The organism is Clostridium sp. AF22-10 (genome assembly GCF_003478725.1).
GTDB lineage: Bacteria > Bacillota > Clostridia > Lachnospirales > Lachnospiraceae > Otoolea > Otoolea fessa.
In genome coordinates this window covers 1-57,671 of the sequence record NZ_QUFZ01000004.1, presented here as the reverse complement: position 1 = coordinate 57,671, position 57,671 = coordinate 1, and the positions used below count along the sequence as shown (strand labels likewise).

49 protein-coding genes and 3 pseudogenes (1 of these 52 running past the window's edge) are annotated in these 57,671 nt (G+C 40.4%); 50 read left to right on the top strand and 2 right to left on the bottom strand.

The annotated features are described in order from the left end of the window. From DWX91_RS04010 to DWX91_RS03980, 8 genes and pseudogenes are all read left to right on the top strand, one after another. On the top strand, positions 1-627 hold the 3' portion of the coding sequence (locus tag DWX91_RS04010) for a ParA family protein (RefSeq protein ID WP_118538345.1). The gene continues 198 nt to the left of window position 1, outside the view; 627 of the gene's 825 nt are visible here — the last part of the coding sequence; the start codon falls outside the window, past its left edge; its stop codon occupies positions 625-627. Further along, positions 584-1,528, top strand: a complete 945-nt coding sequence (locus tag DWX91_RS04005) for a ParB/RepB/Spo0J family partition protein (RefSeq protein WP_118538343.1) — start codon at positions 584-586, stop codon at positions 1,526-1,528. The genes DWX91_RS04010 and DWX91_RS04005 overlap by 44 nt, the downstream gene beginning before the upstream one ends. 285 nt (positions 1,529-1,813) lie before the next feature. After that, positions 1,814-6,063: pseudogene (locus DWX91_RS04000) on the top strand (SpaA isopeptide-forming pilin-related protein). Positions 6,064-6,224: 161 nt separating this feature from the next. Beyond that, positions 6,225-6,521, top strand: a complete 297-nt coding sequence (locus DWX91_RS03995) for a hypothetical protein (protein WP_118538341.1) — start codon at positions 6,225-6,227, stop codon at positions 6,519-6,521. Between the two features lie 12 nt (positions 6,522-6,533). Beyond that, complete coding sequence (locus DWX91_RS03990; protein WP_023920501.1) at positions 6,534-6,794, top strand: hypothetical protein; 261 nt, start codon at positions 6,534-6,536, stop codon at positions 6,792-6,794. After that, the gene (locus tag DWX91_RS03985) at positions 6,775-7,074 is read left to right on the top strand and encodes a hypothetical protein (RefSeq protein ID WP_023920502.1); all 300 of its coding nucleotides are present in this window, start codon (positions 6,775-6,777) and stop codon (positions 7,072-7,074) included. Before DWX91_RS03990 ends, DWX91_RS03985 begins: the two co-directional genes overlap by 20 nt. 15 nt (positions 7,075-7,089) lie before the next feature. Next, on the top strand, positions 7,090-8,271 hold the full coding sequence (locus tag DWX91_RS17100) for a TnpV protein (RefSeq protein ID WP_243098961.1): 1,182 nt from the start codon (positions 7,090-7,092) through the stop codon (positions 8,269-8,271). After that, complete coding sequence (locus tag DWX91_RS03980; protein WP_243098960.1) at positions 8,199-14,411, top strand: N-6 DNA methylase; 6,213 nt, start codon at positions 8,199-8,201, stop codon at positions 14,409-14,411. The genes DWX91_RS17100 and DWX91_RS03980 overlap by 73 nt, the downstream gene beginning before the upstream one ends. 107 nt (positions 14,412-14,518) lie before the next feature. On the opposite strand, the gene DWX91_RS03975 is transcribed toward DWX91_RS03980, so the two are convergent. Further along, positions 14,519-14,857, bottom strand: coding sequence for a winged helix-turn-helix transcriptional regulator (locus DWX91_RS03975; RefSeq protein ID WP_054754266.1), 339 nt, complete (start codon positions 14,855-14,857; stop codon positions 14,519-14,521). Positions 14,858-14,977: 120 nt separating this feature from the next. Here DWX91_RS03975 and DWX91_RS03970 point away from each other — a divergent pair, with 120 nt between their 5' ends. From DWX91_RS03970 to DWX91_RS03890, 17 genes and pseudogenes are all read left to right on the top strand, one after another. Continuing rightward, positions 14,978-15,529 (top strand): flavin reductase family protein, encoded by a 552-nt coding sequence (locus tag DWX91_RS03970; RefSeq protein WP_118538339.1) that lies wholly within the window; start codon positions 14,978-14,980, stop codon positions 15,527-15,529. A 143-nt stretch (positions 15,530-15,672) separates the two neighbouring features. Further along, positions 15,673-16,635, top strand: coding sequence for a DUF3991 and toprim domain-containing protein (locus DWX91_RS03965; RefSeq protein ID WP_118538337.1), 963 nt, complete (start codon positions 15,673-15,675; stop codon positions 16,633-16,635). Then, a complete protein-coding gene (locus tag DWX91_RS03960; protein ID WP_002594669.1) occupies positions 16,632-17,051 on the top strand; it encodes a DUF3846 domain-containing protein in 420 nt (139 codons plus the stop codon). The genes DWX91_RS03965 and DWX91_RS03960 overlap by 4 nt, the downstream gene beginning before the upstream one ends. Before the next feature lie 134 nt (positions 17,052-17,185). Beyond that, on the top strand, positions 17,186-17,344 hold the full coding sequence (locus tag DWX91_RS03955) for a DUF3789 domain-containing protein (protein WP_087203228.1): 159 nt from the start codon (positions 17,186-17,188) through the stop codon (positions 17,342-17,344). Then, positions 17,307-17,648 (top strand): plasmid mobilization protein, encoded by a 342-nt coding sequence (gene mobC / locus DWX91_RS03950; RefSeq protein WP_002594670.1) that lies wholly within the window; start codon positions 17,307-17,309, stop codon positions 17,646-17,648. The genes DWX91_RS03955 and mobC overlap by 38 nt, the downstream gene beginning before the upstream one ends. Then, positions 17,639-19,024 (top strand): relaxase/mobilization nuclease domain-containing protein, encoded by a 1,386-nt coding sequence (locus tag DWX91_RS03945; protein WP_118538335.1) that lies wholly within the window; start codon positions 17,639-17,641, stop codon positions 19,022-19,024. The genes mobC and DWX91_RS03945 overlap by 10 nt, the downstream gene beginning before the upstream one ends. Then, a complete protein-coding gene (locus DWX91_RS03940) occupies positions 19,008-19,802 on the top strand; it encodes a PcfB family protein (protein ID WP_118356701.1) in 795 nt (264 codons plus the stop codon). The genes DWX91_RS03945 and DWX91_RS03940 overlap by 17 nt, the downstream gene beginning before the upstream one ends. Before the next feature lie 6 nt (positions 19,803-19,808). Continuing rightward, on the top strand, positions 19,809-20,693 hold the full coding sequence (locus DWX91_RS03935) for an LtrC-like protein (protein ID WP_118538333.1): 885 nt from the start codon (positions 19,809-19,811) through the stop codon (positions 20,691-20,693). A gap of 12 nt (positions 20,694-20,705) precedes the next feature. After that, positions 20,706-20,909: a hypothetical protein gene (locus tag DWX91_RS03930; RefSeq protein WP_008789327.1), complete on the top strand. Its 204-nt coding sequence runs from the start codon at positions 20,706-20,708 to the stop codon at positions 20,907-20,909. Beyond that, positions 20,896-22,704 (top strand): VirD4-like conjugal transfer protein, CD1115 family, encoded by a 1,809-nt coding sequence (locus tag DWX91_RS03925; RefSeq protein WP_008789328.1) that lies wholly within the window; start codon positions 20,896-20,898, stop codon positions 22,702-22,704. The genes DWX91_RS03930 and DWX91_RS03925 overlap by 14 nt, the downstream gene beginning before the upstream one ends. A 19-nt stretch (positions 22,705-22,723) precedes the next feature. Further along, a complete protein-coding gene (locus DWX91_RS03920) occupies positions 22,724-23,086 on the top strand; it encodes a glutamyl-tRNA amidotransferase (protein WP_118175073.1) in 363 nt (120 codons plus the stop codon). Positions 23,087-23,159: 73 nt separating this feature from the next. Next, positions 23,160-23,996, top strand: coding sequence for a hypothetical protein (locus DWX91_RS03915; RefSeq protein WP_118538331.1), 837 nt, complete (start codon positions 23,160-23,162; stop codon positions 23,994-23,996). A 135-nt stretch (positions 23,997-24,131) separates the two neighbouring features. Then, on the top strand, positions 24,132-24,497 hold the full coding sequence (locus tag DWX91_RS03910) for a PrgI family protein (RefSeq protein ID WP_023920514.1): 366 nt from the start codon (positions 24,132-24,134) through the stop codon (positions 24,495-24,497). Then, positions 24,490-26,819: pseudogene (locus DWX91_RS03905) on the top strand (DUF87 domain-containing protein). The gene DWX91_RS03910 and the pseudogene DWX91_RS03905 overlap by 8 nt, the downstream one beginning before the upstream one ends. 13 nt (positions 26,820-26,832) lie before the next feature. Beyond that, complete coding sequence (locus DWX91_RS03900; protein WP_002594682.1) at positions 26,833-27,234, top strand: DUF6075 family protein; 402 nt, start codon at positions 26,833-26,835, stop codon at positions 27,232-27,234. A 6-nt stretch (positions 27,235-27,240) separates the two neighbouring features. Next, positions 27,241-28,008 (top strand): class B sortase, encoded by a 768-nt coding sequence (gene srtB / locus DWX91_RS03895; protein WP_118538329.1) that lies wholly within the window; start codon positions 27,241-27,243, stop codon positions 28,006-28,008. A gap of 37 nt (positions 28,009-28,045) precedes the next feature. Continuing rightward, complete coding sequence (locus DWX91_RS03890; RefSeq protein WP_118538327.1) at positions 28,046-29,749, top strand: lysozyme family protein; 1,704 nt, start codon at positions 28,046-28,048, stop codon at positions 29,747-29,749. A 64-nt stretch (positions 29,750-29,813) separates the two neighbouring features. Here DWX91_RS03890 and DWX91_RS03885 read toward each other — a convergent pair whose 3' ends face one another. Beyond that, positions 29,814-30,266 carry a hypothetical protein gene (locus DWX91_RS03885; protein ID WP_015512786.1) on the bottom strand — a complete coding sequence of 151 codons (453 nt, stop codon included), beginning with the start codon at positions 30,264-30,266 and terminating at the stop codon, positions 29,814-29,816. Between the two features lie 225 nt (positions 30,267-30,491). On the opposite strand from DWX91_RS03885, the gene DWX91_RS03880 reads away from it, so the two are divergent. The 25 genes and pseudogenes from DWX91_RS03880 to DWX91_RS03755 all read left to right on the top strand — a co-directional run. Then, the gene (locus tag DWX91_RS03880) at positions 30,492-30,827 is read left to right on the top strand and encodes a helix-turn-helix domain-containing protein (RefSeq protein ID WP_002594686.1); all 336 of its coding nucleotides are present in this window, start codon (positions 30,492-30,494) and stop codon (positions 30,825-30,827) included. 202 nt (positions 30,828-31,029) lie between these two features. Further along, entirely contained in the window at positions 31,030-31,236 is a 207-nt protein-coding gene (locus DWX91_RS03875; RefSeq protein WP_101069754.1) for a helix-turn-helix domain-containing protein, read from the top strand. A 73-nt stretch (positions 31,237-31,309) separates the two neighbouring features. Further along, positions 31,310-31,912, top strand: a complete 603-nt coding sequence (locus DWX91_RS03870; RefSeq protein WP_118278844.1) for a DUF1819 family protein — start codon at positions 31,310-31,312, stop codon at positions 31,910-31,912. Positions 31,913-31,915: 3 nt separating this feature from the next. Then, the gene (locus DWX91_RS03865) at positions 31,916-32,491 is read left to right on the top strand and encodes a DUF1788 domain-containing protein (protein WP_118538423.1); all 576 of its coding nucleotides are present in this window, start codon (positions 31,916-31,918) and stop codon (positions 32,489-32,491) included. A 13-nt stretch (positions 32,492-32,504) separates the two neighbouring features. Beyond that, positions 32,505-36,122 carry a BREX system P-loop protein BrxC gene (gene brxC, locus DWX91_RS03860; RefSeq protein ID WP_118538325.1) on the top strand — a complete coding sequence of 1,206 codons (3,618 nt, stop codon included), beginning with the start codon at positions 32,505-32,507 and terminating at the stop codon, positions 36,120-36,122. 20 nt (positions 36,123-36,142) lie between these two features. Further along, positions 36,143-36,610: a hypothetical protein gene (locus DWX91_RS03855; RefSeq protein WP_118538323.1), complete on the top strand. Its 468-nt coding sequence runs from the start codon at positions 36,143-36,145 to the stop codon at positions 36,608-36,610. After that, positions 36,607-37,446, top strand: coding sequence for a hypothetical protein (locus DWX91_RS03850; RefSeq protein ID WP_118538321.1), 840 nt, complete (start codon positions 36,607-36,609; stop codon positions 37,444-37,446). Before DWX91_RS03855 ends, DWX91_RS03850 begins: the two co-directional genes overlap by 4 nt. Positions 37,447-37,463: 17 nt before the next feature. Continuing rightward, entirely contained in the window at positions 37,464-39,542 is a 2,079-nt protein-coding gene (pglX, locus tag DWX91_RS03845; RefSeq protein ID WP_118538319.1) for a BREX-1 system adenine-specific DNA-methyltransferase PglX, read from the top strand. Beyond that, positions 39,533-41,197 (top strand): BREX-1 system adenine-specific DNA-methyltransferase PglX, encoded by a 1,665-nt coding sequence (gene pglX / locus DWX91_RS03840; RefSeq protein WP_118538317.1) that lies wholly within the window; start codon positions 39,533-39,535, stop codon positions 41,195-41,197. The genes pglX (DWX91_RS03845) and pglX (DWX91_RS03840) overlap by 10 nt, the downstream gene beginning before the upstream one ends. Positions 41,198-41,208: 11 nt before the next feature. Beyond that, positions 41,209-42,084 (top strand): hypothetical protein, encoded by an 876-nt coding sequence (locus DWX91_RS03835; protein WP_147354383.1) that lies wholly within the window; start codon positions 41,209-41,211, stop codon positions 42,082-42,084. Between the two features lie 19 nt (positions 42,085-42,103). Beyond that, positions 42,104-44,626 (top strand): BREX-1 system phosphatase PglZ type A, encoded by a 2,523-nt coding sequence (gene pglZ / locus DWX91_RS03830; RefSeq protein WP_118538313.1) that lies wholly within the window; start codon positions 42,104-42,106, stop codon positions 44,624-44,626. 24 nt (positions 44,627-44,650) lie between these two features. Further along, positions 44,651-45,832, top strand: coding sequence for a hypothetical protein (locus tag DWX91_RS03825; RefSeq protein ID WP_118538311.1), 1,182 nt, complete (start codon positions 44,651-44,653; stop codon positions 45,830-45,832). A 153-nt stretch (positions 45,833-45,985) separates the two neighbouring features. Further along, a pseudogene (brxL, locus tag DWX91_RS03820) lies at positions 45,986-48,015 on the top strand (protease Lon-related BREX system protein BrxL). A 234-nt stretch (positions 48,016-48,249) separates the two neighbouring features. Next, positions 48,250-49,062: a WYL domain-containing protein gene (locus DWX91_RS03815; protein WP_412693824.1), complete on the top strand. Its 813-nt coding sequence runs from the start codon at positions 48,250-48,252 to the stop codon at positions 49,060-49,062. Positions 49,063-49,141: 79 nt separating this feature from the next. Further along, a complete protein-coding gene (locus DWX91_RS03810) occupies positions 49,142-50,257 on the top strand; it encodes a Fic family protein (protein WP_118538307.1) in 1,116 nt (371 codons plus the stop codon). A 25-nt stretch (positions 50,258-50,282) separates the two neighbouring features. Then, complete coding sequence (locus DWX91_RS03805) at positions 50,283-51,383, top strand: PDDEXK nuclease domain-containing protein (RefSeq protein ID WP_412693823.1); 1,101 nt, start codon at positions 50,283-50,285, stop codon at positions 51,381-51,383. A 284-nt stretch (positions 51,384-51,667) separates the two neighbouring features. Next, entirely contained in the window at positions 51,668-52,267 is a 600-nt protein-coding gene (gene lexA, locus DWX91_RS03800; RefSeq protein WP_118538305.1) for a transcriptional repressor LexA, read from the top strand. Between the two features lie 130 nt (positions 52,268-52,397). Then, the gene (locus tag DWX91_RS03795) at positions 52,398-53,123 is read left to right on the top strand and encodes an ImmA/IrrE family metallo-endopeptidase (protein WP_118538303.1); all 726 of its coding nucleotides are present in this window, start codon (positions 52,398-52,400) and stop codon (positions 53,121-53,123) included. Between the two features lie 560 nt (positions 53,124-53,683). Then, the gene (locus DWX91_RS03785) at positions 53,684-54,271 is read left to right on the top strand and encodes a hypothetical protein (RefSeq protein ID WP_024853351.1); all 588 of its coding nucleotides are present in this window, start codon (positions 53,684-53,686) and stop codon (positions 54,269-54,271) included. A gap of 105 nt (positions 54,272-54,376) precedes the next feature. Further along, positions 54,377-54,943 (top strand): type II toxin-antitoxin system PemK/MazF family toxin, encoded by a 567-nt coding sequence (locus DWX91_RS03780; protein ID WP_118049518.1) that lies wholly within the window; start codon positions 54,377-54,379, stop codon positions 54,941-54,943. Beyond that, positions 54,930-55,136, top strand: coding sequence for an excisionase (locus DWX91_RS03775; RefSeq protein ID WP_002594704.1), 207 nt, complete (start codon positions 54,930-54,932; stop codon positions 55,134-55,136). Before DWX91_RS03780 ends, DWX91_RS03775 begins: the two co-directional genes overlap by 14 nt. Before the next feature lie 99 nt (positions 55,137-55,235). Then, the gene (locus tag DWX91_RS03770; RefSeq protein ID WP_002594705.1) at positions 55,236-55,463 is read left to right on the top strand and encodes an excisionase; all 228 of its coding nucleotides are present in this window, start codon (positions 55,236-55,238) and stop codon (positions 55,461-55,463) included. Then, on the top strand, positions 55,429-55,710 hold the full coding sequence (locus tag DWX91_RS03765) for an excisionase (protein ID WP_118538301.1): 282 nt from the start codon (positions 55,429-55,431) through the stop codon (positions 55,708-55,710). The genes DWX91_RS03770 and DWX91_RS03765 overlap by 35 nt, the downstream gene beginning before the upstream one ends. A 9-nt stretch (positions 55,711-55,719) precedes the next feature. Beyond that, complete coding sequence (locus DWX91_RS03760) at positions 55,720-56,946, top strand: tyrosine-type recombinase/integrase (RefSeq protein ID WP_118538299.1); 1,227 nt, start codon at positions 55,720-55,722, stop codon at positions 56,944-56,946. 331 nt (positions 56,947-57,277) lie between these two features. Then, positions 57,278-57,671, top strand: a 394-nt coding sequence (locus tag DWX91_RS03755) for a methionine--tRNA ligase subunit beta (RefSeq protein WP_412693822.1), incomplete at its 3' end; no start/stop codon positions are given.

The window sequence follows — 57,671 nt, the reverse complement described above, 5'->3', positions numbered from 1 at the left end:
CTCACAGATGTAATCAATGAAACGATGACAGACCCTATGGTTGGTATCCTGCACCACGAAGAAGGTGTTGACCTTGTTCCGGCAAACCTTGAGCTTTCAGCAATGGAATTTAACCTTATGAACGCAATGAGCAGAGAAACTACACTCAAGAACTATCTGAGTCAAGTGAAGAACAGATATGATTATGTAATTATAGACTGTATGCCTTCACTTGGTATGGTTACTCTCAATGCTTTATCGGCGGCAGACAGTGTTATTATTCCGGTTCAGGCTCAGTATTTGCCTGCAAAGGGTATGACACAGCTTGTGCAGACCATTTCAAAAGTAAAGAAGTATATCAATCCGGATATTAAGATAGACGGTATGCTGCTTACTTTGGTGGATAGCCGAACAAACCTTGCAAAGAGTACGGTGGAAGCACTCAGGACGAATTTCGGTAATCAGATAAGAATGTATCGAACACAAATCCCGATTGCCGTAAAAGCCGCTGAAACTTCTTCCAAAGGCAAGAGCATTTATGCTTATGAGCCAAACAGCACAGTGTCTAAGGCATACGCTGAATTTACAAAGGAGGTGTTAGCCGATGGCAGGAAGAAAGAGCGACTTCACTCTCACGAAGCTCGATGATTTATTTACCACGCAGGCACAGAGAGATGAAGAACAGCTTTCAAAAATCCGAGACATTCCGTTGGAGCTGATTGATGATTTTCCCGACCACCCGTTTAAGGTCAGGGACGATGAAGATATGATGCAGCTTGTGGAGAGTGTCAAGGAAAGAGGAGTGATTACTCCGGCAACGGTAAGGCAGAAAGAGGACGGCAGATATGAACTTGTTTCAGGACACAGACGAAAGCGAGCTTGTGAACTGGCAGGATTTGAAACACTGAGAAGTGAGATTATAGACCTAAGCAGAGATGAAGCGACCATTTTAATGGTTGAGAGTAATTTCCAGAGGTCAGAGATATTGCCAAGTGAAAAAGCCTTTGCATATAAAATGCGTTTGGAAGCATTAAGCAGACAAGGGAAAAGAACAGATTTAACTTCCAACCCACTGGGTCGGAAGTCGGATGGCAAAGAAACTGCTCAAATAATCGGAGAACAATCGGGCGACAGTCAAACGCAAGTTCGTCGTTATATTCGTCTGACAAACCTTGTTCCTGAACTGCTTGAATTTGTTGACGAGGGGCGTATTAAAATGCGTCCTGCCGTAGAACTTTCTTATCTCGATGAAGATTGCCAGCGTGATGTGGTTGACGAAATCGACCTGAATGACGCAACCCCGTCACACGACCAGACAATCCGTATGCGAAAGTTATTCAACGAGGGCAACCTTACAACCGAAGCAATCCACGCTGTTATGTCTGAGGAAAAGCCGAACCAAAAGGAAAAAATCGTGTTGAGGGGCGACAGAGTAAGACAGCTTATCCCGAAAAACATTCCCGTCAGTCAGACGGAGGATTTTGTTTGTAAAGCATTGGAGCATTACAACAAGTTTTTGCGTAATCGTGCAGAACGTGACAGCAGATAGCCTGAGTTACAGTTCCCCTTTCTCACACTCTAACCCCTTAGTTATATTTCTACCTACCGAAAATGATATATATTATCTCACTTGAATATAAGTATCTCAAAGTATATGTCTATCTCTAAGGGGCAATCGCACAGTATGAACGGACTGGAGGTGTATGGTAAAATGAAAAATTAACGAAAAATCCGCATTTGTTTTTCGGCAGGTAAATCTTGTCGTAAGAGAAAATCCACAAAGGCACATCGTAGAGATACGGTGTGTTTTTCAATTTTTACAGGAGGAAACGCAATGATAAAGTCAAAATTCAAAAGAGTCACGTCGCTTTTCTTGGCGACCCTTATGTGTGTGACCACTTTTGCAGGCATTGGCTCGACAACAGCATATGCTGCTTCGGGAGAAAAAGCCGATGTTTATATGGTCGATTTCCCTCGTGATGGCGATGCTAATTACGATGGGGTATGGGGACACAGTAATTTGACCTTGAAAAATGGTTGGCATACCGGACGTTCCAATTTTACCAATCTTAAGGCTATTGGCTCATACTCAGGCAATGTTGCTTATTGTATTGAGCCGGGAATTTCGCTCAAGGTCGGTCAGACAATGAATAAGTATGACGAAAATTATTTTAATAACCTTGCAGCCAACGGGGTTATTTCAGGAGATGAAATCCGTCTTTTCGTTGGTCGTATTTTACAGTATGGCTATCGTGGAACAATCTCGACTTCTTGGAGGTCACAGAATGAAGCGGCAGCAAACAGTATTGCACAGGCTTATGCCACACAGCTTCTTATCTGGGAAACTGTTATCGGAGAGCGTGATACGAATTTCAATCATGTAGCAGCCAGTGGTTGCAGCAATGTGAAAGATGTCATCAATGCAAAGCATCCGCTCCGCAATAAGATTTTCAGTTATTACAACAGTATGGTGCAGAGTGTACAGAACCATGCGACCATACCGAGCTTTTGTAATAAATCATCCGGTTCAGCAAAGACAATAGAACTTGAGTGGAACGGGAGTAAGTACACAACTACTCTGACAGACTCCAATAATGTGCTGTCCAAATATAATTTCAAGGCAAGTATCAGTGGAGTAAGTTTTTCAGTGAATGGTAACAAACTTACTGTTTCTATGGATACTGCACCGAGTAAGGAATTTACCATTACCGCAACGAAGAAAAATGCAGTCCGCAGAGGTGTGGTTGTATGGTCAGAGGGTAAACACGGTCAGAACTCCAGTGTGCAAGATGTTGTCAGCTATGCTCAGGAAGTAAGCGACAGTATCAACGGTTATGTGAAGATGAAAGTCAGCTATGGTTCTTGTCAGATTGTAAAGACCAGTGAGGACGGAAAAGTTGACGGTGTTAACTTCACGATTACCGGAAACGGTATCAATCAGACAGTTACAACAGCCAATGGCGGTAAGTTCCAGATTGATAACCTTATGCCGGGTATCTATACCGTAACCGAGCAGGCATACGATAAGTATGAGCCGCAGGAAACACATAGAGTTACTGTTGTAGCAGGGCAGGTTGCAAAGGTCAATTTCAATAACAAATTGAAGCGTGGCGACCTTCAGGTAGTGAAGTCCTCGGAAGATAACCTTGTTGAAGGTGTGAAGTTCCATCTTTTCGGTACTTCTCTTTCTGGTGATGCTGTTGACCAGTATGCAGTTACGGACAAAGACGGTGTGGCAACTTTCAAAGATGTGCTTATCAGTGGTTCTGAACCATATACTCTTGAGGAAGTGGACACAGCTATCCGTTATGTTGTGCCAAAAAATCAGACTGCACCAGTGAAGTGGAAAGAAGTAACCACAAGAAACTTCAATAACATTTTGAAGAAATTTACTGTAACAGTAACAAAGAGCGACGCTGAGAAAGGCGAAGCACAGGCAATGCCAAACTTTCAGGAGCAGTTTATGGTATCTATAAGGGCGAAACGCTTGTAGATAAGTATGTTACTGATGAAAACGGTCAGTTCACTACTAAAGAATATGTTTGTGATACCGACTGGACAATCCGAGAAATTACACCGTCAGAGGGATATTTGCTTGATAAGACTATCCATGAAGTAGGTGCAGACCCGAAACTTTATGAGGTGGAACACAACCTTACTTCCAATGATGTAACTGAGCAGGTAATTAAAGGTAACGTGGCTATCATTAAACACACTGATGATGGAGAAACAAAGATTGAAACTCCTGAAAAGGGTGCTTCCTTTGAGATTTATTTGAAATCTGCCGGAAGCTATGACGCAGCAAATAAAGACGAGAGAGATACTATCGTTTGCGATGAAAATGGATTCGGTCAGACAAAAGATATGCCGTATGGTATTTATACCGTACACCAGACTTCCGGTTGGGAAGGCAGAGAGATGATGGACGATTTTGATGTGTTCATTTCACAGAACGCACAGACCTACCGTTATCTTATCAATAACCGTAATTTTGAGAGCTTTGTCAATGTAGTCAAGGTGGACGCAGAAAGTGGAAAGAGTATTCCGTATGCAGGAGCAGGATTTAAGATTTACGACCCGCAGGGCAATCAGGTCAAAATGACCTTTACTTATCCGACACCGACCACGATTGATGTGTTCTATACCGACGCAAATGGTTCTCTTGTTACACCTGAGAAACTGGATTACGGCAAGGGATATTCTATCGTAGAGGTACAAGCTCCATACGGATATGTACTTGATGATACTCCAGTATATTTTGATATTACCGAAGAAAATTCCACAGAGGAAGGCGGCGTAACTGTTGTGAAAGTCAATAAACCGAATATGGCACAGAAAGGTACTATCACGGTTGAAAAGACCGGAGAAGTATTTAGTGGTGTCAATGTAAGTGGTTCTGAGGACAGTGATGTTATTTATCAGCCTGTTTATGAAGTGGCAGGACTTGAGGGTGCAGTTTATGAAGTCCGTGCTGCGGAAGATATTAGTACACCGGACGGTACACTCCGCTATTCAAAGGGCGAAGTGGTAGATACTATCACAACAAGCTCCGATGGATTTGTTAAGAGCAAAGAACTTTATCTCGGAAAATACGAGGTCAAGGAAATTACCGCACCTTATGGAATGGTAATCAGTGGCGAAACACATACGATAGAGCTTACTTATGCAGGTCAGAATATCTCTGTTACCGAAACTTCCACATCGTTCTATAACGAAAGACAGAAAGTGCAGGTAAGCCTTGCAAAAGCCATTGAAAAGGATAAGACATTTGGTATTGGCGACAACGGAGAAATCAAAAACATCAGCTTTGGTCTTTATGCCGCAGAAGATATTGTATCTGCAAGCGGTACAGTTATTCCGGCTGATGGACTGATTGAGATTGTCAGCGTAAATGAAAATGGAACTGCTGTTATGAAGTCAGACCTTCCGTTTGGCAAATACTATGTCAAGGAGATTGCAACCGATGAGCATTATGTTCTCTCTGATACGAAATCTCCGGTTGTGTTTGAATATGCAGGTCAGGATACCGCAATAGTTGAAATCAAAGTGAATGATGGAAAAGAAATCAAGAATGAACTTATCTATGGTTCTGTATCAGGTAAGAAGATTGACGAGAACGGAGAAGCACTTGAGGGTGCTGTTATCGGTATCTTCAAAGCCGAAGAAACAGAATTTACAAAGGATACTGCACTTATGACGACTACCTCTGCAAAAGACGGTAGTTTTTCTTTTGCAAAAGTTCCTTATGGCAAATGGATTGTAAGAGAAATCGAGCAGCCAAAGGGATTTGTTCTTGATGAAAAAGCGTATGAGGTCAATATCAGCAAAGCCGAGCAGGTAGTTGAAATTGAGATTGTCAATGAGTATGTTCACGGCAATATCAGACTCACGAAGATGGACGCTGAATATCCAGATAACAAACTTACGGGTGCAACCTTTGAGGTATATAAGGACACCAATGAGAACGGAAAGATTGATGATGGCGATGAACTTATCGGAAATCTTGAAGAAACCGAAACCGGAATTTATGAGATGAAAGAGCTGCTTTACGGAAAATATATTGTCCGTGAAACAAAAGCACCAGAGGGCTTCCTGCTTGATAAGGGAGAATACTCTGTTTTCATTGAGAAAGACGAAACAACTTATTCCGTTGAGAATAAGGCTGGTGTTGGATTTATCAATGAAGCTATGCGTGGAACACTGAAAATCGTCAAGACATCTTCAGATGGTAAGGTTAAAGGTTTTGCGTTCAGAGTAACCGGAGCAAACGGTTATGATATGACATTTGAAACAGATAAGAACGGCGAAATCGTGATTGAGGGACTTCGTATTGGCGAATATACCGTATCCGAAGTGGCAAACAATGCCTCTGCCGCATATATCACACCTGCCGACCAGAATGTTACTATCAAACTTGATGAAACAGCCGTTGTAAAAATGCACAATGAGTTGAGGGATACTCCGAAAACAGGAGATGATACCAATATGAAACTTTGGTATGTCCTTGCCGGACTTTCTGCTGTCGGTATCGCCGTAACTTCTGTTGTTGCACACAAAAAGAAGAAAAAGGAGGGTAACGAGTAATGGAAGCAAAGACAATTATCGCTATCGCATTAGTCGCCGTTATTGTCGGCGGCTTTATCTTTCTTCAGGTTAAAAACCGTAAGAAGTAAGTAACAAGCGAACATTAACCAGTCGGGGCAGAGCGTAAAAAACTCTGTCCCTTTAATTTTTGGAGGAACATTATGAAACAACAGAAAACGGTGGAGAGCCGAGTGCTTGAAATCTTAAAGGAATGCCCGATGTCGAGGTATGATGATATGCTTCTCATTCTGCATTATTACAATCAGTACGGATATATACCAGCCGGAAATCTTCCGCTTGAGGATATTGTATTTAATTACCGAGCATACGGACTTCCTTGTTTTGAAACCATACGCAGGGCAAGGCAGAGAGTACAGTCCCTTTTTCCTGAGTATTCACGTACTCCGCAGAAAGAAGAACAGAGCGGCAGTATTTCTATTGTAATCAACATTAGCTAAGGGGGTATTTTCGTGAAAGACAAAGCAACTTTTCAGAATAAGGTCAAGGTGCTGAATAAACTCTTTGACTCCGGTTGTGATACGGAGAAAAAGTTGCAGCAGCTTGATATGGAAGCAATCCTGAAAATCCCGAATATCACGATTCCTGATATGGGTGTGATTATGGAGCTTCAGAAGAATACAAAGTCCGGTAAACTCTTTTCGTATTTGGGCGGCGGTTCTGATGAAGCAACAAAAATGAGAGGTAAGGAAAATGAAGCAACAGGAGAATAGAGCAGAGCCGCAGGAAAAGCAAATTCGATTTATAGACAGTCATTACAATTTGAAATTCTATATTCCCGATGGTGGAAAAATCAGAATTACTTTTCGTGATGGACACACAGCAGACAAAGTATGCAAGTATATTGATGACTACCATTTGTATGTCGGAAATTGCTGCTATCATATATGCGAGTTTGCTGAAAAAATGGAGCTTAGTGGAAGTAAAGTTGAACCTGTCAATCAATCCGAACCGTCAAAAAACAAGACCAGAAACAGAGAAAAACAGCGATAAGGAGGTGCAAGAGTAATGGCACGAAAATATGACCTTATTTCTGAGCTTTACAACCGCACCTGCAAAACGGTTGTGTCAAATCCTCAGAACTGGCAGGCATTCTTAGCTTCAGCTTGCCGAAATTATAAGTTACGCTATGACGAACAGCTTCTTGTATATGCACAGCGACCCGATGCAACAGCGGTTCTTGAGATAGAGCAGTGGAACAAAATTTTTGGCAGATGGGTCAACCGAGGTGCAAGAGGTATTGCTGTTTTTGCTGATGAAAACCGTTCACGGCAAAGACTGACACATTACTTTGACATTTCAGATACTCACGAAAGCAGATATTCAAGAACAGTCCCGATTTGGGATATGCGTCAGGAATACGAAGCTGATGTGATTGAGACATTGGAAAGCACTTTCGGAGAGATTGAGAATAAGAGCAGTCTTGCCGAAGCAATTATGGGAGCAGCAAGAAATGCGGCAGAGGATAATATCCCTGATTATCTGCAAGACCTTTACTATGCAACCGAGGGCAGTTCCTTTGAGGAAGTGGAAGAGGATATTGTGGCTTTCATTTATAAAAATGTCGTGACAAATAGTGTGGCATATATGATGATGTCAAGGCTTGGCGTTGATACGGACGGTTATTTTGAACTTGATGATTTCAGAGATGTTACCAATTTCAATACGCAGGAAACACTCAATGCACTTGGATTTGCTACCAGTGATATTGCAGAAATGGGATTGACGGAAATATCTAAAACAATTACTGCACTCAACCGTCAAAATCGCATAATTGTCGGTCAGGACAGAAATGAATACAATAAGGTTGAAAATAACGACGAAAGGAGTTGGACAATGAACGAACTGACCTACACGATGGTGGGCGATTACAGCCTTCCGAACCTGAAACTTCCACAGCAGCCGGAAGTGACTTTGGGCAGATACGCTCAGATGAGGAGAGATTTTCTGAAGGAACATCACAGAGTCCTTTACTACAATCTCCTGACGAGGGGCGAACTGACACAGCACTTGGCGGAAGTGGAACAGAGAGCCAGCAAGATGGAGGAAACAATCCTGAGCCAGATGGCACAGAAAGAGGGAGTGAGCGAACAGATGAAAGCGGAGGATATGATGAAATGGGTTCGTCTGATGAACTCCCTTCGCAGCTCGGCACAGGAAATCGTGAAAGCGGAAGTGATATTCGCTTAGAGTATTACGACAGAACACACGAGGATAAAAGCCTTCCGTTCTTTGGGCGTGATGAAGTAATCAATGAAATTCTCAGAACGACACCACATTTATCAGCAAGTCTGGAAGAAATCAAAGATTATTATGAACGTAATCCTGATAACAAAGACCGCACAGAGTATATAAAGAGTATTTTCAATAATGATTATACCGAGCTTACTTTAGAGGATGGCAGGACAGTAGGGTACAAGACCTTTGAAAACGTTCTGCATTTGTGGGAGGGCAAATACGACAGCAGAACCGCACAGAGTTTTTATGATTGGGCTGTTATTGCTCGACATTTTGAAGCTATGCGATTACTGGGAGAATTAAGTGACAGCATAAAACCATTACCGTCAATGGACGGTCAGATGACATTCATATTAGACGGTCGGGCAGAGGAAAAGAAAACCTCTGCCTTTACTTTTTCTCAGGAGATTATCGACGCTGTTCTTGCGAATGGAAGCGGATTTTCTGAGGGTAAAATGCGTATCTATGAGCAGTTTGAAAAAAGCCTTTCAGCAAAAGAAAACGCAGACTTCTTAAAAAATGAGTACGGTTGGGGCGGCTCTTATCCAGTAATAATCGGAGCAGGAATTGATGAGAGTCACGATGGAAAAGGTATTACGATTACGAAAGGTATCGGTAAAGAAAATCCACATATCACGCTTTCGTGGTCGCAGGTGGAGAAGCGTATCGGGGAACTTATCCGAATGGACAGATACTTAAATCCAAAGGAAAAAGAACGCTATCCTCAGTGGCTTGAAAGTCAAGAGGAACACAGAGCCAAAATCGAGGAAACGAAAAGAAACCGAGAGATACTCTCTAATGCACCGCCGGAGCAGGAGGTCGAACCAGCCGAAAAAAAACCTGAAGAAGCAGAACAGCTGCAAGATGAAGATGTGCAGTATGAATATCATCTTGGCGCTAAGGTGTATATCGGTGCTTCTGAGTACGAAATCTTATCTGTTGATGATGAGAGAGTAATGCTCTATGACTATGATATGCCACTGTTCAATAAGGAATTTTCACGCACAGAGTTTGACAGAAAAGTGCGAGAGAATCCGATGAATGAGCATTTGATTGTAAAGGAAGAACCTGCCGAAGAAAGAAATGAAACGGAAGAAGTTCAGACCAATATGGGCAGTATGCCGATTGAAGATTATCGAGAGATAGTAGCTTCGCAGTCAGGTTTTGACAGCTATGATGAGATGTATCATCAGGGGTATCGCATAGGAAACGGTTATGATAAAGAGCCTGAGCCGGTAGTTCCCGCTTGGGAGCAGAAGAAAAAAGTCAAAGGCTTTGACTTGCACCCTGATGTGCCTATGGCAGACCGTCACACCTTTAATCTTAGAGAAAATGAGGTTGAAACGGTTGGTAAAAAGGAACGCTTCCGCAGAAATATTATGGCAATACAGCTTCTCAAAAAATGTCAGGAAGAAAACAGATTTGCCACGCCTGAAGAACAGATTGTTTTATCAAAGTATGTCGGTTGGGGTGGGCTTTCAGAAGCCTTTGATGAAAATAATTCAGCGTGGGCAACGGAATATCTGGAACTTTCTTCGGTATTAACACCGGAGGAATATGCTTCGGCAAGAGAAAGCACATTGACTGCGTTCTACACGCCGCCTGAAGTTATCACAGCCATTTATAAGGCAATGGAGCAGATGGGCTTTCAGGAGGGCAACTTGTTAGAACCGTCCTGCGGTATCGGCAATTTTATCGGTATGCTACCGGACGCAATGCAGGACAGTAAGGTTTACGGTGTGGAACTTGATAGAATTTCCGCAGGGATTGCACAGCAGCTTTACCAGAAATCAACCGTTGCGGCACAGGGATTTGAAGAAACCAATCTGCCGGACAGCTTCTTTGATGGAGTGGTTGGAAATGTACCTTTTGGAGATTTTAAGGTATCGGATAAAAGGTATGACAAGCATAAGTTCCTGATACACGATTACTTTTTTGCCAAGTCCCTTGATAAGTTAAGACCCGGCGGTGTAATGGCTCTTGTAACGAGCAAAGGCACAATGGATAAGGAAAACTCGGCGGTACGAAAATATATTGCACAGAGGGCAGAGCTTCTTGGAGCAATCCGATTGCCGAATAATACCTTTAAGGGTAATGCAGGAACGGAAGTCATTTCGGATATTCTTATCCTGCAAAAGCGTGACAGACTGATAGATATTGAGCCGGATTGGGTTCATCTTGATACCGATGAGAACGGAATTAAGATGAACTCTTATTTTGTGCAGCACCCCGAAATGATACTCGGAGAAATGAAAATGGTATCGGGGCGTTTCGGTATGGAAGCAACTTGTGTGCCGTATGAAAATGCAGACCTTGCAGCACAGCTTGATGAAGCAGTAGCAAACATTCACGGAGAAATCACGGAATATGAAGCCGAGGAAGAACTGGAGGAGGAAGATAATTCTATTCCGGCAGACCCGGCAGTGAGAAACTTTTCATATACGGTGGTAGACGATAAAATCTATTATCGTGAAAATTCCCGTATGACTCCGGTGGAAGTGTCGGCAACCGCAGAGAACCGAATTAAGGGTATGATTGCTATTAGAAATTCCGTCAGAACGCTGATTGAATTGCAGACAGAAGATTACCCTGACAGCGAAATCAAAGCGGAGCAGGAGCGATTAAACAGACTTTATGATACCTTTTCAGGTAAGTACGGACTCATTAACAGCCGTGCAAATACCTCTGCTTTTTCGCAGGACAGTTCATTCTCTTTGCTTTCCGCATTGGAGATAATCGGAGAGGACGGAGAACTGGAACGTAAGGCTGATATGTTTTCTAAGAGGACAATTAAGCCGCATACTCCGGTTACTTCTGTTGATACGGCAAGCGAAGCGTTGGCGGTATCTCTTGGAGAAAAAGCCACGATTGATATGGACTATATGATGGAGCTTTCCGGTAAATCGGAGAATGAAATCTTTGAGGACTTAAAGGGTGTTATCTTCCTAAACCCGCTTTATGAGTATGGAAATTCTTACGAACCGAAGTATCTGATGGCTGATGAATACCTTTCGGGTAATGTCAGGGAAAAGCTGAAGATTGCAAAGAACTCGGCAGAACTCTATCCGGAAGATTATAAGGTCAATGTGGAAGCACTTCAAAAGGTGCAGCCGAAAGACCTGACTGCAAGTGAAATTTCCGTGCGACTTGGTGCAACTTGGCTGCCACCGGACGATGTGCAGGAGTTTATCTTTCATTTGCTTGAAACACCACGCTATGCACAGTGGAATATCAAAGTTCACTTCTCTCCATTTACGAGTGAGTGGAATATTGAGGGCAAATCTTACGACAAAGGAAATGTAAGGGCATATAACACTTACGGAACTTCCCGCATCAATGCCTATAAGATTATTGAGGAAACGCTGAATTTAAAAGATGTGCGTATCTTTGATTATATCGAAGATGATGAGGGCAGGAAAAAGGCTGTCCTGAATAAAAAGGAAACAGCGATTGCTCAGTCGAAGCAGGAAATGATTAAGCAGGAATTTCAGGACTGGATATGGTCTGACCCTGAACGCAGGGAAAGACTTTGCAAATCCTACAATGAGAAATTCAATAGCGTCAGACCTCGTGAGTATGATGGAAGTCATATCATCTTCAATGGTATGAACCCTGAAATTGAACTCAGGGAACATCAGAAAAATGCGGTTGCCCATATCCTTTACGGAGGAAATACGCTTCTTGCACACGCAGTCGGAGCAGGAAAAACTTTTGAAATGGTAGCGGCAGCACAGGAGTCAAAAAGGCTTGGACTTTGTAATAAGTCACTGTTTGTTGTACCAAATCACTTGACCGAACAATGGGCGGCTGAGTATTTGCAGCTCTATCCGGCGGCGAATATCCTTGTCGCAACAAAGAAAGATTTTGAAACCAAGAATCGTAAAAAGTTCTGCGGCAGGATTGCAACCGGAGATTATGACGCCGTTATTATCGGACATTCACAGTTTGAGAAAATCCCGATGTCCATTGAAAGACAGAGGGCAATCTTAGAACAGCAGCTTGAGGAGATAACTGGAGGAATTGCAGAACTCAAGCGAAACCGAGGGGAAAACTTCTCCATAAAGCAGCTTGAAAAGTCAAAGAAATCTATCAAGCAGAAACTTGATAAACTCAATGACCAGACGAAAAAAGATGATGTTGTAACCTTTGAGGAACTTGGTGTAGACAGGCTTTTTGTTGATGAAAGCCATTATTACAAGAACCTTTATCTTTATACAAAAATGCGTAATGTGGGCGGTATCGCACAGACGGAAGCACAGAAATCTTCCGACCTCTTTATGAAGTGTCGTTACCTTGACGAGATTACCGGAGGTCGAGGAACCGTATTTGCAACGGGTACACCTATCTCAAACAGCATGGTGGAACTCTATACGATACAGCGATATTTGCAGTATAACACGCTTGTGAAAAATGGGTTGCAGCACTTTGACGCCTGGGCATCCACTTTCGGAGAAACCATTACGGCAGTGGAACTTACACCGGAAGGAACAGGATACAGAGCAAAGACAAGGTTCGCAAAATTCTATAACCTGCCTGAACTAATGGCGATGTTCAAGGAGATAGCGGACATTAAGACAGCGGATATGTTGAACCTGCCAGTACCGGAAGCAAAGTACCATAACATTGCAGTAAAGCCGTCAGAAATGCAGAAAGAAATGGTTGCTTCCCTTGCAGAGAGAGCCGAGCAGGTGCGTGGCGGCGGTGTGGATTCAAGCGTAGATAATATGCTGAAAATCACGAATGACGGAAGAAAACTGGCTCTTGACCAGCGTATGCTAAACGATATGCTGCCTGATTTTGAGGGCAGTAAAATCAATGCCTGCGTCGATAACATCTATCGGATATGGAAAGAAAATGCCGACAAGAAATCGGCACAGCTTGTGTTTTGTGACCTTTCCACGCCGAAGAATGACGGCACATTTTCCGTCTATAACGACATCAGAAAGAAGCTGATTGAGAGAGGTATTCCTGAAAGTGAAGTGAAGTTCATACACGAAGCCGACACGGATATGAAGAAAAAAGAACTGTTCCAAAAGACCCGCAAGGGAGAAGTCAGGGTGCTTCTTGGCTCTACTCAGAAGATGGGAGCAGGAACGAATGTGCAAGACAAACTTATTGCACTTCACGATGTGGATTGTCCGTGGCGACCTTCAGATTTGGAGCAGCGTTCCGGCAGAATTGTCCGTCAGGGCAATGAAAATCCGCAGGTAGAGATTTATCGCTATGTAACAGAGCAGACCTTTGATGCATACCTCTATCAGCTTGTGGAAGGTAAGCAGAAGTTCGCAAGTCAGATTATGACGAGCAAATCTCCGGTCAGGTCGGCAGAGGACATTGATGAAACCGCACTGTCCTATGCAGAGATAAAAATGCTTGCAACAGGCAATCCGTATATCAAAGAAAAGATGGACTTAGACATTCAGGTGCAGAAGCTGAAGATGTTAAAATCCAATTTCTTATCGGAGAAATACGGACTGGAGGATAAGGTCATCAAGTTCTATCCACAACAGATTGCTTACTTAAAATCCCGTGTAGAGGGACTTACAAAAGATGTTGAAACAGCAAAATCACACCCGAAACCGATAGACGAGCAGCCGCTTGGAATGATGGTATCGGGTGTTTCTTATTCCGAAAAAGCCGAAGCAGGTCAGGCAATCATCAATGCCTGCAAGTCAATGAACAGTCCTGATGCGATACCACTTGGTGAGTACCGTGGCTTTCAAATGGAACTGTATTTTGATACGGTGCAGCGTAATTATGTTGTGAAATTAAAAGGCGAAACGAGCAGAGATGTACCGCTTGGCGATGATTCTCACGGTAATATCGTGAGAATAGATAACGGCATAGAACGCTTTGAGGAAGCACTTGCTGATACGGAAAACAGCCTTGAAAATACGGAGAAGCAGTTTGAAACAGCGAAGCAGGAAATCGAAAAGCCGTTTACAAAGGAGGAAGAATTGAGGGCAAAAACTGCCCGACTTGATGAGCTGAATATCCTGCTCAATATGGATAAAAAGGAAAATGAGATTGTCGGCGGAGAACCTGATGAGGGCGAAATGATTGAAAAGAAGTCAAGAAATTTTGAAAGATGAGTTTAGAATTGCGGTATGGAAAAATCCCATACCGCAGATAGTATGTTAGGTAAGATGGTACAAAGTTATACTGTCAGAAATAATATTTTCAAAAAAATTAGAAGATGTTAATCTGTCAGTTTGTTTTCTTCACCCCAAACACAAAGCTGATCTAACACTACCATTAGTGACTTGCCACGTTCCGAAAGACAGTATTCCACCTTGGGTGGAATTTGAGGATATTCAGTACGGATAATCAGTTTGTCAGATTCTAGTTCCTTGAGATTGCTACTTAATGTTTTATCGGAAATTGTTTTCAGATAACGCTTCAGCTCATTGAATCTTACAGTTTTAAATTCCATTAAACAATAAAGAATGACCATTTTATGTTTGCCGGAAATCAGGGACAAGGTGTAAGCAAAGCCTGTATCTTCAAAATTGGCATTTTCAATGTAGTTTTGAATCATTATACTTTCTCCTTGGATAGTACCTATCATTTTTACCAGTACTTGAAATTCTGAATTGATTGGATATAATTATAAGCAGGATAAATAATTCTGTCAATCTAATTTTAAGGAGAGATTATTATGAGAACAAAGTTGAAAATTACGGAAGGAATTTTTCCTATGCCAGTGTTGATGGTGGCAACTTATAATGAGGACAACAGTGTGAATGTAATGAATGCTGCTTGGGGGACAATGCAAGCAAGGGACATAGTTGCATTGAATCTTACCGAAACACATAAAACCGTGCAAAATATTAAGGCACGAGGTGCATTTACTGTTAGTATCGCAGATGTAGAACACTTGGTAGAAGCAGATTATTTTGGCGTAGAGTCTGGTAATCGTGTAACAGATAAATTTACACGTAGCGGATTGACTGCAAGTAAGGCTGAAGTCGTAGATGCTCCTATTATCAATGAGTTTCCAATTTGTTTAGAATGTAAATTTATTGAGTATCAAGATAATGAATACGGTTGTGGCGTTATTGGAAAGGTAGTGAATGTAACTGCCGATGAGAGCGTTATGGTAGACGGTAAAATTGATATTTCCAAGGTAAATGCCATTGCATTTGACCCTTATACTCATGGTTACTACAAGGTTACAGAGCGTGTGGGTGAAGCTTCAAAGATGGGTTAAAACTGAAAAAGTAAAGCTACAGGAAAGAAAAATTGATTAAGAGAAGATTCTTTCATAAAACATAGACACAAAATTTAATATTATATAGCCACTTGGTTTTCAAAAAATCAGGTGGCTATTTTTATTTTAAGGAGGTGGTCGATATGCCTTTTATCGCACCTGAGTTAATCATTCAGGCGAAGCAGATGGACTTATTAACCTACCTGAAAAATTATGAACCGTATGAACTGGTTAAGTTTTCAGGTAACACCTATTGCACCAGAACCCACGACAGCTTGAAGATTTCAAACGGGAAATGGATATGGTGGTCGAGAGGTATCGGCGGCAGGAGTGCTTTGGATTATCTGATTAAGGTCAAAGGTTACAGCTTCCTTGAAGCGGTGGAAACCATTATCGGACACACAGCGATTCAGGCTCCGGTCTATGAAAAGCCACAGCCAAAAGAGGAAAATAAACCGCTTCTTCTCCCTGAAAAATGTGCTTCCAACAGAGTGATTACAGAGTATCTTTTCGGGAGAGGAATAGATTTTGAAATCATCAATTACTGTATCTCTAATGACCTTATCTTTGAGAGCCTGCCGTATCACAATGTTGTGTTTGTAGGCTATGACGAGAAGAAAGAGCCGAAATATGCAGCCTACCGTTCCACGAATAAGCGTAGGATTATGGGCGATTGCAGTGGCAGTAAAAAAGATTATTCTTTTCGGCTTGGTAAGGAAAACTTGGAGGAAGTACACCTCTTTGAGTGTGCCATAGACCTGTTATCCTATGCCACGCTTGCGAAGCTGAACGGGCAGAACTGGAAAGAAATGAGCTTTGTTTCGCTGTCCGGGGTGTATTCTCCGGCAAAGAAAATTGAGGACAGTAAAGTGCCGATTGCACTGGAAAAGTATCTTGGCAGTAACCCATCTGTCAGGAAAATCCGTATCCATTTTGACAATGATATAGCGGGCAGAAAGGCAGCACAGACCTTAAAAACCATTCTGCCGGATAAGTATGAAATCGTTGATGAGCCACCAAAAGCAGGTAAGGACTTCAACGATTTTCTTTGTATGCGGATGGGCATTTACAATAAAAAAACACACGAAAGGAATGAAGAACGATGAATGATTCTAAGATTAAAGTTCTCTTGGTAGAACCGGAAAAGTACCCGAAGGAAATTGTAATCGACGACAGTCTGGAAGCAATGCAGGAGGTTGTCGGCGGGGACATTGAGGAATATATGCCCTATGACGATGATGTTGCAATCATCTGTAATGAGGAAGGAAAGATGAGAGGACTTCCGCTTAACCGTGCAGTTTATGTGCAGGACAATGATAAGAAAGAGATGGTAGATATTATCTGCGGCAAATTCTTTATCTGTTATGCACCGCCTGAGAGTGAGAGTTTTCAGAGCTTGCCGGACGATATGATGAAGAAATACAAGGAACAGTTCAAGTATCCCGAACGCTTTTCTAAGGAAGTGGGCGGCAATATCGTGGCTGAACCTTTTAAGCCGAAATCAAAGGATTATGAGAGATAGTAGACTGAGAACGGGGCAACCCGGAGGAGATGTTTATTCTTAGCGAGCAGACCATTTGGATAAACACAGTTTCCCAAACGGTAAAAGGCTCGTTAGGGGTTGCCCTAATACCCCGTGAGAAAGGAGAACTTGATTTGAGAGAGTTATTACTTATCGCCGCCGGAACACTGCTCGGCAGTTGTCTTGGCGTTACGATGATGTGCTTATTCCAGATTAACAAAGATTGCAGAGTAAAGAGAAAGGAAGATACCGATTATGAGAAAGAGAAACATTCAGAAGATTGTACGCTTTAACCGCAAGGAAGCACAGGACTTGGCAGCAAAGGCAAAGAAGGCTTGTCTTTCCGAAGCCGGACTTATCCGTTTGCTTATCAGAGGTTACGAACCGAAAGAGAAACCAGATGACCGTTTCTATGATGTGATGAGGGAACTTTCCTCTATCGGTAATAACATCAATCAGCTTGCTGCCAAAGCAAATACACTTGGTTTCATTGACGCACCTATGCTGAAGAATGAAGCTGCAAAGTGGAATAAGTTCCAGTCAGAGATTGAGAGGACATATCTTCGTCCAAATCAGAGCGAAATGAAATGGCAGTAACAAAGTTGTGGTCGGTAACAGAAAGGCTTGGTCAGGTCATTGACTATGCGACTAATCCCGAAAAGACTTCTGCAAATATCAAAAGGGAGTTTTCACCGGAACAGTATCAGGCTCTTGCTGATGTTATTGCTTATGCAAAGGACGAAGAAAAAACAGAGCGAGAATTTTATGTTGAGGGTATCAACTGTAATGTGGCGATTGCCCGTGACCAATTCATAACGGTTAAGGAGCAGTACCAAAAGACAGACGGTATCCAAGCCTATCACGGATATTTGAGTTTCAAGGAAACAGATATATCTCCTGAGATGGCACAGAAAATCGGAATGGAATTTGCAAATGAAGTGTGGGGTAAAAGATTTCAGGTCGTTGTGACAACCCACCTGAACACAAAGCACCTGCATTGCCATTTTGTCATCAACTCTATTTCTTTCGTCGATGGCAAACATTTGTGGGGCGAGGAAAAAGCGTGGTTCAAATTCCGAAAAGTTGCAGACAGGATTTGTGAGAAGTACGGACTTTACTATGACCCGAATCCGAACCGCAGTAAGCAGTCGGAGTATCTGACGATGAAAGAAAAGGCAGGTATGCCGACACGCTATTCGGTTGCAAAAGAAGCTATTGATTATGCTATCGACCACAGCAAGACCCTGAAAGAATTTCAGTTTGCTCTCAAGGAAATGGGATATGCCTATAACCTAAGTCCAAGCCGAAAATACTGGACAGTCATTCCAAAGGGATACGATAAGCCGATACGACTGAAAAATCTCGGAGCAGATTATACCAATGACCGGATTGTAGAGCGTATCAAAGAAAATCGTGACAGATGGGCAGAGATTGAGCCGTTCCAGAGGGCGACTTATAAACCAAGACAGTACCGTATGCAGACCAGAGGACAGAAGCTGAAAAAGAAAGGCGGACTTTATGGGCTGTATCTGTATTACTGTTACAGACTCGGTTATCTGCCCAAGTATAAGAAACAGAATAACGCAAGGCTTCATTATTTTTTGAAAGATGATTTGATGAAGCTCGATAAGATTACTGATGAAGTAAGGCTGCTCGGACGAGAAAATATTTCCACGGACGAACAGCTTTTTTCATATAAGACTTCCTTAGAGGAGCAGATGAAAAATCTGATTGTCGGAAGAACACATCTCCGAAAAAAGATAAGAACAAATATTGATGATGGTCAGCTTCAGGCGGCAAAAGATGAAATCGCTTCTATCAACGGAGAATTAAAAAAACTCCGACGGGAAGTAAAACTCTGCGAGGATATTGCGGAGAGGTCAAAGGTTATGGAAGAAAACCTTGAGCATATCGAAACAGAGGAACAAAAACAGCAGAGAAAGGAGAAATCACGTTATGAACAACGGTGGTGACGCAGCAGAGCAGGTCGTTAGGCTTTCGCTTGAAGGATTTGAAGTTGCTGCAAGATTAAGCGGTTCGGCGGCGAAGAATATCGCATTGCTTTTGGTATCGGTTCTGAAGCAGGAACAAAAGACGAAGGGCAAAGCAAGGCTTACCAATATGATTAAGTCAGGCAAGGAGCTGAAAGTCTTTTCCATTCCGCAAAAGGATTTGAAGAAGTTTACCGAACAGGCAAAACGCTATGGCGTTCTTTATTGTGTCCTCAGAGATAAGAACACAAAGGGAGAGAACGCTCCGGTAGATATTATTGCAAGAGCAGAGGACGCTTCTAAAATTCAGCGTATCGTTGAAAGATTTGAACTTGGCAAGGTGGATAAGGCTTCGATTGTCAGTGAAGCAGAGAAGGCTATCGCAGACCGTGAAGCGGTTGAGAAAGAAAAGCCGACCAAATCCAAGAGTGAAATCATTATGGAAGAAGCAGTCAGAAATCCAATGCAGAAAGAGGAGCGAGCAAACGCAAACCCCTCAGTCGCCAAAACAGACAAAAGCCCTCTGTCAAGGCAAAACTCAGAGCCGGTAGAAACGCAATCTGATAAGGGTGTTGCAAAGCCAGTGGAAAAGCCATCGGTCAAAGAGAAACTTGACCGTTACAAGGCACAGGCAAAACAGCAAAAAGAAGCAGAGCGTAAAGAGCCGGAGGTTAAGAAAGACGGCAAGAATCCGCAGCAGAAAAACGGTCAGACGGTACACCGTCAGCCGAAGAAGAAACCCAAAACAAAAGAGAGGTAATTCACTATGACAAATGATTTCAAACCCGCAAAGGCTGGCGGTAATCAGCCAAGATTATCCAAAGAGGAGTATGCGGAAAAGAAGCGAGCAGAAAAAGAAAAGGTCTATCAGATGATTGATGACGCTGCCCGTGAGATTGTGAGTGACCCTGATAAGTTCAAGAACTTTCTTGATACGCAGAGTCGAATGGACAGATATTCCGCAGCAAATGCTCTCCTTATTTACAGTCAGTATCCGCAGGCGACACAGCTTAAAGATTTTGATGATTGGGGTAAGGACAATGTGAAGATTACCAAAGGGGCAAAGAGTATTTCTATTCTTGAACCAGTGGAATACACAAGAGCAGATGGTTCTCCGGGTATTTCCTACAATGTAAAAAAGGTATTTGATGTTACGCAGACAAATGGAAGAAAAGCTCCGGCAGTGTCAGCAAACCGTGACCCGAAAGCACTTATCACGACAATGCTTGATGTATCTCCGGTGGAGGTTGCGGCAACCGATGAACTTCCGTATCCGAATATGGCAGCTTTCTATAATAATGAAAAGCAGACCTTGTATGTGAAGCGTAATGTGGGCGACAGCGTAGCAGTTGCTCAGTGTGTCGCTCAGGAACTTGGACACGCACAGCTTTCTATCAACAGCGAAAGTTACAGCCGCAGGGATATGGGCTTTCAGGCAGTGTGTATCGGATATATGATTTGCAAGAAGTATGGCGTAGATACACAGAATTTTGCAATTAACCGTATTCCGGAGGGACTGGCTTCCAAAGAGCCGAAAGAAATCCGTGCGGAGCTTTCCAAGACACGAAATGCAATGGCAGAAATTCACAGTCATATCTCTGATGAAATGTTCCGCAAGAAGCAGGAGCGTTCAAAGGACTATGAGAGATAACGGAGGGCAGATATGGAAAAAGAAAAACTCTACCACATTGCTTTGGACGATTATGAACACGGTGTTGTCATTCGCTCCTTAAACGATGAGAAAACAAAGTTGATGGAGGAAGGCAAGTCCGCAGACGCAGTAGACGACCTGCTTGTAAAAGTCGGAAATGCCCCATTGAAAAAGTTCAAAGTGATTGAAAGGAAACGCTCAGATGAAGCGAGATAATGACAGGCAGACTGCCATTATTTTATCCATTGTCGGTATCGTTCCGGTCATATGGCTGGCACTTCTGATTGCACCTTCCATAAGCGGAGGATTGCCGGAGATAGCAGCCAATCTTGCGACACTCTTTGATAATCCATTTTCCATAAAATTATGTGGGGACAGCCTGAAAACTGTCCTCATTTTACTTTTATGCTATGGAATGGGTATCGGGATTTATTTCTCAACAAGAAAGAATTACCGCAGACGAGAGGAACACGGTTCTGCCAAATGGGGCAATGTCAGAGCCATTGATAAAAAGTACCGACAAAAGCCGCTGTCAGAAAATAAGCTGATGACTCAGAATGTGTGCATTGGACTTAATGCCAAGAAGCACAGACGAAATCTGAATACGCTTGTGTGCGGTGGCTCCGGTGCAGGTAAGACAAGATTTTATGCAAAGCCTAATATTATGAACGCTGCAAGAAACAGCTATGTGATATTAGACCCGAAAGGGGAAATCCTGCGAGATACGGGACATCTTCTTGAGAAGAAAGGTTACGAAGTGCGTGTGCTTGATTTGATTTCAATGGAGAAAAGCCATTGTTACAATCCTTTTGTTTATTTGCAGAATGACAATGATGTGCAGAAGCTCGTAACCAATCTTTTTAAGAGTACCACTCCGAAAGGTTCACAGAGCAATGACCCATTTTGGGATACGGCAGCGTCAATGCTTCTGCTTGCACTTGTATTTTATCTGCATTATGAAGCACCGCCGGAAGAACAGAATTTTGCGATGGTAATGGAAATGCTCAGAGCCGGGGCGATTGAGGACGAGGACGACCCAAGTCCTTCTCCGCTTGATAATCTGTTTTCGGATTTGATGATAGATAATCCTGACCACATTGCTTTGAAGTATTACCACTCTTATCATTCCGGTTCTTCCAAAACATTAAAATCCATACAGATAACCCTTGCAGCAAGGCTTGAAAAGTTCAACTTGGAGAGTCTTGCTGCTCTTACCTCTGCCGATGAACTGGATTTACAGTCACTTGGAGAGAAAAAGGTGGCTCTGTTTGCACTGATACCGGATAACGACTCCAGTTTCAACTTCTTGGTATCCATTCTTTACACACAGCTCTTTCAGCAGTTGTTTTATGCAGCCGACCATATCCACGGCGGCTGTCTGCCGATGCCTGTTCATTTTATGATGGACGAATTTGCCAATGTTTCACTGCCGGACGACTTCGACAAGATACTGTCGGTTATGCGTTCCCGTGGGGTATCGGTAAGCATCATCTTACAGAACTTGGCACAGCTTAAAGCCTTGTTTGAAAAACAGTGGGAGAGCATTGTGGGTAACTGCGATGAATTTCTTTACCTTGGTGGAAATGAGCAGTCAACCCATAAATATGTGTCGGAGCTGTTGGGCAAGGAAACCATTGATACCAACACGTTCGGAAAGAGTACCGGAAGAAGCGGTAATTATTCCACCAACTATCAGATTAGCGGCAGAGAGTTACTTACCCCTGATGAGGTGCGTATGCTCGATAATCAGTACGCTATTTTATTTATCCGTGGGGAAAGACCCATTATGGATTTCAAATATGACATTATGAAACACCCGAATGTGGCACTTACCACAGACGGAAAGGCAAGTCCTTATAAGCACGGAGAAGTCACAAAAGATATTGCTTCGATTGCCATTTGGGACATTGACCCTGCAACACTTCCTGAAAAGGAAATGGAAGAAACGAACTGGGAACTTCTTTCCGATGAGGAGATGGAAGCTCTGTTCATAAACAATCAAACAAATTAAATTTTGGAGGTATTCAACTATGACTATTTTTAAGAAAAAAGCAACTGACGCTCAGGAAACAAAGAAACTGCCTATGACCGGAAAGGTTAAGAAAGGCTTCCGTGCTTATTGCACAATGGTCATTGTCGGTGCGTTGGCACTTGGAATGACAACGACTGCATTTGCAGCGAATGACCCGCTTACCGTAGTTAATAATCTGTCTGACTTTATCTTCGGACTTATCCGTGCCATCGGTATGATTTTGCTTGGCTTTGGTATCGTGCAGGTCGGTCTTTCACTCAAATCTCACGACCCTTCTCAGAGAGCCAATGGCTTCCTGACTCTTGCGGGCGGTGTCATTATCACTTTTGCGAAAGAAATCCTTACTCTTATCACAGGCTAAGATAAGAGTTACACAGTTATCGAGGGGTGTGCCAAGTTAAGGTACACCCCTTAATTGTAAGGAGGTGCTTTGAATGAGTGATAACTGGGTAGTTCAAAATCTTGAAAATGCCCTTGAAACTTGGAATGAAAAACTGTCGGAAATATGGGCACTCATCACAACTACACCGCAGAACTTTAAGGGCGGGAATATCTGGAAGGTTATTGTTGACATCAACGGTGCAGTTCAGGCTATCGGGCTTGCTTTACTTGTATTGTTTTTTGTGATAGGTATGGTAAAGACCTGCGGAAGTTTTACAGATGTGAAGAAACCGGAACACGCACTGAAACTCTTTGTTCGTTTTGCACTGGCGAAAGGTGTTATCACATATGGAATGGAGCTTATGCTTGCTTTATTTAATATCGTGCAAGGGACAATTTCAACCATTATGAATGCTGCCGGATTTGGAACTCCGGAACAGACGACCTTGCCCGCAGAGATGGTAACGACCATAGAGGACTGCGGATTTTTCGAGAGTATTCCCTTGTGGGCGGTAACGCTTATCGGAGGATTATTTATCACGGTGCTGTCGTTCATTCTGATAATGACGGTGTACGGAAGATTTTTCAAGTTGTATATGTACACAGCACTTGCACCGATACCGCTTTCCACATTTGCAGGAGAACCTACACAGAATGTCGGCAAGAGTTTTATCAAGAGCTATTGTGCCGTTCTGCTTGAGGGAGCAGTTATTGTACTTGCTTGTATTATTTTCTCCGTATTTGCATCATCGCCGCCAGTAGTGAATCCTGACGCAGCAGCAGTTACGCAAGTGTGGGCATATATCGGGGAACTGGTATTTAATATGCTTGTTCTTGTCGGTGCAGTGAAAATGTCTGACCGTATTATCCGAGAGATGATGGGACTTTAAGGAGAGATTTTGAGATGAACCAAAGAGATTGTAAGAAATGTGTTTACTATGGTGGTAAACGGAAAGGCAAAGTCTTTTGCCTGAATGATAAATGCGTGAGGGAGAAAGACCGAAACCGCAGGAAAGGAAACAGATATGGAAGTAAAAATTAACCGAGAAATCAGAAATTATACAGAGTCAATGTTTTTTGGACTGTCGCTCAGACAGTTCATTTTTTCTGTTCTCGCTTGTGGCGTTGCGGTAGGGCTGTATTTCTTGCTCAGACCGTATGTTGGCACGGAAACCGTATCGTGGGTGTGCATTTTGGGTGCTGCCCCGTTTGCGGCACTTGGCTTTGTGAAGTACAACGGTATGACCGCAGAAAAAGCAATCTATGCGTGGATAAAATCGGAGTTTTTGATGCCGAAGAAGCTGGTGTTTCACTCCACCAATGTGTATTACGAACTGATGAAGCCAAGCATTGAACAGAAACAGAAGGAGGTATTGAAGTCAAATGATTAAGACTCTTACGAACCTGTTTAAGCAGGATAAAGAAAAATTTGTTGTACCGAAAGGGGTGCAGGACGTGATTCCCGTAGCAGCTATCTTTGATGATGGCATTTTCAAAGTGGGAAAGGATAAATATTCAAAGACCTACCGCTTTACGGATATTAACTATGCAGTGGCAAGCCGTGAAGATAAGGAAGCGATGTTTCTTGAATATTCCGAACTTCTGAACTCTCTTGACAGTGGTGCAACGACAAAAATCACAATCAATAATCGTCGGCTCAACAGACTGGATTTTGAGCAGACAATCCTTATTCCGACAACCGGAGATAATCTGGACGAGTATCGAGAGGAATACAACAAAATGCTTCTTGATAAGGCAACGGGTGCAAACTCCATTGTTCAGGATAAGTATATTACCATTTCCATCAACAAAAAGAGTGTGGAGGATGCAAGAACTTATTTTGCCCGTGTCGGTGCAGATTTGATTGCTCACTTCGGCAGGCTTGGAAGTAAGTGCGTGGAACTGGAAACAGACGAAAGACTTCGTATTTTCCACGACTTCTATCGTGTGGGAGAAGAAAGTTCTTTTCACTTTGATATTAAGGAAACAAGAAAAAAGGGACACGATTTTAAGGACTATATCTGCCCTGACACAATGGAATTTGAAAAGGACTATTTCAAGATGGGAAACCGTTATGGAAGAGTCCTTTTTCTTCGTGAATATGCGTCCTATATCAAGGACAGTATGGTAGCGGAACTTACGGATATGAACAGAAATCTGATGATGTCCATTGATATTGTTCCCGTTCCGACTGATGAAGCAGTAAAGGAAGCAGAGAACCGTCTGCTTGGTGTGGAAACCAATATCACAAACTGGCAGCGTAGGCAGAATGCCAATAACAACTTCTCTGCAACTGTTCCGTATGATATGGAGCAGCAGAAGAAAGAAATGAAAGAGTTCCTCGATGACCTTACGACCCGTGACCAGAGAATGATGTTCGCTGTTATCACAATGGTTATTATGGCAGACAGTAAGGAACAGCTTGAGAATGATACGGAAGCGTTACTTACCACAGCAAGAAAACATCTTTGCCAGTTTGCAACACTGAGATTTCAGCAGGTAGATGGACTCAACACGGTAATGCCGTTTGGAACAAGAAAGATTGATGCGTTCAGAACACTTACCACAGAGAGCCTTTCGGTATTTATTCCATTCAGGGTGCAGGATATTTTCCACGAGAACGGTATCTATTACGGTCAGAATGTTATCAGCAAAAATATGATTATCGCAGACCGTAAGCAGCTTTTGAATGGTAACTCCTTTATTCTCGGTGTATCTGGTGGCGGTAAGTCATTTGCGGCAAAGGGAGAAATCATCAATCAGGTGCTTTCTTCAGATGCGGATATTATCATCATCGACCTGAACGAGAGTATTCACAGCTTGTCAATGCGATGGGCGGAGAAGTAATCAATATTTCTGCTACTTCCGACAATCACATCAATGCAATGGATATGAATAAGGATTACGGCGACGGTGCAAACCCTGTCATTTTGAAATCTGAGTTCATTATGTCCCTTTGTGAACAGCTCATCGGCGGAACAAATCTCGGAGCAAAGCAGAAGTCTATCATTGACCGTTGCACGGCAAGCGTGTATCGCAGTTATCAGCAGAATGACTATCAGGGACATATACCGACCTTGCAGGATTTCAGGGCAGAACTTTTGCAGCAGGACGAACCGGAAGCAAAGGAACTGGCACTTGCCATTGAACTTTTCACACACGGTTCTCTGAATACCTTTGCAAAGCAGACGAATGTGGATACTAATAATCGCCTTATCTGCTATGACATTCTTGACTTGGGTAAACAGCTTATGCCGATTGGTATGCTTGTTGTCCTTGACTCTATCCTGAACCGTATCACACAGAACCGTGCAAAGGGTAAGAATACCTTTATCTTCATTGATGAGATTTATCTTCTGTTCCAGCACGAATACTCTGCAAACTTCCTCTTTACCTTGTGGAAGCGTGTGAGAAAATACGGTGCATACGCAAGTGGAATTACCCAGAACGTCGATGACCTTTTGCAGAGCCACACAGCGAGAACAATGCTTGCAAACTCAGAGTTCATCATTATGCTGAATCAGGCTTCCACAGACAGGCTTGAGCTTGCAAAACTTCTGAATATTTCTGACCTCCAGATGTCCTATATCACGAATGTGGAAGCAGGACACGGACTTATCAAGGTGGGAAGTTCGCTTGTACCGTTTGCAAACAAATTCCCTAAGAACACGAAACTTTATAAACTGATGACAACCAAACCAGGCGAAGCATAAGGAGGGATTTACAATGTCTAAGATTCAATTTCGCAATGCTGCACACAGAGATTTTGTATTGGAAAATCTGGATAAGTGCAAAGTCAACGACTGCTATCACAGAGCATTTTTCTATGTGATGGGTATTTCAGAAGAAACGAGAATGAACATCGGAAAGATGTTTGATTTTAAGAGGGACTGCATCATACCGGAAGGTATGCACGGCGGTTGGCAGACAAGTGGCACAGTTAAGGTCTGCCACCTTGCCTTTAATCTCTGGAATGGATTTACGGAAGAAGGCAGGGAAAATCTCTATACACCGGAGGAACTGTTCTGTTGTGGATATGCTCCGTATTTCATGGAGGGTATCAAGTTGAGGTATCCGGAGTATTGCAGAGATTTGACTCCACCTAAGAGAAACGATATGGAAAGGTAAGAGAAAATGAGCAGAAAAATCTATATTATTATTGCGATGGTGTTTACGGTAGTGTTGTCTGTAAGCACCTTCTTTATTATCCGTAATCACATTGACTCTGCCAAGCAGAATGAAGTCTATGATAACCTTGCGGAGATTGTGGAGGACGAGCCGCCAAAGGAAAATGAGGGCGTGACGTTTTTGGAAGATAAGGACTATCTTGCGGAATATTTTGAACTTTATCGGCAGAATGAGGATATGGTGGGTTGGGTAAAGGTTGAGGATACCAATATCAACTATCCGGTCGTGCAGTCTGTAAATGAACCGAACTTCTACCTGAAGCATAAGTTTGATAAGACCTATTCCGCTTATGGCTGTCCATATGTGCAGGAAAATTGTGATGTGCAGAAACCTTCAGATAACATCATTATTTACGGACACCACATGAATGACGGTTCTATGTTTACGGGACTGATGAAGTACAGAAACAAGAGCTTTTGGGAAGGTCATAAGACGATTACCTTTGATACACTGACGGACAGACACCAGTATGAAGTGATTGCAGTCTTTAAGGTGGTTGTTTATACAAACAGCTCTGACAGCTTTAAGTATTATGAGTTTACGGACGCAGAAAATGCGGCAGAGTTTGATGCGTATGTTGCCAAGTGCAAGGAACTTTCTCTGTATGATACCGGAGTATCGGCAGAGTATGGCGACAAGCTGATTTCTCTTTCTACTTGTGAATATTCAAGAAACAATGGCAGGCTTGTTGTTGTAGCTAAGAGAGTGGATTAAACCCCACTCTCTATTATTTTCGAGAAGGAGGAAACCGATGGCTGATATAAAAACAAGAGATACAAGCAAAGGTACAATCAAGACCATAAATAAGGCAGCAGTTGCCACGGAGCGAATGAAGAAAGCTTATGTGATGACGAAAGATAAGGCAGAACATTCTACCAATGCTTCGGAAAATTCCGCAGAGGAATATGCTTCTGATAAAATCGAAGTGGCAACGGATAGGACTGTTCATGAAACAGCATACCGTGCAGATAAAGTCGGCAGATGGGGTGTGCGTGAAACAAGACAGAATTATCAGAAAGCCAAAACGGGAATTGAGAATTTCAAGACCAAGCGTGCAGAGAAACAGCTTCAGAAACAATCGGTCAATCCTGTCGGAAAACAGAGCATCCGAACTCTGGAGCGTACGGAGAAAACAATTAAACAGTCTGCAAGGTCGGTAGGAAATACGACAGTCAAGACCGTATCGAAAGGTGCAACCAATACTGTTCAGAGGTCGGTCAAGACCGCAGAACAAACGGCAAAGACTTCTATTAAGACCACAAAAGAAGCTGCCATTATAGCACAGAAAACAGCAAAAACAACAGCCAAAGCAACACAGAAAGCGGCTCGGACGGCAAAGAAAGCGGCGAAAGCCACAGCAGATACCGTCAAAGCCACAGCGAAAGCTACTGTTGCGACAGTCAAAGCGATTATTGCAGGGACAAAAGCACTTGTAGCAGCAATCGCCGCAGGCGGTTGGATAGCGGTGCTGATTATTATGATTGTCGTGTTGTTTGGTGCTGCCGTAGCAATGTTCGGAGGAGGGAGTGACAGTAATTCCTATACTCCGGTAAGTGCAGAGGTAGAAGCCTATGAACCCATCATACAGAAGTATGCCAAAGAGTACGGCATTCCTGAGTATGTAGAACTTATCAAGGCGGTTATGATGCAGGAAAGCGGCGGCAGAGGACTTGACCCTATGCAGGCAGCAGAGGGAAGTTTCAATACAAGGTATCCGCACGAACCTAATGGAATTAAAGACCCTGAATATTCTATCCAGTGTGGAGTTCAGGAATTGAAAGCGGCTCTTACTTCGGCAGAAGTGGAAAGTCCGATAGATATGGAGCATATCAAACTTGCCTTGCAAGGCTACAACTTCGGTAATGGGTATATTTCTTGGGCAAAAACAAAGTATGGCGGTTATTCTTATGCCAATGCAGTGGAGTTTTCCACTCAGCAGGCACAAAGGCTTGGTTGGGACAGTTATGGAGATACCCAATATCCGGCTCACGTTCTGAGATACTATCCGTATGGGCGAGCCTTTACTGCCGGAGGTAATCAGGCGATTGTTGAGGTTGCCTTGACACAGCTAGGCAATCAGGGCGGACAACCTTACTGGAGCTGGTACGGCTTTAATAGTCGAGTGGAATGGTGTGCCTGCTTCGTATCTTGGTGTGCTGACCAATGCGGGTATATTGAAAGCGGACTTGTTCCGAAATTTGCAGGTTGCGTGGATGGTGCAAACTGGTTTAAGTCAAATGGAAAATGGCAAGACCGCACTTATGAACCAAAGGTAGGAGATATTATCTTCTTTGATTGGGAAGGCGACGGTACAACAGACCACGTTGGTATCGTAGAGAAGTGTGAGAATGGCACAGTTTATACCGTAGAGGGCAACTCAGGCGACGCCTGCAAGCAAAGACAGTACGCAGTCGGAAGCAGCAATATCTATGGATACGGTATTCCGGCATATTAAAAATTCCAGACGGTGTCTGGAAAATTGAAAAGATGGCTGCTCAGTTGAGTAGCCATCGGGTACATTATGAGAAATCAGTTGTTTCTCTGTTATTCAGGAAAATATGGTGTGTGTGATAAGTGAAGCTGAAAAGCATATCGGCATTTTCTTTACTGCCGTCTAAAAAGGAAATATCATCGGCAAGGATAAAAAGAATTGCTAACAGCTTCTTGATATATCCAGTGTAGCAGGCATAATCTACATAGATGTTGGCGATATATCCCTCGGCAAATTCTATCAGGTCAGCGTCAATTTCAAAGCTATTGGATAGTTCGTAAACGGTTTTGATAAATTTATCCTTGTCAGCAATTCGCTCTTTACTTGGAACACTTCTGCGGTTCTTCTGTATAAATTTTAAAAAATCATCAGCTTCCGTAAAGTCGGGAGTGACTGAGCTGTCAGTTCCCAAATCTGTTTTGTAATCCTCAAATTTCTCTTTTTCAAACCGATTACTGAATATTATCTTTTGTTCGTCCATTCCTTTTACCCCTAAGTTTATTCTATGGAGATTGTTTAACTTGGCTCTTGGGTTGTGATTTGTCTTTCGCCATTAACAATCGTGAATTACTACTTTTATAGTATAACATAAAAATAGTTGGGAATCATCACTAATAGTTGGTTTGACTTCCTTTGGGTGCGTGTGATTTGAAATCGACTTAACCTATACTATTAGTTATGGAAACACACTAAGGGAGGTGATGTGATGAAGCTCGATACAATCGGCAAGAATATAAGAAAGTTCCGACTTGCGAGGAAATTACGCCAAGAAGATTTGGCTGAGAAAACAGATTTGACAACAAATTATATTGGTATGGTTGAGCGTGGAGAGAAAATTCCGTCACTCGAAACTTTCATAAAGATAGTAAATGCTTTAGGTGTATCATCGGATATGGTTCTTACAGATGTTCTGGAAACGGGATATACAGTCAAGAACTCAATGCTGAATGAGAAGCTTGAGAAACTTGCTCCTGAAGATAGAAACAGAATTTATGAAGTCATAGATACACTTGTGAAGCAGTCAAAGCAAATACTTCCATAAAACACAGAAGTTCGTCCTAATCGACGAGCTTTCTTTTTTTGCTTTGAATTACTTTACTGTTAGGTGTTAGCAAAAAATGACACCTAATCAATGACGGGTTGCGAATAAATGTCCGTATCTTGAAAAAATAGATTATTTATGGTATGATGTTAATCGAGTAACTGTAACCAGAAGAAGCGGAGAATACAAAGGAGAGTTACAGATGAGAATAAGCTATAATAAACTTCAAAAACTTATGATTGATAATCAGATGAAAAGACAGGATTTAATGCGTGCAGCAGAAATTTCATCATCTGTTGCGACGAAGTTGAATAAGAACGAAACAGTATCTCTTGATGTCCTGATGAGAATTTGTAAAGTGTTCCATTGTGATATTGGGGATATATGTGAAGTTATATTGGACGAATAGAAGGAACATAGCTTCCGGTAAAAAAATAAAATTGGATATTAAAAGGCTTAATGTCCACCAAAGGGTGAATTAGATGGTAGAAGAAACATATAGTGCAGGATTGATTTCCCAATCATTCTGGTTTGTTGAAATGAAGAAGGTCATCAAGCTGATTGACGATGGAAAGTCCGAAGAAGAAATTAAAAAAATGTGTATAGACGAAAATCTTTTTGGTGCGGCAAAAGAGTATCGAGCCAAAAGGATATATGGATACATTTGGAATAGAGCCAAAAGATTGGATAAGACACTGATTGACTTGTTTTGTACTTCTGACTTGGCAACCCAAAAGGTAATCAATTTGATTGCCATTCTCAGGTCAGACCGATTGTTCTTTGAATTTATGTTTGAAGTGTACCGTGAAAAAAATATACTTGGTATTCCAGTAATCGAAGACGCAGATGTAAATATTTTTTTCAAGAATAAAGAAATTCAAAGTGAAGATATTGCAGCTTGGACAGATGGTACAAAACGCAGGCTTCGCTCAATATATTTTAACTATTTGACTGATGCAAACCTTTTAACGGCTGTTGAGAAGAAGAAAACCATAACGCCACCAATTCTTGATATTGCTTTAGAGCGTTATCTTGAAGCGTGTGGAGAGAGTGCAATGATTAAAGCAATTACGGGGGTGGACTAAATGATGTCGCTTGATGAACGATTAGATAAAGCAGAAGAAATGATACAAAAACCCTCGTTTAGAGAGAACAAAGGGTTAGGTAATGAAGTCGGATACTATATCTTTGATTATCCGGCTGAAAAAGAATTGTATATCCGTGAGAGGATAGAATACATCAAGAAAAAAAGTGAAAACTCAGATGATGATTTCAAAGTTGTAGTGTTTGACCTTTACGACATTATGATTGATATTCTTATCAGAAAAGGATATTTAGAAAAGTGTTATCAGTTTGAAAAGACAAAAGGCTTTGAGAGAGTATCAAAATCCATCAGCAATATGCTGAGGATAACATCATCAGACAGTCTGATAGTGAATCATATCAGGGATAATACGCCGGAGAAAGCGGTTGTGTTTATTACTGGTATTGGAAAGTGCTATCCGATATTGCGTTCACATACGGTACTGAATAATTTACATCAGGTCATAGATAATGTTCCGGTAGTGCTGTTTTATCCGGGCAATTATGACGGTCAGGAACTGGTACTGTTTGGAGAGATAAAGGACGATAACTATTACAGAGCATTTAAGCTCGTGGATTAAGAGGAGAGGGAATATGATTATCAAGAATATGTTTTCAAAGCCTATTGACAGAGATATTAAAGGCGTAATCAAAGTTGGACAAGATGACGATGCAAATATTAAGCAAGAGCTTGAAGAATATGTTGTGACAAGAGAACTTCAGAAGCATTTTTCTGATTTCTTTGCGAGCTATAAGAGGGGAATTACCGGAAATACAGACAAGATGGGCGTGTGGATTTCCGGCTTCTTTGGAAGTGGTAAATCTCACTTCCTGAAGATTTTATCCTATCTCCTTGAAAATAAAGAAGTTGGCGGTAAGAAAGCGATTGATTACTTCGTAGATGATAATAAAATTTCTGACCAGATGGTACTTGCAGATATGAAACTGGCAGGTACGATCCCGACGAATGTTGTCCTTTTCAATATTGACTCTAAAAGCGAAGTGAATGGCAAACAGTCTAAGGTTGCCATTGTTTCCGTATTGCAGAATGTGTTCAATGAAATGCAGGGATTTAGTGGTTCTAATCCGTTCCTTGCAGATTTGGAACGCAAATTGACCGAAGAAGGAAAGTACGATTTATTCAAGGAAAAATTTGAAGATAGCTTTGGTTCTACTTGGGAGGAATCACGCAGCGACTTTGATTTCATTCAGGACGATGTGGTAGAAGTCCTTGATGAGATTGAATTTATGAGCATAGAAGCTGGTAGAAATTGGTGTGAGAAAGCTACCGGAGAATATACATATAAGGTTGAGGATTTCGCCAGACTTGTTAAGAAATATCTTGATAAAAAAGAGAGTAATCATCATATCGTATTCCTGATTGATGAGATTGGACAGTATATAGGCGATGATTCTAAACTTATGCTGAATCTTCAGACTGTAACAGAAGATTTGGGTACTGCCTGCGGCGGTAAAGCTTGGATTATCGTAACAAGTCAGCAGGATATTGATTCGATTACAAAAACAAAAGGAAATGACTTCTCGAAAATTCAGGGACGTTTTGATACCAGACTTTCTCTTTCATCTGCCAATGTTGATGAAGTAATCAAAAAGAGAATCCTTGAAAAGAACGAAGCAGGAAAACAGACACTTACACTGCTTTATGATGATAAGGCGACAGTCATTAAGAACCTGATTTTGTTTAATGATGGTGTTGAGAAAAAATTATATTCCGACAGAGAAAATTTTGCGGACATCTATCCGTTTATTCCATATCAGTTTAATTTACTTGGAAGTGTGCTGACTTCCATTCGTACTCACGGTGCATCCGGTAAGCATCTGGCAGAAGGCGAGCGTTCTATGCTTGCATTGTTTAAAGAATCTGCCGTAAAAGTTATGAACGATGAGCCAGGAACAATTGTGCCATTTAATATGTTCTATGACGCCCTTGAGCAATTCCTTGACCATTCTCACAAGGGTGTTATTTCCCGTGCCTTAGATAATGAGTATCTGAATCCGAATCACGAAAAGGAATGTTTTGATGTTAATGTACTGAAAACACTCTTTATGATTAAGTACGTTAAGGAAATCAAAGCAAATATTGAGAATATCACAAGTCTTATGGTATCGAATGTAAATGATGACCGTATGGCTCTTGCACAGCAGGTAGAGGACGCATTGAAACGTCTTGTTCGTCAGACGTTGGTTCAGAAGAACGGGGATATTTATGTATTCCTGACAGATGAGGAGCAGGAAATTAACAGGGCGATTGAATCACAGAATGTAGATTCCGGAGAAGTTATTGCAAAGGTATCCGAGATGATTTTTGATGGTCTTTACGATGAAAAGAAATATCGCTATCCGGCATTCAACGGAAGATATGCGTTTGCTTTTAATCAGGTTGTTGATGATAAGCCGTATAAGGCAAATCAGAATAATGATATAACATTGAAAATCCTTACTCCGAACAGCGATGAGCGAGCAGATGAAACGACAATGAGAATTCTGTCCGGTCAGTCAAGCTGTGTGCTTGTAGTATTGCCTGATGACAGAACGTTTCTTGATGAAATCCGTTCTGCTTTGCAGATAGAAAAATTTATCCGCTTTGATGCTACAAATACAGTTACACAGTTTGAAAGCATTAAGGAAGCCAAGAAAGTGGAAATGCGTGAGAGAAACGATGCTGCAAAGTTGTTCCTTTCAGAAAGTTTAAAGAATGCAGAAATCTATGTGAATGGCGATAAAATTCAGAGCGGAGCAAAGGAAATTGCATCCAAGATAAATGAAGCACTCGGCAAGTTGGTTTCAACTGTTTATCATAAGTTGTCTTATATTGATACGGCAATGAGCGAGTCGGATATACGCACACTGTTTAAGAATAATGGACAGCAGCTTACTCTTGCTGGTACAAATACCGCTAAGAATGAATTAGCTCTTCACGATGTTAATGACTATATTGCTTTGAACACACAGCGCCACATGAAAACCTCTATGAAGTCCATTCTGGAACGCTTCTTGAAAGCTCCGTATGGATTTGTAGAAGCCGATGTGCAGTGGCTTGTCGCTAAGTTGTTCAAAGATGGCGAAATTGCAATGTTCGTTAATAACGATGCAGTTACATTGCTTTCAAAGACTCCGGAAGAAATTATCCGTTATCTGACACGCAAAGAGTTTAATGAAAAGCTGATGACAGAGAAGCGTGTAAAAGCGAATGAAAAGCAGAAGAAATCTGTCCGTACAGTAATGAAAGAACTCTTTAATGTTACTTCGGCAAGTGATGATGACGATGCGATTATGAGAAGTTTTCTTGGTTATGCATCAAATCTGAAGAATGACCTTGAAAAATTGGATATTCACTATGCGACACAGCCTGCATATCCGGGCAAACAGCTTATTGCTTCTGGAAAAAAGCTGATGGCTGATGTTCTGCAAATGAAATATTCCAATGAGTTCTTTGCAGGTATTGACAATAAAAAAGATGATTTCCTCGATTTTGCTGAGGATTATGAGCCTGTTAAGAAGTTCTTTGGGGGAGAACAAAAGGGCATATTTGATAAAGCTCTGAAGCTGATGAAGATTTATGATGACAGTAAGACATTCATTGTAAATAGTGAGATTGAAGCAGTTGTTGCGGACATCAAGTCTATTTTGAAGAAATCTGTTCCTTATTCAGAAATCTTTAAATTACCGGATTTACTGGACACGTTTATCAATCTTTACAGCAAACTCCTTAACGAAATGCAGAAGCCGATAGATAATGCCATTCAGGAAGCAAGACAGCGTGTTTTTGAAGAACTGCAAGACAAGAAATGCCACGATAAATTAGCTGATAAATATGTAAATCTGTTCAGAGAAATCAGTGACAAGGCAATGAGCTGTAACAATGTGGCTACATTACAAAATATCAAAGTGGAAGCAGACGCACTCAAAGTCCGCTGCTTAAATGAAATTGAAAAAGAAGAAGCGAAAATCATTGCAGCAGAACAGCCTGCTCACGTTGCAGAAACCGGAAACTATGGCGGAGAAACGATTGCTCCGGCTACACCTGCTCCAAAGGTAAAGAGAAAGAAAACTGTTAGTATTAAATCTATCAACAATGCGACAACTTGGCAGCTTGAGAATGAAGCAGATGTTAAGAAGTACGTTGCAGAACTTGAGAAGAAACTGATGAATACATTGGAAGAAGATACGATTATCAATATTGAGTTCTAAGAGATTGGGAGGTGTAAGCCTTGTCAACAGAAAATTTTACAATATCTATTCAGGGAGATAGCGAAGGATATGTGACTTTCGAATGCCCATACTGCAATTCAGAATTTAAGTTGCAAGCCGGAGAATATCAAAATGACGATGAGCCCTTTGAAGAACTGTTTTGCCCTTACTGCGGTCTGGCGAAAGAAAAGAATGAATTTCTATCAGCAGAGGTAATCGAGCAGGCACAGGCAATCGCTTATAACTATATGGTAGAAGAATTGAAAAAGACCTTTAAGAAAATGCAAAGGTCGCTTAATCGTTCTAAAGGCTTGATAAAGATAAAAATGGATTATAAGCCATTGAAAAAGGTTGCAACGAAAGAATTAAAGGATAAGGATACCACAGAAACAGAGTTTAAGTGTTCTTGCTGTGGTCGCAGAGTAAAGGTACTTTATTGTGCAGGAGCAGCGAAGGTATTTTGTCCGTATTGTGGGGTGGATATATGAACAGATTAGGATTAAGAAAACTGAGTTTAGAATTTCGTAGATTATCAAGCAATTTGCTTAATAGTACAGACGACACAGCAGATATAAATCTTTCTCGATTCCTCAAATTTATAAATGGAAACGAGTTAATTTCCGGAATCATTCAGGATAAAATATCAGGTGTCGATTATGATTTTAAAGAATGCTATGATATTGGCTCTGCTGATTGGGCTGATTATACTCCGCCAGTAGATGAAGCCTGCCATATAAAGGCACAGTATGATTATTTGAATTTTATAAATAACGAGAATACAGTTAATGTCAGAAGTCAGGCTATGAATTATTGTTGGTCGGATAAAAAAATAAATACAATTATACAAAATTTTCTTGATATGGCATTTAAGCCGCTTATAGATTATATTAACGACCAACTTTCGATGAAAATGATTGTTTATGACGAGGAGGAAAAAGCTATGGGCGGAAATACATATATTCAGAATATTGAAACTGTCAATGGCTCTGCAAGTCAGCAGAACAGTGGCGTGATAAATACTTATAACACTACAAATGACACAGGTTCTATGCTTGAGTTAATTGACAAATTACTTGCTTCATTGCCTGAGATACAAGGTGTTGATGCAGAAGAAATTGAGAATGTAAAAGACGATTTGGAGATGGTTCAGGAACAGTTGAAAACCGATAATCCGAAAAAGAACCGTATAGGAAAAGCTCTTGTAGGTATCAAAAAGTTTGCAGGTGATTTTTCTATGAAACTTGCAGTAACACTTGCTGCCGGAGCAGTTACCGGAGCAGATTGGGGTATGTTACTGCAACAGCTTGAAAACTTTATTAGATAAGAGATGGAGAAAGCAAGATGAACAAAACAGCAATAAAAAATTTTTCTGTATGGGCAAGAGAAAAACTTATATCAGATATCATATATAAGGCAAGTATGATTGGCATCACGGAAGATGGAATTGCAGATGAGTTACCTCAGTCAACAAATGACTTGCATTTTTTTGATATTGGAACGAAAAATTATGCTGAGATTTCGAGAGATGAGATTAAACAGCGTAATGCATTAGTTAGTGCGATTAAGAAAAAAGAAAGAGATATTCAAAATTATAAAGAAGCATTTAGATACCTGGTTGAAGAAGTTGCATATACTTGGTTCAACCGTTTGATTGCGATTCGTTTTATGGAAGTCAATGATTATTTGCCGTCTGGTGTTCGTGTGCTTTCTTCTGAGAATAAGGCGAAGAAAGAGCCTGATTTGGTAACGATGCCGTTTGACACAGATTTGGAATTTACATCATCTGAGCAGGATAAAATAATCCAACTGAAAGACGATAATGAATTAGATGAGTTGTTCCGTATTCTTTTCATTAAGCAGTGCAATAAACTTCACGATATTTTACCTGATTTATTTGAAAAGACAGATGATTACTCAGAACTATTGCTTACAATTCCGTTTACAGACCCAGATGGAATTATATATCATCTTGTGAACGATATTGAAGAAGTTGATTTCCGCATTAACGATGAAATGTATACCGATGATGGAAAAATAAAAGCTGATGGTCAGGTCGAAATTATTGGTTGGTTGTATCAATACTATAATATTGAACCCAAAGCAGCAGTTTTTGGACGAGCAAGCGGAAAGAAAATATCGAAAGAAGAAATTCCGGCGGCAACACAGCTTTTTACACCGGATTGGATTGTTCGTTATATGGTTGAAAATTCATTGGGTAGAATTTGGATAGAGGGACATCCAGATAATTCTTTGAAAGATACTTGGAGATATTATATTGATGAAGCAGAGCAAGAACCTGATGTTGTAGCTAAACTTGAAGAAATTAAATCAACATATAAGGAGTTGGCACCGGAAAGCATTAAGATAATAGACCCGTGTATGGGTAGTGGTCATATTCTTGTATATGCTTTTGATATACTTATGCAGATATATGAGAGCTATGGATATACGCAGAGAGATGCTGCACGTAGTATATTGAAAAATAATATTTTTGGTCTTGATATTGATAAACGTGCATATCAGCTTGCATATTTTGCAATTATGATGAAAGCTCGTCAGTATAATCGCAGAATACTAACTTCGGGAATAGAGCCTAATCTCTGCTACATTCAAAGCAGTAATGATTTATCCGAGTATGCACTTGAAAAAATGGACGATTATAAATCCATTACTCAACAGCTTATAACTGAATTTAAGTATGCCAGTGAATATGGTAGCGTTTTGAATGTTTCGCTATCAGAAGAAGATTTGCAAAATATTCAAAATCAAATCGATTATCTTGAAACGCATAAATATGATGGAGATTTAATACATCAGTCGAATTGCAATGAAGCCATTGCAACGGTCAAGCCTATATTGAAGCAGGCAATAATGCTTGTACAAAAGTATGATGTAGTAGTAACCAATCCACCGTATATGCCGGTAAGTAATGCCGGTGCAAAATTAAGTGATTATGTCAAAGAAAATTATCCGGATAGTAAAACGGATTTATTTGCGGTATTTATTGAGCGATGCAAGGAAATGTTGAAAGTAAACGGATACCAAGCAATGATAACAATGCATTCCTGGCTATTTATATCTTCGTATGAGAAGCTACGTAAGAAAATATTATTATCTGACATAATTAGTATGGCACATCTTGGAGCAAGGGCATTTGATGAGATAGCAGGAGAAGTTGTTCAAACTACAAGCTTTGTTATGAGAAAAAGCCACTTTGAAGATTATAAAGGAACATATTGTAGATTGATAGAACCAACATCTGAAAAAGGTAAAGCAGATGAATTTTTGGCTGAGAATAATCGTTATTATGCTAAACAAAAAGATTTTGGAAAAATACCGGGAATGCCGATTTCTTATTGGGTTAGTAAACAGATAATTAAGGCATTTGATAAATATCCTCCTTGGGGGAAATGGCATTAGCAAGAAATGGAATGAAGACAGGAGATAATAATCAATTTGTTCGTTTATGGTGGGAAGTCGCAGATAGCAAATTTAATTCAACAGCGAATTCTGCTAATGAAGCTGTGCAATCAGGAGCAAAATGGTTTCCATATAACAAAGGTGGAGAATATCGCAAATGGTATGGTAATAATGATTGTGTTGTTAATTGGGAGAATGAGGGAGCTTGTGTAATCGGAAAGGCAAAAATTGAAAAACGAAATGTACAAGATTATCCTAATAAATTGAAGTTTTTGCCATCTGCAACTTGGTCACTTATTACATCAAAGCCAGCATTTAGATATAAAAAGTGTAATATTTCTGATATTGCGGGAATGTCATTTTACCCATATGATGATAATTTGCATTACTATTTAGGCTTTTGTAATACAATAATCGCTTCTGAAATATTAAAGTTGATAGCTCCAACAATCAATTTTCAGGCAGGAGATATTTCTAGATTGCCTATAATTATAGAGAAGGATAAGAAAGAAATAATTGAAAATTTAGTGAAAATGTGTATTGATATATCTTCAAATGAATGGGATTCTTTTGAAGTTTCTTGGGACTTTAAAAAGCATCCATTGATTTGTTATGAAGCAGATAAGGTATCAGTGGCTTTTGAGATATGGTCAAAAGAATGTGAAAATCATTTCAATCAGCTTAAAGCAAATGAAGAAAAACTCAATAGCATTTTTATGGATATTTACGGATTGCAGGACGAATTGACACCGGAAGTAGAAGATAAAGACGTTACAGTTCGTAAGGCAGATTTACAGAGAGATATTAAGAGCTTGTTATCCTATGCAGTTGGTTGTATGTTTGGTCGTTATTCCCTTGATACAGAAGGCATTGCCTATGCAGGTGGAAACTTCGATGATGTTTATTGGAAGTATAAAGGGCAGGCTGCATTAGACAAAAATGGCGAAGCAATAGAAGGCAGTTATGCCGGTATATCTCTTGCGGATTATCATTATCCTAAATTCCATGATACTGATGATTGGAAAACTGCAACAGAATTATCATTTGAACCTGATGCGGATAACTGTATTCCAATTACGGACGAGGAATATTTTGAAGATGATATTGTCGGTCTGTTTTGTGCTTGGCTGAAAAAGGTTTACGGAGAAGATACGCTTGAAGAAAACCTTGATTTTATTGCGAATGCCCTTGGTAATAAAGGAAAGACAAGCCGTGAAGTAATCAGAAATTATTTCCTAATAGATTTCATCAAAGACCATATTAAGACTTATCAGAAACGCCCGATTTATTGGCTTTTTGATAGTGGTAAGCAGAATGGATTTAAGGCTCTTGTTTATATGCACCGTTGGAATGCAGACACCATTGGTAATGTTCGAGTTGAGTACCTGCATCGTATTCAGCGTGTGTATGAAAAAGAGATTACCCGTATGCAGGAAATCATTGACTATAGCCACGACAACAAGGAAATTTCCAATGCTACAAAGCGTAAAGAAAAGCTCCAGAAACAGATTAAGGAAACCAAAGATTATGATGCTAAAATCGCTCATTTGGCTCTTTCATGTATCGACATCGACCTTGATGACGGTGTAAAAGTCAATTACGAAAAAGTCCAGACCGTCGATGGAAAGAAAATGCAGATTTTAGTGAAGATATAAGTGAGGTGGATATGATGGGTAAATGTGCATTATGTGGCGAAGATAAGGAACTGCAACTTAGCCATATTATTCCTAAATTTATAGGGAAATATCTGAAAAATACTTCGATAGGCAATATTCGCAGTCACGAAAATCCGAACCGAATTGCTCAGGACATCGAAAAGCATTATATGCTTTGTCACGATTGCGAAGAATTATTTAGTGCGTCTGAAAGATATTTCGCTAATACTGTCTTTTATCCGTATAAGCGAGATAAACACGAAACCTTTAACTATGACGAAAAACTTTTTTATTTCCTTACATCCTTATCGTGGCGAAGCCTTTATTTGGATATTGTAAATTTTGTTCGTGAAAAAAGTCTGAAACTGGATGTAATAGAAAGAATGATTGAAGCCGAGGGGATTATGAGAGATTTTCTCCTTAGCAAAAGAACGGATTTAAGCAATATTGAACATCATATTTTCTTCTTTGAACGAATAATGAATGTGAACGCACCTGATGATAATTTGTTAAAAACAGGACGACCTCATACCACCATTCATCGTTCTTTAACTTCGTATTCCGGCTACTCGGATAATACGATTTATACAATCTCAAATCTTATGGGTATTGTTGTAGTTACTCTATACTCAAAAGATGTGGATGAAATATGGAAAAACACACAAGTATTTAATGAAAAAAATATATTGGTAGCAGCAAACCAAGAAGTACAGAGTAGGTTAGGAAATGAATTCGTATTTTGGATGGAACAATGTGAAAAAGATATAAATGTAATCAGCGAAGAAACGGAACAGAAAATATTGAAAAAGGTAATGGATTTAGGCGACGATATAAAAGATTATGCGATTTATCAGGATATTGTTGATGACAATCGGCTTGAAAATTGATTTATAAGGCAGGTCAAATATGGCAGAACTAAACTTAAAACAAATTACAGACAAATTAAATAGTGAGTTTGCAAGTGATGTCCGTAAACTTGTGTTTTGGTATGATGCCAATGCAGAGTTTCAGGAGGATATTGACAGCATAGAATTGGAAAATGCAAAGGTTCTACATCTTGAGCCGGACAACCAGTTCTATATTAAATACTTCTTGGAACGAGAGGATACGACAACCAATTACCTTGTGTATGCTCCTTTTGCGAAACCGGGCATAAGGGATAATCATCTTGCAGATATAATCCGATATTCCAAAGAATTTTTTGCCGACCGTGCTTCTTTGCTTACTCTTGATTTAGGAATTGATGAACGGTACAAGCCTGTTATTCAGCATTATATTAAATTCTTTGCGAATAAAGACAGAACGCAGAAATTTTATGATTTGGAAATAGAAAATTTCAACAGAAGTACGATAGAAGTTGCCTTGATGAGCGTTCTTTGCAAGGATAAGACTGCTTCTTTTGAAGAAGTGTTGCGTTCAATTTTGACAGACGATGGATTGCAGGATAATAAATACCTTGCAGAGTTTGAAAAGTATGATTTGCTTTCTGCATTCTGGCAGCAGGCAGATGTGGCATTTGGATATAATGACCCGAAGCCAACACTTGAAAAACTCGTTATCACGATGTTTGTTACTTATGCGGCTAAGAGTATTCATACGGATATGCCACAGGCTTGGAAACCATTTATTTCTTATAAATTTGGTAATATCATTGCGTTTATGGATAACCTGATGAACAGCTATTTATATGGTACTTGTTTTGATGAGATTTCAGAGATTATCTATAATGCAATCAACGGTAAACATTATCTTGAGAAGATGGAAGTCGAAACACTTGTAGATTGCAATATCTTTGCAGGTGTTGATGAGCTTCTGATTAGTTGGATTGTCGGCAGACTTGAGAATGAGGATATAGGAGCAAAGCTGAATGGAAAGACGATTCCGGAACTTTGCGTAGAACGCAGGAAGCAACATTTTGGAAAGAACTTCCGCAGCGAGTATTTCATTCTTCAAAATGCCTTTGATATGATTGCTGAAGGTAAGTATCAGCCAGTCAGCGGTATCAAAAACATGGTTAAGGAATATACGGAGTCAACCTATAAGATTGACCGTTATTATAGATACTTCTATTTTTACTTTGATAAATTGGAAGATACCACGCAGTTTGAAAAAATCAGGGAGCTAGTTGAGAATATCTATACCAATGAGTATCTGAACCGGATTACAGTGAACTGGAACAATGAGCTTGCAGATGCAGACGGAGAAACAGGACTTACGTTGCAGAGAGATTTCTTTGCAAGACATATCAATTACTCAAAGGATAGAGTAGTAGTTATTATATCCGATGCACTCCGTTATGAGGTTGCACATACGCTGTTTGAAAAAATGCAGGCAGATGAGAAGTGTAATGCTTCTATCGGAGCAATGCAAGGCGTTCTTCCATCTTATACACCTTTAGGTATGGCTTCATTACTTCCGCATAAGACGATTGAGTACAGCACGTCTTATGATGTACTGGTTGACGGAAAAGCGTGCAGTTCCACGGAGCAGAGGGAAGCTATTTTGAAAGAGTATAAAATAAGCAGTAAGTGTGTTCAGTTCGATTTAATGAAAACAATGAAGCAGGCAGACCTTCGTTCTATCTTTACCGGACAGGACGTTGTGTATATTTATCATAATCAGATAGATGCCCGTGGAGATAAAGCGGCTTCTGAGAATGAAGTGTTTACTGCTTGTGAAGAAGCCATTGAAGAAATTTATACTTTGATAAAGAGGATTGCATCGCAGGCAAATACCTATCATTTTATTGTGACGGCAGACCACGGATTTATTTATAAGAGAGATAAAATTCAGGCAACCGATAAGATTGCCGGAGCTGCTTCAAAATCAAACAACGTTGGACAGCGTTATACCATATCTGCCGAAGAAATCAAGGCAGACGGTGTTTGCCATACAACGGTTGGTAAGGTACTTGGTAGTGTCGATGAACGTATTGTATCGTTCCCGCTTGCTTCAGATATCTTCAAGGTGGCAGGAGCAGGACAGAACTATGTTCATGGCGGCTGCTCTCCGCAGGAAATGCTTGTACCAATGATTGATGTGAAAGTAGATAAGGGCAAAAAGGAAACAAGTCTTGCAGAGATTGCTCTTGTAAGCCTGACTTCAAAGATTACAAACCTTATTACGACACTGGATTTTGTTCAGACAGAGCCGGTAAGTGATATTGTGAAAGAAACCAGTTACCGAGTATATTTTATTTCTGATAATAACGAGAAGATTTCTAATGAGAATATTGTTATTGCAGATAAGAAAGATAAAGATACGACGAAGCGTATGTTCAGACTCCGCTTCAACTTTAAGAATAAGAAATACGATAAATCACAGAAATACTACTTGGTTGCTTATGACGATAAGAACGACATAGAAGTTCTTCGTCACGAGATTATTATGGATATTGCATTTGCCGATGATTTTGGATTCTTCGGGTAATATCTGAAAAGGGGGTATCGCCTTATGGGAAGATGGGGCTTTTCTGATGCCTTAGCCTTTGCAGTTGCAATGACTGTTCGGGATATGAGCAGAGAGAAAGAGAAAAGACTGATTAAAACACAGAAGTTTTATCAGGAATGTTATGAAAAGATAGCCAGTGATAGCGAACGGGCATTCAATATTGTATCAAAAGTTGTAACAAAGGCGTCACGCCGATATATTCCGAACGAGATAGCTTCAGGCAGTACCTACCTTGCGTTATATGCGTTTGCTCTTGTCATTGAAAGACAGGGCAGAGTGACAAAAGAGCAGAGTAAAATCATTAGGATTTACTTCAATAATATGAGCTTTCCATTTTTGGAGAGTGCATATTTAAGTGCAGCGAGAACTGGAGGAGAGGTTGGCAATTTCCGAAATGTCATATCTATAAGTAAGAGTTATGCAGGTGGCTTTTGGGTTAACTTCTTCCGGGCGTTATACAAATCCGGAACGCAGAAAGATTTGCAGGATATGATTGATTATACGACGTCAATCATTATGCGGTTTTCGATTCTTGGAAATCCTGATAGTAATATTTCAAATGCAATCTGTCAGAACTTTATTGACAGTGTAAATTATCAGATTAACCAAGTGCGTGAGATTTCCATTAAGGAAGTGGACTGGCTTGGTGTGATACCAATAGAAGACCGCTTGGAAGAAATGAAGTTTTTCTATGAGGATTTGATTGACAGGTCAAACATTACAAACGATATTTCAAAAGAAGAATTGCTTCCGTATTTGGAACTTCAGATTTTGAATTGTATCTGCGATGTTGTAATGATGACAAAACAGCCAAAGTCCGTGAAACTGAGAATGATGAATGATGCCGTCAGACTTTCAGGCATACATACTGGTGTAACACCGGAACAATATGTAAGAGAGATTGCTAACAATACGGAGATGGGGCAGTTTTATAAAACAATGTTCTCATCAGGTAATCCATTGGGTTCATTTTGGCTCGTGATTTTTACAATGGGTGGACAGCTCTATGGAACGGACGCAACTGATGAACCGATTGGAATTGTCAATAATATTTTTTCTATCCTGATTCAGATTGAGAATTATCTTGATGAAAAGTATAACTTCTTAGGAAAAGACAGCATAGCGAAAGAATATATGTTGCATATCATCGAGCAGCTTGCCGATAAGTGCGATGAGGAGGATTAGATTATTATGGATAACATTGAAAAAGATATAGCTCAGGGCTATGCTGATTTTGCAGATGATGAAGGAAGCATAGAAGAAGTAGAAACAGAGGAAAATATTGTAACTGAGAATAGCACTTCATTTAGCTTTGAAGAAACCACCAATTTTTCTGAGATGAGTGATATAAACAGAAAGCTCCGTACTTATTTTGATGGAAAGATTGTCCGTAAGGATTTGACGAAATCCATCAAGGAAGGTGCGAATGTTCCGGTTTATGTGCTTGAATTTTTACTTGGACAGTATTGCAGTTCCGATGACCCGTCCATCATTGAAGAAGGTGTGGCGAATGTAAAAAGAATACTGGCAGACAATTATGTACGACCAGACGAAGCACAGAAAATCCTTTCATTGCTCCGTCAGAGGGGAAGTCATACCGTTATTGATAAGATTACGGTCAATCTGAATATTAAAAAAGATACTTATGAAGCAGAGTTTTCTAATCTTGGAATTAAAGCAATTCCGATTAGCGAAGATTATCCGAGTAAATTTGACCGCCTGCTTTGTGGCGGTATCTGGTGTATTGTCCAACTTGAATATGAATACATAGAGGAAGATAAGAATGCTTCTCCTATCCATATCCGTAAATTGACACCGATTCAGATGCCACACGTTGACATCAATGAACTGAAACAAGGAAGAAAAGCATTTACAAAAGATGAATGGATAAGTGTAATGCTTCGTTCTATCGGCATGGAACCGGATACACTGACTGAAAGAGAAAAGTGGCTGCTTCTTGCCCGTATGTTACCGCTTGTAGAAAATAATTTTAACTTGTGTGAACTCGGACCGAGAAGTACAGGTAAATCTCATTTGTATAAAGAAATCTCACCGAACAGTATTCTTGTTTCCGGTGGTCAGACGACGGTTGCCAATTTGTTCTATAATATGGCAAGAAAGACAGTTGGTCTTGTAGGTTTGTGGGATTGTGTTGCTTTTGATGAGGTTGCAGGTATCAATTTCAAAGATAAAGACGGTATCCAGATAATGAAAGATTATATGGCTTCCGGTTCTTTTGCCCGTGGAAAAGAAGAAAAATCTGCTTCTGCATCTATGGTATTTGTGGGTAATATCAACCAGAGTGTTGATGTGCTGTTGAAAACATCAAGTCTGTTTGCTCCGTTCCCTCCGGAAATGGGAACAGATACAGCATTCCTTGACCGTATGCACTGTTATATTCCGGGTTGGGAAATTCCGAAGTTTAGACCGCAGCATTTCACAAATGATTATGGATTTATCAGTGATTATCTTGCAGAGTTTATTAGAGAACTTCGTAAAGAACAGTATGGCGATGCCTTGGATAAATATTTCTGCCTTGGAAAGAACTTAAATCAGCGTGATACGATTGCAGTCAGAAAGATGGTCGGTGGATTCATCAAGCTGCTTTATCCTGATGGAGAATATACAAAAGAAGAACTGGAAGAAGTTTTAAAGATTTCTCTTGAGATGCGTCGTAGAGTAAAAGAGCAGTTAAAGAAACTTGGTGGTATGGAGTTCTATGATGTTAATTTCTCATACATTGATAATGAAACATTTGAGGAATTCTATGTGTCCGTACCGGAGCAGGGCGGTGGAAAACTGATTCGACGGAGATGTGTAATCCGGGACAAGTCTATACCGTGGCTCAGGGTAAAACAGGTATGCTTGGTGTATTCCGTTTGGAATCTCAGATGATGCCGGGTAACGGAAAGTTCGAGCGTTCCGGTTTAGGTTCTGATGGAAAATGCAAAGAAGCAACGAATACGGCGTTTAATTTCTTGAAAGCCAATTCTAACCGTATCAGTGGTTCTATCAGTACGACGACAAAGGATTATATCATCAATTACCAAGATTTGCAGGGCATTGGTATGACAGACAAATTGGCATTGCCAACACTGATTGCTTTATCTTCAGTGGCATTAGGTAAACCCGTTGCAAGTAGTCTTGCTGTTCTTGGAGAAATCAGTATAGCAGGAACACTTATCAAAGTTGATGAGCTTGCAAACAGCTTGCAGGTATGCTTGGACAGTGGGGCAAAGAAAGTTTTGCTTCCTATCGTATCCGCAGCAGACATTGGAGCAGTTCCGTCGGATTTAATAGGTTGCTTTAATCTGATTTTCTATTCCAGTGCAGAAGATGCAGTATATAAGGCATTAGGCGTGGAATAAAAGACAATGCGATGATAGATTTTAAATTGTGCAGACGGTCTGCACAATTAGGAAAGGAAGGCTATGGAAACAAAGCCGAGAATTTTATATTTACAAAAAATTTTAATGGAAAGAACCGATGAAGAAAATCCTCTTTCCACAACACAGTTAATCAATATATTGAATGATGAATACGGAATATCTGCACATAGAACGACGGTCACAAAAGACATTGCTGCACTTCAGGAGTTTGGAATGGATATTGTTACTATCCATTCTACTCAGAGCAAATACTTTGTAGCCAGTCGTAAGTTTGAATTGCCGGAACTGAAACTGCTGATAGATGCAGTAGAGTCATCGAAGTTTATTACAAAGAAGAAAAGCAAAACGCTGATTGAGAAGATACATACGATGACCAGTCCGGGGCAGGTGGCAAAGTTGAAGCGTAATAACTATGTGGTCAATCGAATTAAGCCGGATAATGAGCAGATATATTACATCATCGACGCTATAAATGACGCCATCAATGCAGGTAAGCAGATTTCTTTCCAGTATTATGATTACACCGGATTAAAGAAAAAGGTTCTGAAGAATAAGGGCGAAGTGTATAAGCTCAGTCCGTATAAACTTCTCTGGTGTGGGGACTATTATTATGTTCTCGGATATTCTGAGAAGAAAAGTAAGGTTATCAATTTCAGAGTAGACCGTATTGCTTCAAAACCTGAGATATTGGATAAGGATATTATTCCTATGCCGGATGATTTTAATATTGAGAATTACACAAAAGAAGTTTTCTTTATGTTCTCCGGCGAGAAAGTTCTTGTGGATTTACGATGTGATAACAGTTTGATGAAAACAATGGTTGACCGTTTCGGAGAAGATGTGACAACCCTTGCGTATGATATGACTTCTTTCAGGGTACAGACCGAAGTATCAGCCAGTCCGACTTTTTTCGGTTGGGTGTTTGGCTTTAATGGCAAGGTACAGATACTTGCACCGGAAAGTGTAAAAGAACAGTACAGACAGATGATTACACAAGCCGATGAGGGTATGCAGGAAAGCGAATAGTGCAGATTTGAAATTGTGCAGACGGTCTGCACAAATTAGGTAAGATTGAATTATAAGACTATGAAGCGAGGTAGTGGATATGGAAAAAGACCCGTTTAAGGAATATTTGAGGGAGTCTGAACCGGATAAAGCTCACAAAGGTTATGCTTGGAGTACGGCAATCGGACTTCAGGCGGTGGACGGACTCAAACCATCTAAATATTTGATCGATACTGCCATTCAGAATATTGAAGGCAAAATCACGATGAAAGAAGCACAGACCCTTATCGACAGTTATTATGAGGAAAGACCTATCCATTTATCTGATGACGAACGTACCGAAGAAGCAGATAAGGTTTCTTCCCGTATTGCTGAAATTCTTTCTGAAACGGCGTTTTCATTTTCGCCAAACGAGTATATTGCTATCCACCGTAAACTCTTTCAGGGTATTTATAAACACGCTGGAAAGATTAGAGATTATAACATCACAAAGAAAGAATGGGTGCTTGATGGGGCAACTGTTATGTACGGTAGTGCTTCAGAACTGAGAGCCACACTTGAATATGATTTTTCGCAGGAGAAGGATTTTAGTTATAAAGGGCTTTCAATGGACGAGATTATTCATCATCTGGCGGTATTCATTTCAAGGCTATGGCAAATCCATATTTTCGGAGAAGGCAATACAAGAACAACGGCAGTGTTCTTCATCAAATATTTGAGGACACTTGGGTTCTCTGCAACCAATGATATTTTTGCGGAAAATGCGTGGTATTTCAGAAATGCACTTGTCCGTGCAAATTATACGAACCTGCAAAAAGGCATTCACGAAACAACAGAGTATCTGGAAGTATTTCTCAGAAATCTGCTTTTGAACGAGAAAAATGAGCTTCATAATCGAAATCTTCATATAAGTGGACTTTTGAATGAAGAAAAAGTGGATATTGAAAAAGAAAAAGTGGACATTCAAGACAGAAAAGTGGATATTGAAAGTGTACTTTCCGAAAAAAGTAGTGATTTCTCGGTAAAAACGACGATTCATATCCATAAACTTTTTGAGAAGTTTGGCTTTGATGAGGTGTTTGGAAGAAGTGCGGTTATGGAACTTCTTGAGCTGAAAGCTTCAGGTGCTTCAAAACTTCTTTCCAATTTGGTAAAGGCAGATATTATTGAACCAGTATCCGGTTACGGAAAAGGAAAATATAAATTCAAGAAGTAATTAGAAATTCCAAGGAGCGATGGCTATGGAGAATAAATTAGAAAAAATCGGTCAAAATAGTTTTATGGATAATTTTGTTAAAACCGATGACATCTTAAAGGATATGTGTGGGATTATCGAGTCCTCACAAAAAGCTGCATATCAGGCTGTCAATACATTGCTCGTGCAGAGGAATTGGTTGATTGGTTACAGAATAGCAGAAGAAGAATTAGGTGGAGATGAACGCTCGGAGTATGGGCTAGAGGTAATAAAGAAAATTTCTAAAGAACTGACTCAGCGATATGGAAAAGGATATGATAGAAGTAATTTATATCATTGTCTGAAGTTTTATAAAACCTTTCCTGAAATTGTCGACACGGCGTGTAGACAATCCGGCGTTCTGCTTTCGTGGTCGCATTATAGAACATTATTACAGGTCAAAGACCCTGAAGCTCGTGACTGGTATGAGAAAGAAGCCGCAGAACAGACTTGGAGTGTCCGTACTTTGCAAAGGAATATTTCTTCTCAGTATTATTACCGTATGCTTAAAACTCAGAAAAAAGAGCTTGTAGAAAGTGAAATGAAGGAACTGACTGCACCGTATCAGAATGATAAGTTGGAGTTCATCAAAAATCCGGTAGTTGCGGAGTTCTTAGGATTTTCTCAGAATACAGATTTTACAGAGAGTGACCTTGAGAAAAGTATCCTTTCCAATTTGCAAAAATTCTTAATGGAACTTGGAAAGGGATATGCTTTTGTGGCAAGACAGCAGCATATTCATACGGAGAAGCAGGACTACTATATCGACCTTGTGTTTTACAATTACATACTGAAATGCTTTGTCCTCATCGACCTGAAAACAGAGAAGATAACACATCAAGATGTAGGGCAGATGGACATGTATATCCGTATGTATGACGAACTGAAACGCAGTGAGGGCGATAACCCAACAATCGGTATTGTTCTTTGTTCTGATACAGATGATGATATTGCACGTTATTCTGTTATGCACGGCAATGAACAATTATTTGCTTCCAAGTACAAATTATACTTACCGACAAAAGAAGAACTGAAAGCGGAGATTGAAACCCAAAAGGCAATGTTTTATCTTCAGCAGCAGGATAACGAAGAAAAGGAAACAGAATAGAATTTGTGCAGACGGTCTGCACAATTTAACAGATTAAGTTCATTGAACAAAAATGCCTTTATGGGCGGAAATTTTCAATAAAAGCCCAAACAACTCAAAAACTTTGCTTTTAACATTGGCTGAGTTAAAAAGAAATAAATTGAGTTAAAAGGTGCAGAGGTGTTAGCAAATTGCGACACCTCTTTTCTTTTACGAAAAACCTACTTGAAAAATTTTTCGTATCAGGTATAATAAAACTATCGAAAGCAGAGTGCTTCCGATAAAAAAGAAAGCGAGGTGCAGGTATGAGAAGCAAGAGTCCTGAACTTATGAGTGAGATAAAAAAGTATATTGAGGATTATTACCTGCAAAACAGACAATCCCCATCGACTACAAAGATTGCTGAAGCGGTTGGTATTGCCAGAGGTACAGCATACAAATACTTGGTAGAGATGGCTCAGAAGAATATGATTGAGTACGACGGGCAGGAGATTAGTACCAATGTGACCCGTAAGTACAGTGGCGAACAGACACAGACACCGATTGTAGGTTCTATTCCTTGTGGCAGTCCTCAGTATGAGGAAGAAAATATTGAAGAATATGTATCACTTCCTACTGCTATTTTCGGCAAAGGAGATTTCTTTATATTAAGAGCAAGCGGTCAGTCTATGATTGATGCAGGGATAGATGACGGCGACCTTGTGGTTGTCAAAAAGCAGGTAGAAGCCAATGAGGGCGATATAGTAGTTGCCCTTGTGGATAATCAGAATACATTGAAACGGTACTTCCGAGATGATGAGAATAAGAAAATCATTCTCCATCCGGAAAATAAGAAGATGAAAGACATCATTGTAGATGAGTGCTGCATTCAGGGTGTGGCTTGTCACATCATCAAAGAACTATAACAGAGGACAGACGAATGAGAATACTTGAAGGAATTCGCTATCTAATCAATTTGGATAGTGCGGAAATACAACAGAACTTTGCCGGAGGAGTTGCACCACCGGACAAGGTGGAGTCGGAGGTGGACACAACTTGAGTATTTATATGTCAAGAGCCGAGTTGGAAGAAATCAGCGAAGGCTTGATAACAGCTTATGCTAATAAGTTTAGCAATCGAGTGATTCAATCCATCGACATAGAACATTTCATTACAGAATTTCTTATGTTACGAATTGAATACGCTTCTTTCGCAGAAGATGATGCAGGCAGGATTGGCTTTCTGGCAGATGGAGCAACACCACTGCTGGTACATCAGGACAGAAAAATTATTCCCTTTGTTTTCCCGAAAGATACCATCGTACTTGATAAATTTCTTCTTGCTGAAAAGGAGCAGGGACGTCGCAGATTTACAATGGCACACGAAGCGTCACATCATATCTTGAGTAAGATGTATGCAATGCCGAGTGAAGGACGCTTTCATGCAGAGTATGACAGTGAGCGTAGTTATTCCAAAGAGGAACTGGCTCAGATGTTTGCGTCTGTTGAGTGGCAGGCAGATACAATGGGAGCTTCGCTTCTTATGCCGAGAAGAATTATTGAAAATGCCTTGGCGAAATATAATCAGTCAAATCCGATAAGAGTTTATGGCGATAATACCATTACTTCAAAGGATAAAGCAGTTATCCGCAGAATGGCAGCTTATATCGGAGTATCTTATACAGCCTTGGTTATCAGATTGAGAGATATGGGGCTATTTGAGTATCACAATATCCTTGAGTACATTTCCAATGAGTTAAATCTGGGAGGTGTTTCACAATGAGGTTACAGACTCAGGTAGCACCTGAAATACAAAAGAGATTGCTTCTGTCAAGAGTAGAAGCAGAAAGTCTGAAAGAGCGTGATATTCTCTGCCCGACTTGTGGGTTCAGGATACAAAGAGTTTTTTCAGACGCAACCGGACATTTGAGTGTGAAGTGTCAGAAATGCAAGAATGTCCATATCTTAAATCTCGCTTACTTCCGCAGAATCCGTAGGAACGGATATGGCAGGAATTGCAGGCGATGAAGATTACAAGTAAATATCGAAACGATTTCTAATCGAGTAAGCGGAGATAAGCAATTTATTTGCTAAACTACCAAGCACCGTACGAAGCCGGATAAGTGAAGAATAGAAGTATTCTTTGCTGTCCAGATTCGACGGTGCTTTTTTTGTTGCTGTTTTATTCGATTATGCTTCGTGCAGTATTAGGTCTTTTCCCTTACTTGGGAAAGGACTTTTATGTTTTATAACGCATGGCAATGCCAGATAGCTGAGTACCCGTAATCTCCGAATTTTCTATATAAAAAAGCAATTTTAGAAAATTCAAAGGAGATTACGAAAATGACAAACAAACTTACATTAACAGAACAAGAAGAATTATTTGCAAAGGATTGTAAACTGATAAACCTTAAATACGAATATAACGGCTATACCGGAGATGAAAGATGGGCGATTATTACGGAATTATCTGTAAAAGAGCTTTGGGAGAAGTATCCCCTTGTTATAGAAAGATATTCTCCGTTTGTACATCTTTCCATTGCACAGGGAGAGGTAATTGACGATGCAAACCGAAATGAGGACAAGTATGCAAAGAGAAGCAGTCGTACACTTGACTGCTATGGATACGACGATGAAATGTCCTCACAGTTCCATAAAGAACTTGCCATTATGTTTGACGACCCATTTGAAAGAGCAGAGGAAGAAAGGCTTGAACTGGAAAGAGAAGAATTGCGTCAGTGTGAAATCAGGAAAGCAAGGATAGCACTTTCAATGTTGCAGCCACTTCAAAGGGAACGACTTATGAAGAATGTGTGCTGCGGTCTGAGTTCCAGAGCGATTGCAAAGCAGGAGGGTGTATATTACAGCTCCGTAGATAAGTCTATTGCAGCGGCAAAGAAAAACTTTATCAAATTTTATGAAAATCTCTGATTTTGGGTGTGCATTTCAGCACCCTTTGTCCAAATGAGTGAAGGGGTTATTTCATTCCGGATACGAATGACACTTTAAAAATTTGATTCTTGTGAGGTTATGTATATGAAAGAAAAAATGATTTGTCGTGGGGATTTATTCTACTATGACTTTGGAGATAACAGTGGTTCAGTACAAAGCGGAGAGCGTCCGGTGCTTGTCGTTCAGGCAGACGATTATAACCAGAATGCTCCGACGATTATTGTTGCAGCGGTTACAAGTGTAATCAAGAAAAGATATTTGCCATCGCACATTATTCTCGGCGAGGAGTTTGGACTGAAGAAACCGTCAATGGTTCTTCTGGAGCAGATACGGACAGTCAATAGAGAGGATTTGCGTGAATACATAGGTACGGTAGATGACGATAAACTTTTCAGACAGATAAATGCAACTTTGAAAAAGACTTTTGGACTTTGGGTTTACAAGCTGGAGGGGAAAGAAAATATTCGCTGTCTATGCCCGAAGTGTCTGAATGATTACATCCACAATCCAGACTATATTGTAAGGCGACTCGACCCATTTGCAAAGCGAAAAGACAGATGTGATAAGTGCGATGGGGATGGTTGGGATTATGTTGTTACCGACAGATATTCATCAAAGAAAGAAAAGAGGGGAAGCAATGACAGAAAATAAAATCATTATTCCTATCTGGAAGAAGTCCAATCTTACAGTAGAAGAAGCCGCAGCTTATTGTGGTATTGGCTCAAGAAAATTAAGAGAAATGTCCGACTCGGAGTTTTGCCCTTTTGTTCTTTGGAATGGAAGTAAGCGACTGATTAAAAGAAGAAAACTGGACGAATATCTTGATAATGCGTATTCGATATAGCTGATTTGTAAAATGTGCGATGGGTCGGTTCGCATAATAGGCTCATCGCCATTTTTTAATTATCATAAGGGCAGAAAAAAACAAGGAGGTGCTTCCGTAATGGCAGATACAGAAAAGATTATCCGAAAAAAATATGATGTGCCGATATGGCATAAGTCTAATTTGACGATTGATGAAGCAGTTGAATATTCTGGCATAGGTAGAGAAAGACTGAGAAAACTAACAAGCCAAGAAGAATGCCCATTTGTTCTTCATATAGGAAATCGTCGAATGATTAAGAGGAGGATTTTTGATGAATACATTGAAAAACTTACTTTCCTTGAATGATGATGAACGCTTACTTGCCGAAGTAAGAACATATCAGGGAAAACTCATAAGCAATGCTGAAGAACCAATATGGGAAAGAAAGTGGCTGACAATCGAAGAAGCCGCAGCATATTCCGGTATAGGAAGAACGAAGTTGCGTGAGTTGTCTAATCAAGCAGGTTGTCCCTTTGCAATATGGATAGGCAATAAAATCCATATTGTGAGGGAACGACTGGACAAATATATAGATAAGCAGTTTAGAATTTAGGAGGATACAATGGCGACAAAAAGAAAAGATAAATCAAGGGTTGTTCTGAAAACCGGAGAGGTTCAGAGAAAAGACGGTACTTATCAATTTAGCTGGCAGGACAGCCAGATGAAAAGAAGATTTGTTTACGCAAGAACTTTAGATGACCTGAGAGAAAAAGAAAAGCGTATTCAGAAAGATAAATGTGATGGTATTAAGACCGAAGCACGATACACAACCATTGATGAGTTATTTGACCTTTGGGCAAATATGAAAAGAGGGCTGAAGAATAATACCTTTGAAAATTACAAATATATGTACAATACCTTTGTGCGACCAGTGATTGGAAGTAAAAGAATATCAACGCTGAAGAAATCAGATATTAAGAAATACTACAATTATCTTGTTGATGAAAGAAATTTGAAGCCTTCAACGATTGATAATATACATACGGTTCTTCATCAGGTTTTACAGATTGCTGTCGATGATGACTTCATCAGAAATAACCCGTCAGATAATGTGTTGAGAGAATTGAAAAAAGCACATTGTTTTCAGTCGGAAAAGCGTAGAGCGTTGACGAAACCGGAGCAGGAGCTATTTCTGAATTTCCTGAAAACCCACCCTGCATATGAACACTGGTATCCGGTCTTTGCAGTAATGATAGGAACTGGACTTCGTGTGGGGGAAGTAACTGGATTGAGATGGTGTGATATTGATATGGAAAGTGGAATGATTGATGTTAATCATACTCTTGTATATTATGACCACAGAACTGAGGGAAGTAAAAGCGGCTGTTATTTCAATGTAAATACAACGAAGACTCCGGCGAGTATGAGGCAGGTTCCAATGCTCGGTTTTGTGAGAGAAGCATTTGAACAGGAGAAACAGAAGCAGGAAGATTTAGGACTTCATTGCGAGGTCACGATTGACGGATATACAGATTTTATTTTCATCAATCGTTTTGGTCAGGCACAGCACCAAGCCACACTCAACAAAGCAATCCGAAGAATTATCCGTGATTGCAATGATGAGCAGTTTTTGCACAGTGATGAACCTGATGTGTTACTTCCTCATTTTAGCTGCCACTCGCTTAGACATACATTTACAACAAGAATGTGTGAAGCTGGAGTAAATATAAAGGTCATTCAAGACGCACTCGGACATTCAGATATTTCAACTACACTGAACATCTATGCTGATGTTACAAAAGAAATGAAAGCGGCAGAGTTCAAAGGATTGGATAGCTACTTCAAATGATAATATTGGACTTCACATACAGAAAGAGAACATACAGAATGTTGTGTGTTCTTTTTTCTTGTTCTGAAGCAGGAAAAGATAAGGCAGCGTTACTTTGATGTGGATTGACATTGTAAATAAGAGAAGTTATAATTTCTTGTATATGAATATGCTCTTGCATATACTACTATCGCCCTACATCATTTACATCATATTTTACATCATTTGCCCGCAAAGTGACTCAAAGTAGAGCAAAAATATGAAGTATGGGGGATAATTGGAATATGGAGAATTTAATAGTATTAACACCAGCTTGGTCGAGTATGAAAGAACCACAAAAAGGGTCCCAACGATGAAGTCATTAGACGCTGATAAGAAAGCTTCCAAGACTTCCGAAGCAGCTCCGGCAGAGGCTGAAAAACCGGTTGAAAAGATTGATTTTTCTAAGGTAAAAGTCGAGCCATTGTTTGAAGAAATGGTTGATTTTGATACATTCAGCAAGTCAGATTTCCGTGCAGTAAAGGTTAAAGAGTGCGTTGCAGTACCGAAGTCAAAGAAGCTGTTACAGTTTACTCTTGATGACGGAACAGGCACAGACAGAACCATTTTAAGCGGTATTCATAGCTTTTATGAGCCGGAAGAACTGGTTGGAAAGACTCTTATTGCTATCACAAATCTTCCACCGAGAGCTATGATGGGCATTGACTCTTGCGGTATGCTCCTCAGTGCTATCCACGAAGAAGAAG

Excerpts from the sequence above, each read along its gene's own strand:
- mobC (WP_002594670.1), top strand. The coding sequence starts at position 17,307 with ATGAGAAAGAGAAACATTCAGAAGATTGTACGCTTTAACCGCAAGGAA.
- DWX91_RS03970 (WP_118538339.1), top strand. The coding sequence starts at position 14,978 with ATGAGAACAAAGTTGAAAATTACGGAAGGAATTTTTCCTATGCCAGTG.
- DWX91_RS03770 (WP_002594705.1), top strand. The coding sequence starts at position 55,236 with ATGGCAGATACAGAAAAGATTATCCGAAAAAAATATGATGTGCCGATA.
- DWX91_RS04005 (WP_118538343.1), top strand. The coding sequence starts at position 584 with ATGGCAGGAAGAAAGAGCGACTTCACTCTCACGAAGCTCGATGATTTA.
- DWX91_RS03815 (WP_412693824.1), top strand. The coding sequence starts at position 48,250 with ATGGATATTGTTACTATCCATTCTACTCAGAGCAAATACTTTGTAGCC.
- DWX91_RS03940 (WP_118356701.1), top strand. The coding sequence starts at position 19,008 with ATGAACAACGGTGGTGACGCAGCAGAGCAGGTCGTTAGGCTTTCGCTT.
- DWX91_RS03805 (WP_412693823.1), top strand. The coding sequence starts at position 50,283 with ATGGAGAATAAATTAGAAAAAATCGGTCAAAATAGTTTTATGGATAAT.
- DWX91_RS03980 (WP_243098960.1), top strand. The coding sequence starts at position 8,199 with ATGGGTTCGTCTGATGAACTCCCTTCGCAGCTCGGCACAGGAAATCGT.
- DWX91_RS03965 (WP_118538337.1), top strand. The coding sequence starts at position 15,673 with ATGCCTTTTATCGCACCTGAGTTAATCATTCAGGCGAAGCAGATGGAC.
- pglX (WP_118538317.1), top strand. The coding sequence starts at position 39,533 with ATGGCATTAGCAAGAAATGGAATGAAGACAGGAGATAATAATCAATTT.
- DWX91_RS03880 (WP_002594686.1), top strand. The coding sequence starts at position 30,492 with ATGAAGCTCGATACAATCGGCAAGAATATAAGAAAGTTCCGACTTGCG.
- DWX91_RS03900 (WP_002594682.1), top strand. The coding sequence starts at position 26,833 with ATGTCTAAGATTCAATTTCGCAATGCTGCACACAGAGATTTTGTATTG.
- brxC (WP_118538325.1), top strand. The coding sequence starts at position 32,505 with ATGATTATCAAGAATATGTTTTCAAAGCCTATTGACAGAGATATTAAA.
- DWX91_RS03930 (WP_008789327.1), top strand. The coding sequence starts at position 20,706 with ATGGAAAAAGAAAAACTCTACCACATTGCTTTGGACGATTATGAACAC.
- DWX91_RS03910 (WP_023920514.1), top strand. The coding sequence starts at position 24,132 with ATGGAAGTAAAAATTAACCGAGAAATCAGAAATTATACAGAGTCAATG.
- DWX91_RS17100 (WP_243098961.1), top strand. The coding sequence starts at position 7,090 with ATGGCACGAAAATATGACCTTATTTCTGAGCTTTACAACCGCACCTGC.
- DWX91_RS03885 (WP_015512786.1), bottom strand. The coding sequence starts at position 30,266 with ATGGACGAACAAAAGATAATATTCAGTAATCGGTTTGAAAAAGAGAAA.
- DWX91_RS03960 (WP_002594669.1), top strand. The coding sequence starts at position 16,632 with ATGAATGATTCTAAGATTAAAGTTCTCTTGGTAGAACCGGAAAAGTAC.
- DWX91_RS03870 (WP_118278844.1), top strand. The coding sequence starts at position 31,310 with ATGGTAGAAGAAACATATAGTGCAGGATTGATTTCCCAATCATTCTGG.
- lexA (WP_118538305.1), top strand. The coding sequence starts at position 51,668 with ATGAGAAGCAAGAGTCCTGAACTTATGAGTGAGATAAAAAAGTATATT.
- DWX91_RS03760 (WP_118538299.1), top strand. The coding sequence starts at position 55,720 with ATGGCGACAAAAAGAAAAGATAAATCAAGGGTTGTTCTGAAAACCGGA.
- DWX91_RS03765 (WP_118538301.1), top strand. The coding sequence starts at position 55,429 with ATGAATACATTGAAAAACTTACTTTCCTTGAATGATGATGAACGCTTA.
- pglX (WP_118538319.1), top strand. The coding sequence starts at position 37,464 with ATGAACAAAACAGCAATAAAAAATTTTTCTGTATGGGCAAGAGAAAAA.
- srtB (WP_118538329.1), top strand. The coding sequence starts at position 27,241 with ATGAGCAGAAAAATCTATATTATTATTGCGATGGTGTTTACGGTAGTG.
- DWX91_RS03775 (WP_002594704.1), top strand. The coding sequence starts at position 54,930 with ATGACAGAAAATAAAATCATTATTCCTATCTGGAAGAAGTCCAATCTT.
- DWX91_RS03875 (WP_101069754.1), top strand. The coding sequence starts at position 31,030 with ATGAGAATAAGCTATAATAAACTTCAAAAACTTATGATTGATAATCAG.
- DWX91_RS03920 (WP_118175073.1), top strand. The coding sequence starts at position 22,724 with ATGACTATTTTTAAGAAAAAAGCAACTGACGCTCAGGAAACAAAGAAA.
- DWX91_RS03825 (WP_118538311.1), top strand. The coding sequence starts at position 44,651 with ATGGGAAGATGGGGCTTTTCTGATGCCTTAGCCTTTGCAGTTGCAATG.
- DWX91_RS03975 (WP_054754266.1), bottom strand. The coding sequence starts at position 14,857 with ATGATTCAAAACTACATTGAAAATGCCAATTTTGAAGATACAGGCTTT.
- DWX91_RS03985 (WP_023920502.1), top strand. The coding sequence starts at position 6,775 with ATGAAGCAACAGGAGAATAGAGCAGAGCCGCAGGAAAAGCAAATTCGA.
- DWX91_RS03780 (WP_118049518.1), top strand. The coding sequence starts at position 54,377 with ATGAAAGAAAAAATGATTTGTCGTGGGGATTTATTCTACTATGACTTT.
- DWX91_RS03785 (WP_024853351.1), top strand. The coding sequence starts at position 53,684 with ATGACAAACAAACTTACATTAACAGAACAAGAAGAATTATTTGCAAAG.
- pglZ (WP_118538313.1), top strand. The coding sequence starts at position 42,104 with ATGGCAGAACTAAACTTAAAACAAATTACAGACAAATTAAATAGTGAG.
- DWX91_RS03915 (WP_118538331.1), top strand. The coding sequence starts at position 23,160 with ATGAGTGATAACTGGGTAGTTCAAAATCTTGAAAATGCCCTTGAAACT.
- DWX91_RS03995 (WP_118538341.1), top strand. The coding sequence starts at position 6,225 with ATGAAACAACAGAAAACGGTGGAGAGCCGAGTGCTTGAAATCTTAAAG.
- DWX91_RS03850 (WP_118538321.1), top strand. The coding sequence starts at position 36,607 with ATGAACAGATTAGGATTAAGAAAACTGAGTTTAGAATTTCGTAGATTA.
- DWX91_RS03925 (WP_008789328.1), top strand. The coding sequence starts at position 20,896 with ATGAAGCGAGATAATGACAGGCAGACTGCCATTATTTTATCCATTGTC.
- DWX91_RS03865 (WP_118538423.1), top strand. The coding sequence starts at position 31,916 with ATGTCGCTTGATGAACGATTAGATAAAGCAGAAGAAATGATACAAAAA.
- DWX91_RS03890 (WP_118538327.1), top strand. The coding sequence starts at position 28,046 with ATGGCTGATATAAAAACAAGAGATACAAGCAAAGGTACAATCAAGACC.
- DWX91_RS03935 (WP_118538333.1), top strand. The coding sequence starts at position 19,809 with ATGACAAATGATTTCAAACCCGCAAAGGCTGGCGGTAATCAGCCAAGA.
- DWX91_RS03945 (WP_118538335.1), top strand. The coding sequence starts at position 17,639 with ATGGCAGTAACAAAGTTGTGGTCGGTAACAGAAAGGCTTGGTCAGGTC.
- DWX91_RS03835 (WP_147354383.1), top strand. The coding sequence starts at position 41,209 with ATGATGGGTAAATGTGCATTATGTGGCGAAGATAAGGAACTGCAACTT.
- DWX91_RS03810 (WP_118538307.1), top strand. The coding sequence starts at position 49,142 with ATGGAAAAAGACCCGTTTAAGGAATATTTGAGGGAGTCTGAACCGGAT.